This is a genomic window from Dechloromonas hortensis (assembly GCF_009469765.1).
GTDB lineage: Bacteria > Pseudomonadota > Gammaproteobacteria > Burkholderiales > Rhodocyclaceae > Azonexus > Azonexus hortensis.
In genome coordinates this window covers 112,447-168,076 of record NZ_SSSQ01000008.1, presented here as the reverse complement: position 1 = coordinate 168,076, position 55,630 = coordinate 112,447, and the positions used below count along the sequence as shown (strand labels likewise).

The following is a 55,630-nucleotide window of genomic DNA, read 5'->3' as shown; positions in this document are numbered from 1 at the left end:
GGGTCGGCAGCAGACGGTCGCCGCGGCCGATCTCTTCCTTGGCCAGGACGATGCGGACCACTGCTGGCTCACCAGGCTGGACCAGCTTGGCATTGCCGAGGAAGAAGGCCTCATGGCCGAGCACTTCGCCGGTTTCCGGATCTTTCAGCGGCTTGCCCGGACGGAAGATGCTCCAGTTGACGACGCTGGCATCGTTAATGCCGGTCACAAAGGCGACGTCGCCATTGCCCATGAATGTGCGGTCTTCCTGCGAGGCGACGACGCGGGCGATGCCATCGTGGGCACCGGGTTCGATGACCAGCGGCTGCGACAGGAAGGCTTCGATGATATTGGGTGGAATGCTCGGGATGACCTGCTGTACGGCTTCGCTGTGTACCTGCGGTTGCAGCTTGCCGGTACCACCGCCCGATTTGATGGACTTGCCGATGCGCAGGCGCGGGGTCGCGCCGGAACGGTCGAGAATGACGACGTCACCCGGGTAGATCAGGTGCGGATTCTTGATTTCGGCCTTGTTCATCTGCCAGATTTCCGGCCAGCGCCAAGGCTGCTGCAGGAATTTTCCGGAAATGGCCCACAGGGTGTCGCCGGGAACAACGATATGGCGGTCGGGCGGGTTGTCCACAAGCTTGAGCGGCTCTTGAGCGGATGCGCAGACGGCCGTCACGGCCAGGATGAGCGCGGATATAATGCGAACCATAGTCGTAACCTCTCGTGCCGCTGGAACAAGGTGCGAATAACGCTGTCTGAGCAGCATCCGGCAACCCGCTCCAAATCTCGGGAATTGCTTGAGATTCTGCACGTAATAACCTAATCGAGCAAGCTTTTCCTCCTTTTACCATATGGCACTTCTACCCATTTTGCGTTTCCCCGATGTCCGTCTGAAAAAAGTCGCGGCACCGGTTTCAAATATTGACGAAAGCATCCGTAAATTGGTCGCCGACATGGCGGAAACCATGTACGAAGCGCCCGGTATCGGCTTGGCTGCGACGCAGGTCGATGTCCATAAGCAGGTGGTGGTGATCGACATTTCGGAAGAGAAGAACGATCTGCGCGTTTTCATCAATCCACGCCTGGAAAACCACGATGGCAGCCAGACCGGCGAGGAGGGCTGCCTGTCGGTACCCGGCATCTACGACAAGGTCGAGCGTGCCGAGCGGGTCACCGTGCATTACCTCGATCTCGACGGCAAGCCGCAGTCGCTGGCAGCCGACGGTTTGCTCGCCGTCTGTATCCAGCATGAACTGGATCACCTGAATGGCATGGTCTTTGTCGATCATTTGTCGCAACTGAAACAGGCGCGCATCAAGAACAAGCTGGCCAAGCAGGCGCGCGTCACCGCATGAAGCTGATCTTTGCGGGAACCCCGGAGTTTGCCGCGCAAGCTCTGCAGGCGATTATCGACGCCGGTCACCAGGTGGCGCTGGTCCTGACCCAGCCGGATCGTCCGGCCGGGCGGGGCATGAGCCTTCAGCCGTCGCCGGTCAAGAAGCTGGCGCTGGAACATGGCATCGAAGTTTTTCAGCCGCTGACGCTGAAAGAGACCGTGGCCCAGGAGAAGATCGCGGCCGTCGGTGCCGAGGTCATGGTGGTGGCGGCTTACGGCCTGATCCTGCCGCAAGTCGTACTCGACCTGCCGCGCTTCGGTTGCATCAACATCCATGCCTCATTGTTGCCGCGCTGGCGCGGGGCGGCGCCGATTCAGCGCGCCTTGCTGGCCGGTGATGCCGAAACCGGTGTCTGCATCATGCAGATGGAGGCCGGGCTGGATACCGGTCCGGTGCTGTTGCGCGGCGCCTTCCCGATTGAAGCCGCCGATACAACGGCGACGCTGCACGACCGTCTGGCCGAACTGGGTGGCCGGCTGGTTGTCGAGGCCTTGGCCAAATTGCCACTGCCGGCTGAAACGCAGCCGGTGGCGGGCGTCACCTACGCGTCCAAGATCGAAAAGGCCGAGGCGCTGATCGACTGGTCGAAAAGCGCGGCCGAACTGGATCGCCATATCCGTGCTTTCAATCCCTTTCCCGGCGCGCAGGCCTTGCTTGGCGGGCAGACCGTCAAGTTGTGGCAGGCCAGCCCGGTGGCCGGGCAGGGTGAAATTGGCCGGATTCTGGCGGTCGACCGCAGCAGTATCGTCATTGCTTGCGGTGATGGCGCCCTGGCGGTCAGCGAATTGCAGAAAGCCGGTGGCAAGCGCCTGCCGGTGCAGCAATTTCTCGCCGGCAACCCGCTGAAGGTCGGCGACCGTTTCGATATTGCTGCTTGAATTCTGCCGGACTGCCAATAGTTAACAGGTAGTCCGATAGCCTCGCGGAGGTGTGCAATGTTCAACTGGATCAAGACGGCCTTGCTGATGGCGGCCATCATGGCGCTGTTCGGCATCGTCGGCGGCGTGCTTGGCGGCCGTTCCGGCATGATGCTGGCGCTGCTCTTCGGTGGTGCGATGAACCTGTTCTCCTATTGGTTCTCCGACGCCATGGTATTGAAGATGTACAACGCCCAGCCGGTGGACGAATACAGCGCGCCGCAGTTCTACAACATGGTGCGTGAATTGACCCGGCGGGCTGGCCTGCCGATGCCGAAGGTGTACATCATCGATGAAGATCAGCCGAACGCTTTCGCCACCGGGCGCAACCCGGAGCATGCGGCGGTGGCGGCGACGCGCGGCATCCTGCAACTGCTCTCGGCGCGTGAGTTGCGTGGTGTCATGGCACACGAACTGGCCCACGTTCAGCATCGCGATATCCTGATCTCGACCATTTCCGCGACCATGGCCGGGGCCATTTCGGCGTTGGCCAATTTTGTGATGTTCTTCGGTGGGCGGGACGCGGATGGGCGGCCGGTCAATCCGCTGGCCGGCATTCTGGTTGCCTTCCTGGCGCCGCTGGCGGCCAGCCTGATCCAGATGGCGATTTCGCGGGCCCGTGAATTCGAGGCCGATCGCGGCGGGGCCGAAATCAGTGGCGACCCGCAGGCGCTGGCCGACGCGCTGGGCAAGATCCAGCGCTATGCGGAAGGTCGCATCCCGATGGCGCCGGCCGAAGCGCATCCGGAAACGGCGCAAATGATGATCCTCAATCCGCTGTCCGGCGATGGTTTGCGCAGCCTGTTCTCGACGCACCCGCCGACCGCGGAGCGCATTGCCCGCTTGCGCGCGATGCGCTGATACCGTGCTCAGGCGGCGCCGAGATTGCGTGACAGGTGTTGCGCTGCCGGCGGCAGGGTGCCGACGACGGCCAGGCTGGGCCGCTCGCCGGCTTTCTGGTGACGCAGCGTCAGGTAGCGCAGGCAGGTGACGCGCAGGAAAGAGGCAAAGTTCTCGACCTCGCCGCGGTAGGCCTCGATTTCATCGTAGAGCTTGGCGATCAACTGGTTGGTCGTCATCCCCTCGTTGCCGGCCAGTTCGGCCAGGATGTCCCAGAACAGGTTTTCCAGCCGGATCTTGGTGACGAAGCCGTGGATGCGCAGCGAGCGGGCGCGCGACTCGTAGAGCATGGGGTCGGCTTTGACGTAGATTTCACACATGGCGCCTCCTGGTCGGATCGGGCAGCCGCCGGCTGCCCGTGCAGCATATCAAAGCGTGATGCGGGTACCGAGAACCTGCAGGAACTTGGCCAGCCAGTCCGGGTGGGCTGGCCAGGCCGGAGCGGTGACCAGGTTGCCATCGACGTGGGCCTGGTCGACCGGGATTTCGGCATAGTTGCCACCGGCCGACCGCACTTCCGGCGCGCAGGCCGGGTAGGCGCTGCAGGAGCGACCGCTGAGCACGCCGGCGGCGCTAAGCAATTGAGCGCCGTGACAGATGGCGGCAATCGGCTTGTTGCGGTCGGTAAAGTGGCGGACCATGGCCAGCACCTCGGGGTTCAGGCGCAGGTATTCCGGGGCGCGGCCGCCGGGAATGACCAGCGCATCGTAATCCTCGGCCTTGATGTCGGCGAAGCTGGCATTCAGCGTGAAGTTGTGGCCCGGCTTTTCGCTGTAGGTCTGGTCGCCTTCGAAATCGTGGATCGCGGTGCGTACCGAGTCGCCTGCCTTTTTGCCCGGACAGACGGCGTGCACCGCATGACCGACCATCAGCAGCGCCTGAAAGGGCACCATGGTTTCGTAATCCTCGGTGTAGTCACCGGTAATCATCAGAATTTTCTGGGCAGCCATTTTTGTCTCCTTGGTTGTCGTTCGGCGCCTGGCGTAAATGCCGGGGCGCTGTCATGCATTGTCTGGAGAATTGCCCGACGGCGGGTAGCAGCCGGTTACTACGCCGGGTCGGGCGGGGCTGGGTCGATGATCTGCTCGCGAATGCCGAGTTGGCCGCGTTTGACCTCGATGCGCTCGGTGCGGGCCGGGGCAAAGGCGGCGATGACGTCGCGGAAGAGGGCGTGGGCGCGCTCGCTGTTGTCGCCACTGAAATTGCAGACGTACACATCGAGGGTGACGGCACTGATTTCCGGCCAGGTATGCAGCGCGAGGTGGGACTCGGCGAGGACGACGGTGCCGGTGACGCCTGCGGCCTCGCCGTGGGCATCGCGAAATGGATGGAACAGGCGGCCGACGACGGTCAGACCGTGCCGCGTGCAGGCTTCGACACAAAACGCCTCAAGGCCGGGACCATCGAGCAAGAAGCCCGGTGGACAACGGCAGTCGTGCAGGTCGGCGATGAGGTGGATTCCGTGCATGGCGTGATTTTATGACGTTCCACGTGAAATGCGCTGGGCGAAAATGCTTTCCAGCAAACGGCCCAGCCGGTAGCCGGCTTCGACCAGGCGGCGCTGGGCAATGGCGCGCGCCTGCTGGTGAAACTCCTCGCTGACGATCGGCAACAGGCTGCCGGTCGCCGGCGGATAGGCCGCCGCGAGCAGGCGGTGGCTTTCGTCCCGCCATTGCGCGACCGTACCTTGGGCCGGAGCCGGGTAGGTGTCGAGCAGGCGGGCCGCGTTATTGTCCAGTCGTTTGCCGCGCAGCCAGGGCGGGCCGGGCAGGTCGTCCCAGTAAACATGCAGGCTGGTGAACGGCAGGCGCTTGTTGAACGGGTTCTCGATTTCCAGTTCGGTGCCGCCTTCGTCGTCATGGCGGCCGACATGCAGCGGCTGGTGGATGTCGCCGACCAGGTGAATGAGCCAGGGCAGGGCGTAGGAAATTTGCTCGTTTTGGGCCGTCGACCGAAGGACTCGGCTGAGTCGCTCGATCTGCCTGTCCAGTTCGCCTTTGCGGGGTTTGCCGTCGGCGCCGAGGTCGACGTAATGCCAACGCTTGTGGCGTGCCGTGTCGCTCAGGCCGGGTAGAGGCGGCGTCGCCGGTTCGCGCTGCTCGTCGTAAAAGCGTGGGTCGTTGCGGATATCGTCCGGCCAGGTCGCTGCCTCGGCAAAGAGGGCGCCGGCTTCGTCGCTGCGCGCCCGGTCGCGCCAGCGCTGGTGGTCCGGATGCTGACTGAGTGCCTCGGCGATGACTGCCTGCGTGCGCGGCGATAGCTGCTGCCAGGCGATGGCCGCCGTCAGCCGGTGGCCGGCCGCGTTCCAGGCCTGCGCCAGGGGGGCGGCCAGCAGAAGGGACAGGGCAATGAGCATTCGGCGCATGGCGGCATTATGCCCCGTGCGATAATCGCGGCCTATGTCCAGACTGCCGCCCAATTCCCTGGGGTTTGCCCTGCTGCAAGCCGCCCGCATCAACACTGCCGTTTTCGCCGGGCAAAGCCTGGCCGACGGCCTGCTTGCCCGCGTCGACCCGGTAGCCCGGCCGGCCGTGCAGGATCTCGTCTATGGCAGCCTGCGCCGCTATGGCCGGGGCGATTTCTTCCTCGGTCGCCTGCTCAGCAAGCCGCTGGCCGAGCCGGAAGTGCGGGCCCTGTTGCTGGTCGCCATCTACCGGCTGGAAACGCGGCCCGATGCCGCGCATACCGTGGTCGATCAGGCCGTCAGCGCGGCCGGCGAGTTGGCCGAAGGGCATTTGCGCCCGCTGGTCAATGGCGTGCTGCGTAACTTTCTGCGCCAGCAGACGGCCTTGACGGCCGCGCTGGTGGAAGATCCGGTCGCCGAGTTCCAGCATCCGGACTGGTGGCTGACCCGCTTGCAGGCAGCTTATCCGGCAGACTGGCCGGCCATCGTCGCCGCCGGCAATGCCGCGCCGCCGATGGCCTTGCGCGTCAATCAGCGGCGTTGCGAGCGGGCCGACTATCAGGCCCGGCTGGCGGCTGAAGGCATTGCCGCGACGGCGGTCGGCGAGGCCGGGCTGGCCCTGGACAAGCCGGTGCCGGTCGATCGTTTGCCCGGGTTTGCCGACGGCCTGGTTTCGGTGCAGGACCCTGGCGCCCAACTGGCCGCCAGCCTGCTCAACCCGCGCCCGGGCAGTCGGGTCCTCGATGCCTGCGCCGCGCCGGGCGGCAAAACGGCGCATTTGCTGGAGCGGGCGGAACTCGATCTGCTGGCGCTGGATCTGAAACCGTCGCGTTGCAAGCGGGTGACTGAAAATCTCGATCGGCTGGGCCTGAGCGCCGCGATCAAGGCCGCCGATTGCGCCAAGCTGAATACCTGGTGGGACGGCGAGCCCTTCGATGCGGTGCTGGCCGATGTGCCGTGTACGGCGAGCGGTGTCGTGCGCCGTAATCCGGATGCCAAATGGCTGCGCCGGGAAACCGATATCGCCAGCTTTGCCGCGGCCCAGTCGCGCATCCTCGACGCCTTGTGGCAGGTCGTCCGGCCCGGGGGTAAACTGCTTTACGCTACCTGCTCGGTCTTCCCAGCCGAAAATGGCCTGCAGATCGACGATTTTCTTGCTCGCCAGCCGCAGGCCCGCCGTTGCCATGAGGAACAGCTTTTACCCACTGCCGAACACGATGGCTTCTTTTACTGCCTGCTCGAAAAACTTTCTTGATCAGCTGCGGCTGAGTTTGCGCTGCTGGCTAGCGCTGCTCGTTTTCGTGCCGGCGGTGGCGTTGACCGCCGAGATCGAGGTCGCCAATCCGCAAATCACGCTGGGCGAGGATGGCTACATCCTCGCCGCCGACTTCAATTTCGATCTGAATCCGCGCCTGGAAGAGGCGGTGACCAAAGGCGTCGTGCTCCATTTCGTCGCCGATTTCGAACTCTCCCGACCGCGCTGGTACTTCTTCGATGAAAAGCTCGGCACGCGCAGCCAGACTTTCCGTCTCTCCTATCATGCGCTGACCCGCCAATATCGCTTGTCCACCGGCGCCTTGCACCAGTCTTTTTCGACCTTGTCCGAAGCGCTGCGCATGCTGTCGCACCTGCGTAACTGGCTGGTCATCGACAAGGCAGACAAGACGGTGCGTCCCGGCGAGCCCTATCAGGCGGCGCTGCGCCTGCGGCTCGATATCACCCAGTTGCCGCGCCCCTTTCAGATCAGCGCACTTGGCAACAAGGAATGGAGCTTGAGTTCGGACTGGAAGCTGTGGCCGGCGATCTTGCCGGCAGCGCTACCGGTTGCCGCACCCGGCCCGGCCCCTGCGGCAGTGGTGACGCCGCAGCCGCTGCCGGCGGAGGCCAAGTGAAGCGCTTCCTCGCCGCAGGCGGCGCCCTGGCCGCAGCCGTCGGCGGCATCCTCTGGTTCCTGTTGCTGATGTCGACGGCGGCCGACACCGTCATTTTTTCCCGCAACTACCCGCTGCTGATCGGGCTCAACATCATCCTGGCGCTCGGCATGGTCGGCCTGGTCGGCTGGCAGTTGCGTTCGCTGTGGCGCGACTATCAGGCGCAGGTCTTCGGTGCCCGCCTCAAGCTGCGCCTGATGCTGATGTTCGGGGTCATCGCCGTGCTGCCGGGGGCGCTGGTCTATGGCGTTTCGGTGCAGTTCGTCACCCGCTCGATCGAAAGCTGGTTCGACGTGCGGGTTGAAAAGGCGCTTGAATCCGGCTTGCAATTGGGCCGCTCGGCACTCGACTCGCTGCTTGCCGACCTCAGCGACAAGGCACATAGCATGGCCACCGAGCTGTCGGACATCAAGGAAGTGTCGCGACGTTCGGCGCTGCTCCGCTTGCGTGAGGAAAAGGGCGTGCAGTCGGCGGCGCTGTTCTCGGTCGGCGGCCAGTTGCTGTCGAGCGCGACCAGCGAACTGAGCAGCCTGCTGCCCGAACTGCCGAGCCAGAGCCAGCTCAAGCAGGCGCGCAGTTCGCGGGCGGTGACCTCGGTCGAAGGCGAGGGCGGCAAACTCTACCTGCGCGTGCTGGTTGCGGTGGCGGCGCGTGACGTCTTTGAAGAGCCGCGCATCCTGCAACTGACCCATCCGGTGCCGCCCAGCCTGGCCCATGACGCCGATGCGGTGCAGGCCGTCTATCGCGATTACCAGGAACTGCAGCTGGCTCGCCAGGGGCTGACCCGGATTTATGCGCTGACCCTGACCCTGACCGTGCTCGTCGCGCTGTTCGGCGCCTTCGCGCTGGCCTACGTGATGGCCCGCCGGCTGGCCGCGCCGCTCTACATCCTGGCCGAAGGGACGCAGGCTGTGGCGCAGGGCGACTTTTCGCCGCGCCAGGCGATCTACAGTGGCGACGAACTGGGCATCCTGACTCAGTCCTTCAACCAGATGACCCGCCAGCTCGACGATGCCCGGCGCGAAACCGAGCGCCACCGGGCCGAGCTGGAGTCGGCGCGCGGCTATCTCGAATCCATTCTGGCCAACCTGTCGGCCGGGGTACTGGTTTTCGACCGTCGCTTCGTGCTGCGCACGATCAACGAAGGGGCACTGACCGTTCTGAACGACGATTTCCAGGGTCTGGTTGGCGAGTCGGTCGAGAACTGGCCGCGCCAGAGCATCATGGGGCAATTCATCCGCGAACATTTCGCCAGCACCGAAGATGCCGAGTGGCAGGGCCAGCTCGAACTTGAGCGGCCGAATGGCATGCCGCAGGTACTGCTGCTGCGCGGCTCGCGCCTGCCGGAGGCGAGCGGCGGCGGTGACGTCGTCGTCTTCGATGATGTGACCCGGATCATCGCCGCCCAGCGCAGTGCAGCCTGGGGCGAGGTTGCCCGGCGGCTGGCCCACGAGATCAAGAATCCACTGACGCCGATCCAGCTCTCGGCCGAGCGCCTGCAGTTCAAGCTGGCCGGCAAGCTGGCCAACGGTGATGCCGACATGCTGGCCCGTGGCACGCAGACCATCATCAACCAGGTGCAGGCGATGAAGCGCATGGTCGACGACTTCCGCGACTACGCCCGAATGCCGGCCCCGGAAGTGGCGCCGCTCGATCTCAACGAGCTGATCGGCGAGGTGCTCGGCCTCTATGAAAGCTCGTCGGCCCGCATCGAAACCCGGCTCGCCGAACATCTGCCACCGGTGCTTGGCGATGCGACCCAACTGCGGCAGATCATCCACAACCTGCTGCGCAATTCCGAAGATGCCCTGGAAGGGCGGGACGAGACCCGCATCGAGATTTCCACCGAAACGGCCGGTCGCTTTGCCCGGCTGCAGATCGCCGACAACGGGCCCGGCTTTCCGGCCGAACTGTTGCCGCGCATCTTCGAACCCTATGTCACGACCAAGGCGCGCGGTACCGGCCTTGGCCTGCCCATCGTCAAGAAAATTGTCGAAGAACACCTGGGCACTATTGAAATCAGCAATGCACCGGAGGGCGGCGCCCGGATCGATATCCGCCTGCCCCTGGTGAAAGAAGAGGAAGCCAAAAATGGCAATCATTCTGGTCGTTGACGACGAAGTCGGCATTCGCGAACTGCTTTCGGAAATCCTGATCGACGAGGGCTACGACGTCCGCCTGGCCGAAAACGCCACGGCAGCCCGTCAGGTACGCCTTGAACTGCGTCCCGATCTGGTCCTGCTCGACATCTGGATGCCCGACACCGACGGCATTTCCCTGCTCAAGGAATGGCATGCCGGCGGTCATCTGAACATGCCGGTGGTGATGATGTCGGGGCATGGCACGATCGATACGGCGGTCGAGGCGACCCGCTTCGGCGCCTTCGACTTCCTGGAAAAGCCGATTGCGCTGCAGAAGTTGCTGTCGACGGTGCAGAAGGCGCTCAAGCACGATGCGCCGCCGCAGCGTTTGCCGTTGACCCTGGAAGCCTTCGGCCGCTCCGCGTTCGTCAAGGAATTCAAGCGCCGTCTGGAACAGGCGGCTGCCAAGTCGCCCTTGCTGCTGCTCAAGGGGGCGACCGGCGGCATGGCGGAGATCTGCGCCCGCACGCTGCAACCGCCGCGCGCACCGTGGCTCGATCTATCCAGCGTGAGCAGTGCGCTGACTCAGGAAATGCTGGAAAAAGTCAGCGGCGGTCTGCTCTTTGTGCCGGACCTGTCGGCGCTCGGCAAAATGCAGCAAATGAACCTGGCCTATGCGGTCGACCGCCTGGACAAGCTCAATTTGCAACTGGTCGCCGCCATTGCCCGGCCGCTGCCATCGTTGCTCGAAGCCGGCTGGGACAACAAGCTGGTGACGCGCCTCGGCGAAATCTGGATTGCCATGCCTTCGCTGGCCGGCCATGCCGATGAGCTGCCGGAGATCGCCAGCCTGCTGCTGACCAATTTCGTCGAACGCGGCGAAGTCCAGCCGCGACGCTTTTCGACCGGGGCGCTCAACGCGCTGCGGACATTGCCCTGGAAAAACCTGCCGGAAGCCAGTTGGACCGATCTCTACGGGCTCGTGCGCAACCTGGCGCTGACCGCGCTCGACGAAGAGATTTCGGCCGACGACGTGACTCGCGTCATGCCGCGTGACGAGGGTGGCAGCCGCGAACTGGCCTCGCTGTTGCCGCTGCTCGAACAGCCCTTGCGCGAAGCGCGCGATGCCTTCGAAAAACTGTACTTCGAGCACCACCTACGGCTGGAGGGTGGCAATATGACAAAACTGGCCGAGCGTTCCGGCCTGGAGCGGACGCACCTGTACCGCAAGCTGAAGCAACTTGATGTAAAACTCGGCAAGCGCAGCGAAGAATAAAGGGCCCTCGGCCGGCGGAGCGCTTGGGGGAGTGTTCCGCTGGCCGAGCGGCCGGGGCCGGAGAGTCGGGCGGTCAACAACGGGGGTTGCATGAAAGTCATCATTCTCGGCGCCGGCCAGGTCGGCGCAAGCGTCGCGGAAGGTCTGGTTTCCGAAGAAAACGATATCACCGTCGTCGATAGCGACGGGGTGCGCCTGATGGTCCTGCAGGACAAGCTGGATTTGCGTGCCGTGGTCGGCAACGCGGCAACACCGAGCATCCTGCGCGAGGCCGGGGCCGAGGATGCCGACATGATCATTGCAGTGACGCAGAGTGACCAGACCAATCTGGTGGCCTGCAAGCTGGCGCAAAGCGTCTTTAATGTGCCGACCCGGATCGCGCGCCTGCGTTCGCGCGACTTTCTCGAAGATGCCAGCCTGTTGTCGGAGGAAAATTTCGCGGTCGATTTTGCGCTCTGCCCGGAGCAGGTGATCACCGATTACATCTGCCGTCTGATCGAATTCCCGGAAGCCTTGCAGGTGCTCAATTTCGCCCGGGGCCGGGTGAGCCTGGTGGCGGTGCGCGCCTATGAAGGCGGTTTGCTGGTCGGCCAGCCGATCAAGCAGATGCGCGAGCATCTGCCGCCGGAAATGGATGCCCGGATCGCCGCCATTTTCCGCCGCGACCAGCCGGTCTTTCCCGAGGGCGATACCGTCGTCGAGGCCGGTGACGAGGTCTTCCTGCTGGCCGCGGCCGAACATATCCGGCCGGTGCTGCGCCAGTTGCGGCGGATGATGCGGCCGGTCGAGCGGATCATGATCGCCGGCGGCGGCAATATCGGCATCCGGCTGGCCAGGACACTGGAAAGGCGCTACGAGGTCAAGGTTATCGAAGGCCGCAAGGAGCGCGCCGAAGTACTGGCCAACGAACTCGACAATGCGCTGGTCCTGCTCGGCGACGCTACCGATGAGGAGCTGCTGGAGCAGGAGAACATTGCCGAGATGGATCTCTTCCTCGCGCTGACCAATGACGACGAAGACAACATCATGTCCGGTAGCCTGGCCAAGCGCCTTGGCTGCAAGCGGGTGGTGGCATTGATCAACCGCCGGGCCTATGCCGAGATGATCGAAGGCGGGCCGATCGACATCGGTATTTCGCCAGCCCAGGTCTCGATCGGTACTTTGCTCGCCCATGTCCGCCAGGGCGACGTCGCCGAAGTGCATTCGCTGCGTCGCGGGGCGGCCGAGGCGCTGGAAATCGTCGCCCACGGCGATGCCCAGACCTCGAAGGTGGTCGGCAAGCGGATCGACCAGATCGACTGGCCGAGCGGCGTGACGGTGGCTGCCGTCGTCCGCAATTTCGAACAGGCCGTCATCGTCGGCCAGACCGACGACTGGACGGCGATCACCCGGCACGGCGAAGTGGTGATCGCGCACCACGACACGCTGATCGAGGCGGAAGACCACGTCATCGTCTTCTGCACCCGCAAGAAGTTGGTCAAGAAGGTCGAGAAGCTGTTCCAGGTCGGTTTCCACTTCCTTTGAAAGGTCGACCATGACGCGCTTCGCTCCCGTATATCGCGCGCTGGGCATGATCGTCATGCTCTTCGGCCTGACCATGCTGGCGCCGCTGATCGTTTCCTACCTCACCAACGACGGCGCACAAACCGCCTACGACGAGGCTTTTCTGCTGACCATGCTGTGTGGCGCCTTTCTCTGGTACCGCTACCGCAATTGCAAGCGTGAGCTGAACATCCGCGACGGCTTCCTGATGGTCGTGCTGGTGTGGACGGTGCTGCCGGCCTTTGCCGCCATCCCGCTGATGCTGCAACTGGGCATCAGTCATACCGATGCCTATTTCGAGGCGGTGTCCGGGCTGACGACGACCGGTTCGACGGTGCTCGCCAACCTCGATACGCTGCCGATGTCGGTCAACCTGTGGCGCCACCAGCTGGTCTGGGTTGGCGGCATGGGTTTGATCGTGCTGGCCATTGCCATCCTGCCGCTGCTCGGCATCGGTGGCCGCCAGATGTTCAAGGCCGAAACGCCGGGGCCGATGAAGGATGCCAAGCTGACGCCGCGCATCGCCGAGACGGCGAAGGGCTTGTGGCTGGTCTATCTTGGGGTATCGATCGCCTGCATCGTCGGTTACCGTTGGGCCGGCATGAGTTGGTTCGACGCAGTCTGCCATGGCTTTTCGACGATGGGCCTGGGCGGTTTCTCGACCCACGATGCCAGTTTCGGCTTTTTCAATTCGCCGGCCATCGAAGGGGTGGCCGTCATGTTCATGCTGATCGCCGGCATGAATTTCGGCACACTGTTCCTCGCCGTCAATGGGCGCTCGCTGCGCCCTTATCTGCGCGACCCGGAAGCCGGCTGGTTTCTCGGCATCACGCTGCTCAGCATCATGGCGGTGGCGATCTATATCTGGAAGGACGGCGCCTACCCCGATCTCGATACGGCAGTTCGCCATACCGCTTTCAACCTGGTCTCGATCGCGACGACGACCGGCTTTGCCAGCGTTGATTTTGCCCAATGGCCGATCTTCGCCCCGCTGTGGATGCTGTTTCTGTCCAGTTTCGTGACCAGCGCCGGGTCGACCGGCGGCGGCATCAAGATGATGCGGGCCCTGCTGCTCTACAAGCAGGTCTACCGCGAACTGCTGCGCGCCATGCACCCGAGCGCCGTCTACAACGTCCGCATCGGCAGCCAGATGGCGCCGCAGCCGATTCTCTTCGCGGTGCTCGCTTTCGCCTTCATGTACATGGTCAGCATTGCCTCTCTGACGCTGTTGATGGCGTTCACCGGCCTCGACATCGTTTCGGCCTTCACCGCCATCGTCGCCAGCGTCAACAACACCGGGCCGGGCCTCGGCGTGGTCGGGCCATCGACCACCTACGAAGTGCTGGAAGACTTCCAGACCTGGATCTGCATCTTCGCCATGCTGCTCGGCCGCCTGGAAATATTCACCTTGCTGGTCGTGCTGACGCCGGCTTTCTGGCGCAAATAGCAGCTTCTCCCGCCTTTTCCTGATTCAGCGCAAGTGACCGCAGCCGGGGAAAGGCGGATAATCTCGCCTTTCCGAATTTTCTGGCGGAGTCCGACGTGAGCCGACCCAAGAACGACACTTTCCTGCGCGCCCTTCTCAAAGAGCCGACCGACTACACCCCGCTCTGGCTGATGCGCCAGGCCGGCCGTTACCTGCCCGAGTACTGCGAAACCCGCAAACGCGCCGGCAACTTCCTGAACCTGTGCAAGTCGCCGACCATGGCCTGCGAAGTGACGCTGCAACCGCTGGCCCGTTACGACCTCGACGCCGCCATCCTGTTCTCCGACATCCTGACCGTGCCGGATGCGATGGGCCTCGGCCTCTATTTCGCCGAAGGCGAGGGGCCGCGTTTTGAGCGGCCGCTGCGTGAAGAGTGGGCAATCAACAACCTGACCGCGCCGGATCCCTACGAGCACCTTGGCTACGTGATGGACGCCGTTGCCGAAATCCGCCGCGCCCTGGACAACTCGGTGCCGCTGATCGGTTTCTCCGGCAGCCCGTACACGCTCGCCTGCTACATGGTCGAAGGCCAGGGCTCGAGCGATTTCCGCCATATCAAGGGCATGATGTACAACCGCCCGGACCTGCTGCACAAGATCCTGTCGGTGACCGCCGACTCGGTGATCTCCTACCTGAACGCCCAGATCGACAGTGGCGCGCAGGCCGTGATGATCTTCGACACCTGGGGCGGTTCGCTGTCGAATGCGGCCTATCAGGAATTCTCGCTGCAATACATGCAGCGCATCGTCGCCGGCCTGAAGAAGGAAAAGGACGGCCAGCGCATTCCGAGCATCGTCTTCACCAAGAACGGTGGCCTGTGGCTGGAAAAGATCGCCGCCATCGGCTGCGATGCGGTCGGCCTCGACTGGACCATCGACATCGGCGAAGCGCGCCGCCGCGTCGGCGACCAGGTTGCCCTGCAGGGCAACCTCGATCCGAACGTGCTGTTCGCCGGCCCGGAAGTCGTCGCCGCCGAAGCCAAGAAGGTGCTCGACAGCTACGGCCCGGGCAATACCGGCCACGTTTTCAATCTCGGCCACGGTATTTCCCAATTCACGCCGCCAGAAAGCGTCACCGCCCTGGTCGAAGCTGTCCATTCGCACAGCCGTCTATTACGTAAGTAATATCGATAAGTGAGCGGCAAAGCCTGACTTATACACAGCGCTTTGCCTTTCACCAAGAAAAAGTCCAGAAAACCCCTTGACAGCAACGCGTTTGTTTAAAGTATTGAATATAAACAATATTCGCAGTTGCACAATATTTCGGCAAAGTAACAAACTCCTTACGGGACGGTTACTTAGCGGCAACAATCGAAAGCAATCCACAAAGTTATCCACAGCTTTTGTGGACAAGCCCGGGAGACCCGGGCCGGCCGGGGGCCAGCCCCCCGTTTTCGACTACTGAAGGCACTCCTCGGTCCAGCCATGCCCGTCTTGCGCGTTGCCCTCGATTTGCCGCTGCATCGCCTGTTCGATTATGTCGCCGAGGCGGCGTCGACCGCCGAGATCGGCTTGCGCGTCCGCGTCCCGTTCGGGCGGGGCGAACGGCTGGGGGTCATCGTCGATGTTCAGGACGGCAGCGACTGGCCGCTCGCCCAACTGAAGCCGGCCGGCGAGATCCTGCGCGACCTGCCGCCGTTGCCGGCCGATTTCTTCCGCCTGTGTGAATTCGCCAGTGCCTATTACCAGGCGCCGTTTGGCGAAGTGCTGTTGCAGGCCTTGCCGGTCGGCCTGAAACGCCTGGACCCGCCGACCCGGCGCAATGCCCGGGTGGCCAAGCCGATGCCGGCCGTCGCTGCCCCCGACCTGACTGGCGAGCAGGCGCTGGCGGTCAATGCCATCGACCCAACCGCCGGCTTTTCTGCCCATTTGCTGCATGGCGTGACCGGCAGCGGCAAGACCGAGGTTTACCTGCGCCTGATCGAGCGCACGCTGGCCGCTGGCCGGCAGGTTCTGCTACTGGTCCCGGAAATCAACCTGACGCCACAACTCGAAGGCCGGGTGCGGGCGCGTTTCCCGGACACTGGCGTCGTTTCACTGCACAGCGAATTGGCCGAGGCGGCACGCGAGCGCAACTGGCGGGCCGCTTTTGCCGGTGAGGCGAGCATCGTGCTCGGCACCCGGCTGGCGATCTTCACGCCGTTGCCGCGCCTGGGCCTGATCGTCATCGACGAGGAACACGACCCGTCCTTCAAGCAGCAGGATGGCATGCGCTATTCGGCGCGCGATGTCGCGGTTTTTCGCGCCCACCAGCTCGGCATTCCGATCCTGCTCGGTTCGGCGACGCCGTCGCTGGAATCCTGGGCCAACGCGCAGAGCAAGCGCTACGGGCTGCTGACCTTGCACGAGCGGGCCAACCCGGAAGCTTCCTTGCCGGCGGTGCACGTGCTCGATACGCGAAAAATGACCTTGCAGGAGGGGGTCAGCGCGGCGCTGGTGGCCGGCATCAAGGAACGCCTGGCGCGCGGCGAACAAAGCCTGGTCTTCCTCAACCGGCGCGGCTATGCGCCGGTGCTGGCTTGTCCGGCCTGCGGCTGGATCTCGCGCTGTACGCGTTGCGCGGCGAACATGGTGCTGCACCTGGCCGACCGTCGCTTGCGCTGCCACCACTGCGGCTGCGAACACCGCGTGCCAAAAGCCTGTCCGACCTGCGGCAATCAGGACATTCATCCTTTCGGGCGGGGCACGCAGCGTCTCGAGGACTGGCTGAAGGAACAGTTTCCGGAAGCGCGTATCCTGCGCGTCGACCGCGACTCGGTGAAGAGCCGCAAGCAGTGGGAAGTGATGCTCGAGCGCATTCACGGCGGTGAGGCCGATATCCTGGTCGGTACGCAGATGCTGGCCAAGGGCCACGATTTCCCGAAACTGACGCTGGTTGGCGTGCTCGGTGCCGACTCGGCCTTGTTCGCTGCCGATTGGCGGGCACCGGAGCGCTTGTTTGCCCAGTTGATGCAGGTCGCCGGGCGAGCCGGGCGGGCCGAGCTGAAGGGTGAGGTACTGATCCAGACCGAGTACCCGGATCACCCGCTCTATGCGGCCTTGGTCGCTCACGATTACCCCGGTTTCGCCGCGACCCTGCTGAAGGAGCGCGAGCAGGCCGGCTTTCCGCCCTATGCCTTCCAAGCCATGCTGCGCGCCGAGGCACCGGAGATGGCCGATTCGATCGCCTTCCTGCAGGCCGCTGCGGCCTTGCCGGTGATCGCTGAGCATGAAAACATCCTGATCTACGATCCGATCCCGATGAAAATGGCTCGCCTGGCCAATCTGGAGCGCGGTCAACTGCTTGCCGAATCGTATTCGCGGCCGGCCTTGCAGGCCTTTCTACCGTACTGGCGGGAGGCGATCGCCGGCATCAAGGCGCCGTCCAAGTTGCGCTGGCATATCGAAGTCGACCCCTACGAGTTTTGACCGGCACGCCCCTTGCAGAGGAATCATTTCAAACTTGGCAAGGAGCGCAACATGAGAATCCAGGAATCGACGGTACAACTGGCGGCGACGCACGAGGCGGAGCGCAGCCAGACGCTGGAAACGACCACGGTGCAGGACTTCCGGCAACTGTTCAAGAGCCTCGCCGCGGAGAACCGCGAAGATGAAGTCGCTGCCCGCGAGCGTGTGCAAAAGCTGTTGCAGCAACTGGTCGATGCCATTCTGGCGGCAATCGACGGCAAGAAATGCAAGGAAAACCTTGCCGCTCCGGAGACTTTGCCGGTCGATGCCGAATTGCCGACGCGGACGCGGGAAATTAGCTGGCAGCGCACGGTGACGGAATGCATTTCCGAATCGGAACGGACTAGCGTCTGCGGCAGCGGCACGGTAAAAACCGCCGATGGCCGGTCGATCGCCTTCGACTACTCGCTTGATCTGGCCCGCGACTACAGCAGCCGGAAAACGACCAGCGAATCCGCCAGCGTCCAGTTGCGCGACCCGCTGGTCCTCAGCTTCGACGGCAATTCCTGTGAGCTGACCGAAGAGCGCATGGCCTTCGATCTCAACGGCGATGGCACGCTTGAGGAGATTCCCGGCCTTGGCGCGAGTAGCGGTTTTCTCGTCTTCGACCGCAATGGCAACGGCAAGGCCGACAATGGCAGCGAGTTGTTCGGCGTCGCCAGCGGCAATGGTTTCGCCGATCTCAGCCAGCTCGACAGCGACCACAATGGCTGGATCGACGAAGGCGATAGCGCCTGGAACCAGCTCGCCATCTGGTCCGGTGACCAATTCGGCTCGCTCGCCTCGCGCGGCGTCGGCGCCTTGTATACCGCTGCGGTGGACGCCCCGTTTTCGCTAAAAACCGCCGACAACGAATTGCTCGGCCAGATCCGCTCGGCCGGGCTCTATCTCAGCGAGGCGGGGGCGGTCGGCTCGCTGCAGCAGGTCGACCTCGCCATCTCAAGTCCGGCGGTTGGGGCGCAGCAACCAACCGAGCGCCAGAACCTGAGCGCCTAACAGGCTGCAGAAGGCGGCGCGGAAAGCCGCGTCGCCGGTCCAGCCCCCGGCCTGCAACAGGTCGACGAGGACGCCGATGCCCCATTGCAGTCCAAAGGCACCGGCAAAGACCAGCAGGTTGAGTGCGGTATTGGCGCGCCCCGACATCGCCGGCGGGAAGGCTTGGGCGACCAGCGAATAGGCAATGTTGGAGAGCGAGAAACAGGCGCCAAGCACCGGCCACAGAAGGTTGCCGGCCAGGGTCGGCTGGCCGGTGATGAGCGCGAAGCAGGCGAGGGCGAGCAACATGGCGCCGAGATAGACTTTTTCCAGCTTGATGCCGCGGTGCACCAGCGCCGTCGCGAAGAAACCCATGAACAGGAAACCGGCCAGCATGGCGCCGCTGATTAGCGTCAACCGGCTGCCCACTGCTGCACCGTCCATGCCCTCGAGCACCATCATCCAGCGCGAGGCCCAGAGGCCCTGGACGGCCATGAAGCCGCCGGTGAAGCAGAAACCCATCGGCGCATAACGCCAGAAATGCGCACTGGAGAAAATGCTTTTGACGCCGGCCAGTTGCTCGGCGAAGCCGGCTCCCTTGGTTTCGCTGGCCTTGTCCGGGACGAGAAACCAGAGCAGGGCGGCGACCAGCAGCGTGGTGGCGGCCAGGGAGAGGGCGATGCCTCGCCAACTGGCAAAGCCGAGGGCCAGTTCGAGCGGTTTTGACGCGGCTAGTGCGCCGAGCCCGCCGGCCGCCATGATCAGGCCGGTCAGCGAGGCCTGGCGTTCGGGCGGGAACCACTGGGCAAAAGCCTTGAAGGAGGCCATCAGGCAGGCCGAGACGCCGAGGCCGATCAGGGCGCGGCCAATGGCCAGCCCCCCCAGTTCGTCGGACAGCGCGAAGGTGGCGGCGCCGGCGGCGGCAAGCAGCAGCAGGCCGGCCTCGACGCGGCGTGGGCCGAAACGGTCGAGCAGCATGCCGAGTGGTAACTGGGCAATGCCGAAGGCGAGGAAATAGGTACTGGTCAGCAGGCCGAGGGCGTTGTCGCCGAGGCTCAGTTCGCGGGCGAGAACCGGGCCGAGGACGGCATTGACCGTGCGGTACAGGTAGGACAGGAAATAGCCGGCGGCAAAAGGCACAAAAAGCCTGAGCCACAGCTTGCGGGAGGCGGGCTGAATCACAGGTTCTCCGGTTTCACGTGGAACGCCTTGACCGGGACCGGCGTTTGTTCCGGGTTCTGGCGGAGCCAGGCGAGCCGCTGGTCGATTTTCTGTTGCCAGTGCCGCGCAATGCCCGGAGTCGCCACCAGTTGGGCGAGGGCGGCCGGGTCGGGGCGGTGGGCCTGCCATAGTTGCATGGCGGCGGCCAGGGTCGGGGCACTGGCCTCGCTTTCGCGTTCCAGGCAGTCGCCGGGGGCGACCCGGCCGGGAGTAACGACTCGCCAGTACCAGCCGGTCAGCCGCTGTTCGGCAATGAAGGCGGCCATGCCGTCGCAGGCGAAGCGTTCGTCGATTTTCCAGCACGGGCTGCGCGGCTGGCAGACTTGCAGCCGGGCGGTGCCGAGGCACCAGATTTCGCCGAGGCGGACGTCGTTTTCATCGAGCTCCGTAGTGGCGATGTTTTCGCCGAGGCTGCCCGGCACGAGCAGCGGGGCAGCCGCCGGGAAGCGCGCTGCAAGCCGGGCGTAATGGCGGCTCGGGTAGAGGTGCACGGCTTTTTCAGGGCCGCCGTGCACGCGACGGTCGGCCTGCTGATCGCCGACGAAGCCTTCCGGACCGAGTTCGAGAGCGCTGCTGACGGCTTGTTTGTAGATCCCGGTCGGCCGACCGGACTCAGGCAGCGGCCGGATGCCGCCGATGAAAAGGGAGATGTTTGCCATGGTCGCCGGATTTTGCCATCAATTCCACAACCAGGCAGCGCCGCGTACCCCCGAGGAATCGCCATGTGCCGGCGGCAGGATGCGGTTGCAAAAAACGTCGGAAAAAATGTGTGGACCGCAGCGCTCCGGCAGGTTGCGGTAGAGGCGCTGCATTTTCGACAGGCCGCCGCCGAGGACGATGACCTGCGGATCAAGGACGTTGATGATGCCGGCCAGGGCCCGGCCCAGGCGTGCTTCGTAACGTTGTAGCGTCGCTTCGCAGGCGGCATCGCCGGCCGCCGCGCGCTGCTCGATCTGCTCGGCGCTTAGCGTTGCGCCGTTGTGGCGCCGGTGGTCGGCACTCATTCCTGGTCCGGAAAGGTAGGTTTCGACACAGCCGGCCCGGCCGCAATAACAGGCCGGCAGCGGCAGATCGGCAGTGTCGGGCAGCGGCAAGGGGTTATGCCCCCATTCGCCGGCAATGCCATTGGCGCCGGTCAACACCTGCTGGCGGACGACGATGCCGCCGCCGACGCCGGTGCCGAGGATGACCCCGAAGACGATTTCTGCGTCGCGACCGCTGCCGTCGATCGCTTCCGACAGCGCAAAGCAGTTGGCATCGTTGGCCAGTCGCACCTCGCGCTGCAACAGGCTTTGCAGATCCTGGCGCAGCGGCTGGCCGATCAGGCAGGTCGAATTGGCGTTCTTGATCAGCCCGCTGGCCTGCGACTCGGAACCGGGAATGCCGATGCCGAGCGTACCGCGCCGGCCGAGTTCGCTTTCAGCCGCGATGACCAGGCCGGCCACCGCCTGCAGCGTCGCCGGGTAGTCGCCCTGCGGCGTCGCAACGCGCCGGCGCAGCAACGCCTGTCCGTCGTCGCCGAGGGCGATGATTTCGATCTTGCTGCCACCGAGGTCGATACCGAGACGCACGGATCAGACGCGGACGGCGATGCCCTTGACGTTGCCGTAAGTGGTGGTCAGCGTGCGCAGCACGCTGGCCCCGGCTTCGAGCAGCAGCATGAACAGGTTGCGTTCGCTATAGAGGCAGACCGGGCCGCGGATGCCGTATTTGCTGATCATGGCCGGGGCCAGTTCGGCAAAGCGCAGGTCGATCGGTGCTTCCGAGCCGGCATAGGCTTCGCTCAGTTCGGAATGCAGGCCGAGGATCGACAGGTAGAGCTTGCCGCCGATTTTCAGGCGGCGCATCAACTGGCGCACGACCTGGCGCGCCTCGCCGTAGCGCATGCCGCACAGACCGCGGCGAATGACGATGATGTCGAAGGGTTCGCCGCACAGATTTTCCGGCAGTTCGGTCAGCGAGCCGACGGTGAAGTGGATCTCGTCGCGCAGTCCGGCGGCGAGAATGCGGCCTTCGATGTCCTGGCGGCGCGACTCTTCGTCGACCACCGTGACCTGGGCGCCGAGGCCGGCGAACTTGACCGCCAATCCGCCTTTGCCGGCGGGCAGGATGAGTACCGAAACCCGGTGCTCGACCCGTTGCCGCTTGTTGCATTCTTCGAGCGCATAGCGCTCCAGTTCATCGGTCCCCGTCTCCAGGGGATTCGCAGTAATATTAGTTTTCATGATTTGTCTCCCACCCGATCCATTGTGCACGAAGGCCGGGCGCTCTGACAACCGGGAAAAAGCCAAGGAAAAAATATGCTAGTGACCTTCGAATCAAGCGAAACAAGCGAAGTCCTGATGTTCGCCGAAACAGCCAAGCTGCTGCTTGAGGCCATCGGCAAGGAAACGACCAAGCGTGGGACGTTCACCCAGGCCGAGATGCAGCCGGCCGCCGATGCCTTGCGCCAGGCCGTGCAGCGTTCGGAAGAGGCGGCGCCGCCGGTCGACGAGGACGAAGAGGAAGAACTGAAAAAGAAGAAGGAGCCGGTGATCGTGTTGCGTCAGCGGGCCTGGCCGCTGATCGACATGCTGGAGCGGACGGCGCGTTCCGGCCCCGATGCGCACATCGTGTGGAGTGCCGCGGCCGACTTCTGAGTCGCCTCAGAAGAGCTCGATATCGTCGCTCTTCTCTTTCATGTCGGCCATGAACTGCTCGATCGCCTGTTGTACCGGCATGCCCTGCATGACCGCGTCGAACATGGCGATTTCCTCGCGAGTCGAATACTTGGCCTTGATCCGGCCCTGCAGGCCGACCCATTCGGTCGGGTTGAACAGGCGGCCGGTATCGGCTACCAGGTCGCTCAGCTCGCCCAAGCTGAGGCCGACGTGGGCCAGGCGCTGAACCAGCTTGTCGTAGAACTGGAAGGCGATGATCGCCTGGTGCACCATGCTCGACACGTGTTCTGACACACCGCCCAGGTTCTGCTTGGCCTGGCCGACCGCGCCGTCGTCGGGCAGGGTCTGGATGGTGTCGGAGATGGTCTGCATGTAGCCGGCCATGGTGGTGAAGGAGTTGGTCAGCACTTCGACCGAGCTGTTGCTGTCCTTCATCGCCGACTCGATTTGCATCGCCGCCAGTTCCAGCATCAGCACCGTTTCGCGGACTTGGCTCCAGTTCAGGTCGGGCATGTGGGCGCTGGTGCCGCGCGGCAGGCTGGAAGGCTCGGTCATTATGGGGTTTGCTCCTTGGTCAGGCCGAAAACTATAGCGCACTTCCGGCTGGACGTTCCAGCACGACGTAGTGCTTGCGGACGGCCTGCAGGACTTCGAAGGTGCCCGTAAAGCCGCCGGGAATGACACAGGCGTCGCCCGGGCCGAATTCGCTGGCGTGGCCGGCGGCGTCGGTAATGCGCAGGCGGCCTTCGATGACGCAGAAGAACTCGTCCTTGCCGGGTGCGAAGGCGATCTGCCAGGCGCCCGGTTCGCAAGCCCAGATACCGGCTGACAGGTCGCCGCCCGGGGCAAGAAAGTGTTCGTGCGTCGTGCGCAGCGGATTGCCGGCGAGCAGGCGCTCCGGGCGCGGCCGGTCGTAGCTCGGTTCCGGGTTGGCGGTGGCGAAAACGGTCAGTTGCGGCATCTCATTTCTTCTTGCTGGCATCGGCTTTCTTGCGCCAGCGGGCGATATCGGCCGGCGTCGGTTCACTGAATTTGCCGCCGCCGGCATTGGCCATGAAGATGACGCCACGGGCGACTTCGAGATCGCTCAGGGCCGGGTTGCCGCCCTTCGCTGGCATCTGGCGGATACCACGCAGGGCGGTTGGTACCAGTTCGTTGAGGCCTTCGCGAACCAGCCCGCCCCAGCGTTTGCTGTCGCCGAGCCGCGGCGCATTCAGTTTGCCGTCGCCGTGGCACTCCTTGCAGGTCGATTCATAAACCTCGGCCCCGCTCTTGTCTTCGGCGAGAGCGGGCAGGGCAATCATGGCAAGCAGGGCTAGGAGCGGACGCATCGGCAAATCTCGGCTATGGTCGGGCGCGTATCTTAAATTGCCGCGATAATTTACGCATGCCTTTCCGCCGCCCGACGATTTTTGCCCTCTTGCTCTGGTCGACCGCCGCACTCGCCGCGCCGGCCCTGGTCGCCGTCGATGTCGGCCATGGTGTCAAGGATAGCGGCGCACTGAGCGCTCGTGGTCGTCCGGAATTCGAGTTCAACCAGGTCTTTGCCGGCGTGCTCGCCGAAGCGCTGCGCAGCCGGCAACTGAATGTCGCCGAAATAAACTTCGCCGGCGATATCGGCAGCCTGGCGGCGCGGCCGGCTCAGGCTAGGGGAAGTGACTTCTTCATTTCAATCCACCACGACTCGATCAGCGAAGCCTGGCTGCAGTTCTGGGACTGGGATGGTCGCGAGGCGAGCTACACCGAGGTCAAGCGCGGCTACGGCATTTTCGTCTCGGCGCAGAACCCGGACCTGTCGACCAGCCTGCGCTGCGCTTCGACCATTGGCGCCATGCTGCGCCGGGCCGGCTTCGTGCCGTCCACCTGGCACGGTCGCCGGCATCTGGCGGCCGATGCCGAAAATGGCGTCTGGTACTACGACAATCTGGTGGTGCTCTACCGGACGACGCTGCCGGCCGTGCTGTTCGAGGCCGGCGTCATCAAGCATCGCGAGGAGGAGCTGGAACTGCGCGACCCGGAACGCCAGGCGCGGATGGCCGACGCCGTGGCGACCGGCATCGCGGCCTGCCTGTCGGTTAGAGAAATATCGGTTCCGGCGTCAGATCCACCGCAAACTTCGCCCTGACCGCGGCCTGCACCGCCGCCATCGTCCGTTTGACATCCTCGCCGCGAGCACCGCCGTGGTTGACCAGGACCAGGGCCTGTTTTTCGTACATGCCGACCGGGCCGAGCGCCTTGCCTTTCCAGCCTGCCTGCTCGATCAGCCAGCCGGCGGCCAGCTTGACCCGGCCGTCGGCCTGCGGATAGCGCGGCAGGCCGGGGTGCTCGGCGGCCAGCGTTGCGGCCTGGGCCGGGCTGACCACCGGGTTGTGGAAAAAGCTGCCGCTGTTCGGGATCAGCGCCGGGTCGGGCAGCTTGCGCTGGCGCACGGCACTGATCGCGGCGGCGATGTCCTGCGGCGTCGGCGTGCCGATGGCCTGGCTGGCCAGTTCCTGGGCGACATCGGCGTAGCGGATATTGGCCTGCCAGGCTTTCGGCAGGCGGAAAATCACCGAGACGATGGCCAGCCGGCCGCTCAAATGCCAGCCTTCTTGCTTGAACAGGCTGTCGCGGTAGGCAAAACGGCAATCCTTGCGGTCGACGGTCAAAAAACACTGTTTTTCGAAATCCCAGGCGCTCAGCGAATGCAGCAGTTCGCCGACTTCCAGCCCGTAGGCGCCGATGTTCTGGATCGGCGCGGCGCCGACCAGGCCGGGAATCAGGCTCAGGTTTTCCAGCCCCGGCCAGCCCTGGGCCAGGGTCCACTGCACGAAGTCATGCCAGTTCTCGCCGGCTGCGGCCTCGACATACCAGGCCTCGGCATCCTCGCGCAGCAGGCGCTTGCCGGGAATCGCCATGTGCAGCACCAGACCGTCAAAATCCCCGGTCAGCACCAGATTGCTGCCGCCGCCAAGGATGAAGCGGCGGGCGGCGCGTAACTCGGCGGCCGCCAACTGGCCGGGAGCGGTAATCTTTTGGTAGCGGGCTGCCTGGCCCGGGAGGGCGAGCGTGTTGAAAGGGCTGAGGTCGACGTTTTGTTGCAGGGTCATGGCGCAGGGGGTCGAGGTCGACCGCCCTTATTCCTCGTCGTCGTCTTGTTCTTCGAGCTTGCGGATCAGCGCCTCGGCGTTGCGTTCGGCGTACAGCTCGATCGCTTCCTGCAGGTTGGCGAGGGCTTCTTCTTCGGTGGCGCCGTCGCTGCTGATCGGAAGATCCAGGCAACGCGCGACAAAAATCCCGTCTTCGGGATAAACCTCGTATTTGATTTTGAATGGTGCGGGTTCGTTCATGGCGCTAAAGCTTCAATGGTTCGGGGGGCCGGGCGGGATGCCGCCCGGCGGTAAATCGGGAATGCTTACAGCAAAGGAGCCAGCCAGTACTCCGCATCCTTGACCGACATGCCTTTGCGCGCCGCCCAGTCTTCCAGCTGATCGCGGGCGATCTTCGGAATGGCGAAGTAGGCAGCCGCCGGATGGCCGATGTAGAAGCCGGAAACGGCAGCGGCCGGGGTCATCGCGCAGGATTCGGTGAGCTGCATGCCGGCGTTGGTCGGGGCATCGAGCAGGGCGAACAGTTCGCGCTTGGCGGTGTGGTCCGGGCAGGCCGGGTAGCCGGGGGCGGGGCGGATGCCCTGGTATTGCTCGGCGACCAGCGCGTCGTTGTCGAGTGCCTCGTCGGCGCCATAACCCCAGTAGTGAGTGCGCACTCGCATGTGCAGCCACTCGGCGGCGGCTTCGGCCAGGCGGTCGGCCAGCGACTTGAGCATGATTGCCGAGTAGTCGTCGTTGGCCGCTTCGAACTCGGCCACCTTGGCATCAATGCCGAGGCCGGCGGTGACGGCGAAGGCGCCGACGTAGTCGTGGTCGCCGAGGTAATCGGCCAGTGCCACATTGAAGCGGCCCTTCGGTTGCTTGTGCTGCTGGCGCAGGCCGACCCAGCGGGTCAGCTCGGTGGTCCGGCTTTCGTCGCTATAAATGATGATGTCTTCATTGTCGGCCTTGGCCGGGTAGAGGCCGAAGACGGCACGGGCGGTCAACCAGTTCTCGGCGACGATTTTGTCGAGCATCGCCTTGGCGTCGGCGAACAGCTGGCGGGCGGTTTCGCCGACCACCTCGTTTTCGAGGATGGCCGGGTAGCGGCCGGCCAGGTCCCAGCTCTGGAAGAAGGGCGACCAGTCGATGAACAGCGTCAGGTCTTCCAGTTCGAGATCAATCGCCTGCAAACCGAGTTGCTTCGGCACCACCGGCGTGTAGGGCTGGTTCCACGTGAAACGGTTGGCGCGGGCCTCGGCCAGCGTGACCAATGTGGCGCCCTTGCGGCCGGCATGCTCGGCGCGCACGGTTTCGTACTCGGCAACGATTTCGGCCATGTAGCCATCGCGCTGGTCGGTGGACAGCAGCTTGGTGGCGACGCCGACGGCGCGCGAGGCATCGGGCACGTAGACCACGGCACCTTCGGTATTGGGGGCGATCTTGATCGCGGTATGGGCACGGCTGGTCGTCGCGCCGCCGATCAGCAGCGGCTGCTTCATGTTCAGGCGCTGCATTTCGCTGGCGACGTGGGCCATTTCCTCGAGCGACGGGGTGATCAGGCCGGACAGACCGATGATATCGACACGGTGTTCGAGGGCCGCCTTCAGGATGTTGTCGCAGGAGACCATGACGCCGAGGTCGACGACGTCGTAGCCATTGCAGCCGAGGACGACGCCGACGATGTTCTTGCCGATGTCGTGCACGTCGCCTTTAACGGTAGCCATCAGGATCTTGCCCTTGGAGCCGAGGCCGGTGCGGCTCTTTTCCGCCTCGATGTAGGGCAGCAGGTGGGCGACTGCCTGTTTCATGACGCGGGCCGACTTGACGACCTGCGGCAGGAACATCTTGCCGGCGCCGAACAGGTCGCCGACATGGTTCATGCCGGCCATCAGCGGGCCTTCGATGACGGCGAGCGGCGGCTTGCCGGCGGCTTCGAGCTGGGCGCGCACTTCCTCGGTATCGGCCACGACGAAATCGGTGATGCCTTTAATGAGGGCGTGTTCCAGGCGCTTTTCGACCGACTGTTCGCGCCACGAAAGATCCGGGCCGCTGTCCTTGGCCTTGCCTTCCTTGACGGTCTGGGCGAAATCGACCAGCGCCTCGCCGGCGCCCGGATGGCGGTTCAAGACGACGTCCTCGACCTTGTTGCGCAGTTCCGGCTCAAGGTCGTCGTAGACGCCGAGCATGCCGGCATTGACGATACCCATGGTCATGCCGGCCTGGATCGCGTGGTAGAGGAAGACGGTGTGGATCGCCTCGCGCACCGGGTCGTTGCCGCGGAAGCTGAAGGAAACGTTGGAGACGCCGCCGGAAATGTGGGCGTGCGGCAGGTGTTGCTTGATCCAGCGCACCGACTCGATGAAATCGACGGCGTAGTTGTCGTGTTCCGGAATGCCGGTGGCGATGGCGAAGATGTTCGGGTCGAAGATGATATCTTCGGCCGGGAAGCCGATGCTCAACAGCAGGTCGTAAGCGCGCTTGGAAATCTCGGTCTTGCGGGCGAAGGTGTCGGCCTGGCCCTTTTCGTCGAAGGCCATGACGATCACTGCAGCGCCGTAGCGGCGGGCCAGCTTGGCCTGTTCGAGGAACTTGGCTTCGCCTTCCTTCATCGAGATCGAATTGACGATGCCCTTGCCCTGAATGCACTTGAGGCCGGCCTCGATGACTTCCCACTTCGACGAGTCGATCATGATCGGCACCCGCGAAATGTCCGGCTCGGAGGCGATCAGCTTCAAGAACTTGTCCATGGCGGCCAGCGAATCGAGCATCGCCTCGTCCATGTTGATGTCGATGACCTGGGCGCCGTTTTCCACCTGCTGGCGGGCGACGGCCAGCGCGTCGTCGAAGCGGCCTTCGAGAATCATCCGGGCGAAGGCCTTCGAGCCGGTGACATTGGTCCGCTCGCCGACATTGACGTACAGCGAATCGGCGCCGACGTTGAACGGCTCCAGCCCGGAGAGGCGAAGCTTCTTCTCGATTTTCGGCACTTGGCGCGGGTTGACCGCAGCAACGCGCTGGGCGATGGCCGCGATGTGCTCGGGCGAGGTGCCGCAGCAGCCGCCGACGATATTGACGATGCCGGTCTTCGCCCAGCTTTCGATCTCGTCGGCCAGCATCTCGGCCGTCTCGTCGTAGCCGCCGAAGGCGTTGGGCAGGCCGGCGTTGGGGTGGGCCGAGACGTAGCAATCGCAGACGCGCGACAGCTCTTCGACATACTGGCGCAACTCCTTGGCGCCGAGCGCGCAGTTCAGGCCAAACGACAGCGGCTGGATATGGTTCAGCGAATTCCAGAAAGCTTCGGCGGTCTGGCCGGACAGCGTGCGGCCGGAGGCATCGGTAATGGTGCCCGAGATCATCACCGGCCAGCGGCGGCCGGCACGGTCGAAGAAGGTTTCGATGGCGAACAGTGCGGCCTTGGCGTTCAGCGTGTCAAACACGGTTTCAACGAGAAGGATGTCGGCGCCGCCTTCGACCAGGCCGGTGATTGCCTCGATGTAATTGCCAACCAGTTCGTCAAAAGTGACGTTGCGGTAGCCGGGGTCGTTGACGTCCGGCGAGATCGAGGCGGTGCGGCTGGTCGGGCCGAGCACGCCGGCGACGAAGCGTGGCTTGGCCGGGTTGGCGGCGGTCAATTCGTCGCACAGCACGCGGGCCAGTTTGGCGCCTTCGAAATTCAGTTCATAGACCAGTTCCGACAGGTTGTAGTCGGCCTGCGACACGGCGGTCGAGTTGAAGGTGCAGGTTTCGAGGATGTCGGCGCCGGCTTCAAGGTACTCGCGGTGGATGCCGCCGATGATGTCGGGCCGGGTCAGGACCAGGAGGTCGTTGTTGCCCTTCAGGTCGTGCGGGTGGGCGGCGAAGCGCGTACCGCGGTAATCGGCTTCCTGCAGGCCGTGGCGCTGGATCATTGTGCCCATGGCGCCGTCGAGGACGAGTAGGCGCTGCTCAAGAAGGGCGGAAAGTTCGGCGGTACGGTCGGCTTGAATCATGATCACCTCGGCAAATCGGCAAAAACCAGAAAACACACCGGGGGCACCGCAAAAACAAACGGCGCCACAAACCGGCTGGGTTTGCGAGCGCCGTTGATCATTGCCGAGCCTGGCCCCATTGCAGGGTCGCAGCGCTCCTCGGCAGGACTGCTAGTTTACTGGTCGCCGCCCGGACTGCCAAGTGCCTTGATTTGCCTAGCCTTTCATCGCGACGCGCTTCGCGGTCTTGCCGACCCCGCCGCTGCGCAGGTCGAAATGCACGCTGAAGTAGGTTTCCTCGGTCGGCGGCACGCCTTCGACTCGCCATTCCCAGACCTCTTCGCCGAGATTGTCGAAGACGACTTTGCTCGCCGGCGCCCCAAGCAGGCGGCGGATTTCATCCCGGCTCATGCCGTCGCGGATGCGGCCGAAATTGGCCTCGGTCAGCACCTGTTCCAGCTTCTGGACGATCTGGTCGCCGCCGATGGTGATCATGTAGCAGGTCGTGCCGCTGGGCTGGCGGGTGTACTCCCAGGTCACGCTGCCGTCCGGATTGCTGAACTCGAAGCCGGGGTTGCCCATCCGGGAGCGGACTTCGGCAGCCGTGGTTATGCCCGGCTTGATTTCCGGCAGATTGACGACATCGCAGGCCGGCAGCAGGACGGCGGCGAGGGCGGTGGCGGCGGTGGTGATCCAGGTCGGTAGTTTCATGGGGCGAGTTTACGCGTTTGCTGATCAGCTTCCATAATATCGGCACCGCCTAATTTACGGATATGCCGATGCAGCATCTTGACCCTCGCGCCGCCCACGAATTTCTGCAGCAAACGCCGGGGGCCGTGCTGGTCGATTGCCGGACCGAAATCGAGCACATGTATGTCGGGCACCCGCTCGGCGCCGAGCATGTCGCCTGGCAGGAGGCGCCGGAGTGGGAGGTCGATCCGGAATTCGCCGACCAGGTGAAACGCCTGGTGCGCAGCGACCTGGCGCGGCCGGTGCTGCTCATCTGCCGCAGCGGGCATCGTTCGCTGGCGGCCGGCGAGGCGCTGGAGGCCGCCGGCTTCAGCACCGTGATCAATGTGCTGGAAGGCTTCGAAGGGCCGCTCGATGGTGCCTATCACCGCGGTACCCGCGGCGGCTGGCGCTACCACGGCTTACCGTGGCAGCAATCCTGAACGGCGATGGGCGAGGGCTGCAAATCCGCCCAGCAGCAGCAGGCCGGCCATGCCGAGGGCCAGGGTCAGCGTTGAACCCCACAGCGCGGGGGCGATGAGCGCGGCGCCGAGGCTGTTGCTGCTCGACTGGAAGAAGGTCTGGCAGGAAGCGGCGAGGCCGCGCTGCTCGGGAAAAGGGTCGAGGGCGAGGATGGTCAGGCAGGGCATGGTCAGCGACATGCCGGTGGTGTAGAGCAAGATCGGCATGACGCTCCACGGCAGGCCGGGCGGCAGTGTCAGGTTGAGGCCGACGTTGATCGTCGCGGCGCCGAGCATCAAGCCATAGCCGAGGCCGATGGTCCTTTCCAGCGAACGCTTGCCGGCCAGCCGGCTGGACAGCCAGGAGCCGAGCACCATGCCGCACATGGCCGGGCCGAACAGCCAGAGAAAACCGGTTTCGGGAACGCCGAGATGGGTCATCAGGAAGACCGGCGCCGACAACACGTAGATGAAGAAACCGAGGAAGTTGGCCGAGACGGCGACGCAGGCGAGCAGGAAGCGGCCGGAACTGAGTACTTTCCAGTAGGTACGGCCGAGATAACTCGGCTTCAGCGACTGGCGTTTTTCCGGCGGCAGCGTTTCCGGCAGCAGTTTCCAGCAGGCGAGGCCGAGTCCGGCGGTCAACAGCACCAGAAAGGCAAAAACCGAGCGCCAGCCGAAGAAGGTCTGCAGCCAGCCGCCGATCAGCGGGGCGACGGCTGGGGCAAGCGCGAACATCATGGTGATCTGCGCCATCAGACGCTGGGCTTCGGCGCCGTCGAACAGGTCGCGGACGATGGCCCGACTGATGACGATTCCAGCACCGGCGGTGACACCCTGCATCGCTCGCCAGAACCACAACTGCTCGATACTGGTGGCGACGGTGCAGCCGGCCGAGGCGATACCGAACAGGGCGAGCGCAGCGAGAATGACCCGGCGCCGGCCAAAACGGTCGGCAATGGCGCCATGCCACAAGGTCATCACCGCAAAGGCGAGCAGATAGGCGGACAGCGTCTGCTGCACTTCGAGCTGGCTGGCGCCGAGCTTCTCTGCGATTTCGTGGAAGGAGGGCAGGTAGGTGTCGATCGAGAACGGCCCGAGTGCCGACAACGAAGCCAGCAACAGCGCAATGCCGCGCGGCGCGGCCTTCTTTTCAGTCATGGGCGAGGCGGCGGTACTGGATGGCTTCGGCAATATGGGGGGCACGGATGCAGTCGCTGGCGGCGAGGTCGGCAATGGTCCGGGCGACTTTCAGGATGCGGTGCCAGGCCCGGGCCGAGAGGTCGAGCCGGGCGATCGCCTGCTTGAGCAGCGCGGCGCCGGCTTCGTCCGGCGTGCAGTGGTTTTCGATCTCGCCGGCGCTGAGCCGGGCATTGCTCTTGGCTTGCCGTTGGTGCTGGCGGGCCAGGGCCGGCTCGACGCGGGCCCGCACGGTGGCCGAGCTTTCCGCCTCGGCCTTGCCACTTAGGGCTTCGGCCGGCAGGGCCGGGACTTCGATCAGCAGGTCGATGCGGTCGAGGAAAGGGCCGGACAGTTTGCCGCGATAGCGCGCGATCTGGTCCGGCGTGCACCGGCACTTGCCGTTGCCGTGGCCGTGAAAGCCGCAAGGGCACGGGTTCATTGCCGCAATCAGCTGGAATTCGGCGGGAAACTCGGCCTGGCGGGCGGCGCGGGCGATGTGGATGCGGCCCGATTCGAGCGGTTCGCGCAGGGTTTCGAGAACCTTGCGGTCGAACTCGGGCAGTTCGTCGAGAAACAGCACGCCCTGATGGGCCAGGCTGATTTCGCCGGGGCGCGGCGGGTTGCCGCCGCCAACCAGGGCGACCGCCGAAGCAGTATGGTGCGGCTGCCGATAGGGTCGCTGGCCGAAGCTTTCCGGCCGGAACTGGCCGACCAGGGAGAGGACGGCGGCCGATGCCTTGGCTGCCTCGCTGTCCAGCGCCGGCATCAGTCCGGGCAGGCGGGCGGCCAGCATCGACTTGCCGGCGCCGGGCGGACCGACCATCAGCAGCGAATGGCCGCCGGCCGCGGCAATTTCCAGCGCCCGCTTGGCCTGGCTCTGGCCGCGCACTTCGCCGAGGTCGGCGAAAACAGCCTGTTTTTCGCGGTCGACCGCAGGCGCTGCCGGCAGGCTGGCCTGTTCGGCCAGGTGGGCGCAGACCTCAAGCAGCGAACTGGCGGCGAGGATGTTGCCGGCGCCGGTCAGGGCCGCTTCGCTGGCACTCGCCGTCGGCAGGATGAAAGCCTTGCCGTTGCCGGCCGTCTGCAGAGCCATGGCGAGCGCGCCGCGGATCGGCCGCAACTCGCCGGAGAGCGACAGTTCGCCGGCAAATTCGTAATCGGCGAGGGCTTTGGCCGGCGTCTGGCCGCTGGCAGCGAGGATGCCGAGCGCAATCGGCAGGTCGAAGCGGCCGGATTCCTTGGGCAGGTCGGCCGGTGCGAGATTGACGGTGATCCGTTTGGCGGGAAATTCGAAGCCGGAATTGACGATGGCGGCGCGCACGCGGTCGCGCGCTTCCTTGACTTCGGTATCCGGTAGGCCGACCAGCGTGAAGCCGGGCAAGCCGCTGGCGATGTGTACCTCGACCAGTACCGGTGGGGCGTTGAGGCCGTCCAGGCCGCGACTGTGGGCGACGGCCAGCGCCATGGCCTTAAGCCTGACGTGCTTTTTCCAGCGCGTCGACGCGGGCTTCCAGTTCCTTAAGTTTTTGCCGGGTGCGGGCCAGGACTTCGGCTTGCACGTCGAATTCTTCGCGGGTGACGAGATCAAGCTTGCCGAGCAGGCCGCTCATCACCGCCTTGGCGTTTTTTTCAATGTCCTTGGCCGGCGAATTGGCTAGCAGGGCGCTCATTTTGGCGCCGAAATCTTCAAGGATTTTAGGATCGAGCATGGGTTTCTCCGTTTCTGAGCAGTGTACCACAGGGCCTGATTCGACCTCTTTACGCCCTTGCACTATGGATATTTATCTTTATGCCACAAAGGTATAGATTTGCGGTGCAGTAGCTGATCTTATGGGGCGTATTTCTTCTGGAGTAAGCATAACGCTGCGAAAGTGGCTTTTTTGGGGGTAACGCAATGAAATTCGAGAGAGCACTGATTGCTGTTGGTCTGATTTCTTTGTCCGGATTCGTTGGCGCGGCGGACGAACACGCCGGGCATGGCGCGCATTGGGGATATGAAGGCAATGTTGGTCCAGATCAGTGGACCTCATTGAAGCCGGAATTCAGCGCTTGTGCCGGGAAAAACCAGTCTCCGATCGATGTGTCCGGGACTATCGATGCCAAGTTAAAACCCCTTCGCTTTAGCTACAAGGCGGGTGGTCACGAGGTGGTTAACAACGGCCACACGATCCAGGTCAATATCGATACTGGCAGTAGCGTCGTGGTAGACGGTATCCAGTTCGACTTGAAGCAGTTTCACTTCCATTCACCCAGTGAGAACCATATCAGCGGCAAGTCCTACCCGCTTGAGGCGCATCTTGTTCATGCCGATAAGGATGGCAATCTTGCCGTCGTTGCTGTCGTTTTCAATGAAGGCCCGGCGAACGCAACGGTAGCTGCGGCCTGGAGCCAGATGCCGAAGGCAGAAGGAAAGGCTGTGCTGCCAACGAAAGTCTCTGCTGCCGGCTTGCTTCCCAAGAGTCACGATTACTATCGCTACAATGGTTCGCTGACGACACCGCCATGTACAGAAGGTGTACGTTGGATCGTCATGAAGAAGCCGATGACAGTGTCTAAAGAGCAACTCAACGCCTTCCAGACGAATCTTGGGTTTGCCAATAATCGCCCGATTCAGCCCGCAAATGCCCGGCCAATTTTGAAGTAACGCGAACAGCAATCATCGCTACGGGGCAGAGTCCTGATCTGGTCAAGATTTCTGCCCCGGTGATTGCTCATGGTATGAATTTCCGGGGCGATTGGTACTCGGGCGCGACGATAAGCGGGTATCAAATCGATGACCATATCAAACGACAGACTGTTGTTTGACCGGAGTCATCTAGACAAGAACACAAAAAGCCCTTTGCTATTCCCTGCGGCAGTACGAGAACAATGAAGAGTGCCATTCTGGGGCGCTCCCCCTTGGTAGGTCTTTGCCTTTGCGTCAGCGCGGATTTTGGCTTTTTAGCTTTGTTCGGGTGCTGCCGTGCTGTTGTGCCACCCCCTCTATCGATCGCTGCTCGTCAATGGTGCGCCTGATTTGTGTTGTGCGCGATTTTGGTGCGCGATTTTGGTGTAATACAAGCGATGATAGATGTAATCATATGATTTAAATTAAAAAACAAGACCTGGCATACACCATGCTTGTGGTGTATTGCACAAATTTCCTTTTTCGCATTTTGAATTGTTCTACTGGAGAGAAAAAATGAAAAGATCACTGATCGCCCTTGCCCTTGTCAGCGCCTTCGCGGCACCTGTCTTCGCTCAATCTGCCGATCCTTCCAAGGATGAAGTGGTACCGGCCGGCCCGCACACGCTGACCGCCAACGTCGGCCTGTTCAGCGAGTACCGTTTCCGCGGTATCGCCCAGACGGCTTCCCGTCCGGCCATCCAGGGTGGTTTCGATTATTCGCACGCCAGCGGTTTCTACGTCGGTAACTGGAACTCCAACGTCGACGCTTCGGCCGGCTTCCCGGACGGCAACATCGAAATGGACTTCTACGGCGGCTACAAGGCAGCCTTCGGTGACTTCGGTGTCGACGTCGGCGGTATCTATTACTACTACCCGGGCAGCAGCTACGTGCCGGGCGGTCGTTCGCAAGCCGAAGCCGTCACCAACAAGGAAATCTACCTGGGTGCCTCGTGGAAGTTCATTTCCGCCAAGTGGTACTACTCGGTCGATGACTACTTCTCGATGCGCGGCTGGGACAGCACCGGTACCGCCAACGGCAACGGTACCAAGGGCACGCAGTATTTCGACCTGTCCGGTAACTTCGATCTCGGCTCCGGCTGGGGCATCAACGGCCACGTCGGTTACCTGAACATGGCCCATGCCTCGAACGCCGACTACACCGACTGGAAGCTCGGCGTGACCAAGGACATCAACGGCTGGGTGATCGGCGCCGCGTACATCGGCACCGACGCCAAGGGCAGCAAGAATGGCTCGAACTACCAGCCGTACTTGTTCACCAAGTCGAGTGGCTACCAGTACGACTCCGGCAAGGACACCGTCGTCGTCTCCGTTTCCCGTACCTTCTAATTACCTTTGAATCTTCCCCGCCGGTGACCCGGCCGGCGCCAGCGGGGAAGCAACCAATATCAACCCTTGTGAGGAACTACTCATGAAATTCGTTACCGCCATCATCAAGCCGTTCAAGCTTGACGAAGTGCGTGAGGCGCTTTCCGCCATCGGCGTGCAAGGCATCACGGTCACTGAAGTGAAGGGTTTCGGCCGGCAAAAAGGGCACACCGAGCTGTATCGGGGTGCTGAATATGTCGTCGATTTCCTGCCGAAAGTCAAAATCGAGGCTGCCGTGAAGAGCGAGCAGCTGGATCAGGTCATCGAAGCCATCGAAAAATCCGCCAGCACCGGCAAGATCGGCGACGGCAAGATTTTCGTCTTCGACGTCGAGCAGGTCATCCGTATCCGGACCGGCGAAACCGGTACCGACGCCCTTTAAGGAGCACAACATGAAACGCGTATTCGCATTGCTGGCTCTGGTCGGTGCAGTCGCTTTCGGCGCACCGGCCTGGGCTGAAGAAAAGGCTGCCGCGCCAGCCGCTGTCGCGACCGAGGCCGCTCCGGCTGCCGCCGCCGCCGCTGCCCCTGCTGCTGCCGCTCCCGCTGCGGCTGAAGCCGCCGCTCCTGCCGCCCCGGCTCCGGTCATCAACAAGGGTGACAATGCCTGGGTCATGGTCTGTGCCGCCCTCGTCATCCTGATGTCGATTCCTGGCCTGGCCCTGTTCTACGGCGGCCTGGTCCGCACCAAGAACATGCTGTCGGTGCTGATGCAGGTTTTCGTCACCTTCTCGCTGATCTCCGTGCTCTGGGTCGTCTACGGCTACTCGGCCGCCTTCACCGAAGGCAACGAGTTCTTCGGCGTTCTCGACAAGCTCTTCCTGAAGGGCGTCACCGTCGATTCCGTCGGCGCCACCTTCTCCAAGGGCGTCGTCATCTCCGAACTGGCCTTCGTGATCTTCCAGGGCGCCTTCGCGGCCATTACCTGCGGCCTGATCGTCGGTGCCTTCGCCGAGCGTGCCAAGTTCGCCGCCATCCTTGTCTTCATGGTCATCTGGTTTACGCTGTCCTACATCCCGATGGCCCACATGGTTTGGTACTGGGCTGGCCCGGATGCCTACATCGATGCCGCCGCCGGTGAAGCTGCGGGCAAGACGGCCGGCTTCCTGTTCCAGAAGGGCGCGCTCGACTTCGCAGGCGGTACCGTGGTGCATATCAATGCCGCCATCGCCGGCCTGGTCGGTGCCTACATGGTTGGCAAGCGCAGCGGCCTGGGCAATGTCTCGATGGCCCCGCACTCCCTGACCTTCACGATGATCGGTGCTTCCCTGCTGTGGTTCGGCTGGTTCGGTTTCAACGCCGGCTCCGCCCTCGAAGCCTCCGGCGGTGCTGCGCTGGCCATGGTCAACACCTGGGTCGCCACCGCTTGTGCCGCACTGTCCTGGATGTTTGCTGAATGGATCCTCAAGGGTAAGCCGTCCATGCTGGGTGCCGCTTCCGGTGCCGTCGCCGGCCTGGTGGCGATCACCCCGGCCGCCGGCTTTGTCGGTGTGATGGGCGCCATCATCATCGGCCTGCTGGCTGGTGTGGTCTGCCTGTGGGGCGTCAATGGCCTGAAGAAGCTGCTCGGTGCCGATGACTCCCTCGACGTCTTCGGCGTTCATGGCGTCGGCGGCATCCTCGGTGCCATCCTGACCGGCGTCTTCGCTGACCCGGCCCTGGGCGGCACGGGCGTCTATGACTACGTCGCCAACGCCGTCGGTGCCTACGACATGACGGCACAGGTGATCAGCCAGCTGTGGGGCGTCGGTACCGTGGTTGTCTGGTCGGGTGTCGTCTCCATCGTTGCCTACAAGCTGGTGGATATTGTCATCGGCCTGCGTGTGCCGGAAGACGAAGAGCGTGAAGGTCTCGACCTCACCTCGCACGGCGAAAGCGCCTACCACCACTAAGAGCGTGATCGGGCGGCTGGCTAGCCGGCCGCCTGGTCGATGACTCAGTAAAAATTAAGTCTCTCTCCTTCGGGCACCTTCGGGTGCCCGCTTTTTTTGCTAGTCTGCAGGGATGAGAATCGTCCAGCTCTCCGACCTGCACCTGCGTGATGGCCCGCTCTACAGCGCGGTCGACCCGTGGCTGGCCTGGAACCAGGCCTTGTCCCGGGTGTCCGGGCTGCTGCCGAGCCCCGAGCTGTTGCTGTTGAGCGGCGACCTGGCCGATGATGGCTTGCCGGACACTTATCGCCGACTGGCCGCTTCCCTGGGCGAGAGCGGCATCGACTTCGCCGTGTTGCCCGGCAATCACGATCAGCGGCAGGCACTGCGTGCTGCCTTTCCCGACCAGCCCTGGGGGCATCCGTTTCTTGCCTGCCAGCGCGTCGACCGCGGGGATTGCAGCTTGCTGCTGCTCGATACGCTGATCCCCGGCTGCGAAGCGGGCGAATTCAGTGCGGAGCAACTGGCCTGGTTGGAGGAGAACTGCCCGACCGGGCGGCGGACGATTATCGTCATGCACCATCCACCGTTCGCAGTCGGTATCGAGGGTATGGATCGCATTGCCTGTGCCGACGGCGAGCGCCTGGCGCAATGGCTGGCGTATCGGCCGCAGGTCGAGGCGCTGCTCTGCGGTCATGTCCATCGCCACGTGACGAGTTGCTTTGCCGGTCGTTTGGCGCTGACTGCGCCGTCGACGGTGCATCAGATTGCCTTGCAGGACGGTCCCTTGGCGTGGACCAGCGAGCCGGGGGCGATGCTGGTGCACGACTGGCTGCCCGGCCAGCCGCTCCGTACGCATTACCTGCCGCTACTGGCGGCGCCGGTGGTGGCTTACGCGGACTGAAGCAGGGCTTACTTGATGAGCGGCAGCAGGCGACGGAATTCGTCGGTGCCGGCGGCGTGCAGCCATTCGAAGAGGACCATTTCGCTGGTCACGATCTGGATGCCGGCGGCGCGCATCCGCTCGATGGCGGCGCTGCGGTTTTCCGGCGTGCGCGAGGAGGCGGCATCGGCGACCAGGAAGACCTCGAAGCCGGCGCCGAGCAGGCCAAAGGCCGTTTGCAGCACGCAGACATGGGTTTCGGTGCCGGTCAGGATGACTTGCGGCCGACGGGCGGCGCGCAGCATATCGATGACGCCCGGCTCGGCGGCGCAGGAGAAATGGGTTTTCTCGAAAAAATGGGCATCCGTCGCGGCGCTGCGGATTTCTGCGACGCTGGGCCCGAGGCCGCGCACGTATTGCTCGGAGACGAAGGCCGGCACGCCAAGCTGGCGGGCGCCTTCGAGTAGGCGGATGCTGTTGGCGATGACCCGCTCGCCTTCGAAGATGGCCGGGGCCAGCTTTTCCTGCAGGTCGACCAGCAGCAGCAGTGAATCGTCGCGTCGGATCAGCATGGCTTAGCGGAAAACCACGGTCTTGTTGCCATGCACCAGCACCCGGTCTTCCAGGTGATAGCGCAGGCCGCGGGCGAGCACGGTCTTCTCGATGTCCTTGCCGTAGCGCACCATGTCTTCCGGCGAATCGGAATGGTCGATGCGGATGACATCCTGCTCGATGATCGGCCCGGCATCGAGTTCGCTGGTCACGTAGTGGCAGGTCGCGCCGATCAGCTTGACGCCGCGTGTGTAGGCCTGGTGGTAGGGCTTGGCACCGGCGAAGCTGGGCAGGAAGCTGTGGTGGATATTGATGATCCGGCCGGCCAGCGCCTCGCACAGTTCCGGCGACAGGATCTGCATGTAGCGGGCGAGGACCATGGTGTCGCCGCGCACGTCGTCGAAAATGCGCTGCATCTCGGCATAGGCGCCCTTCTTGTTGTCGGCATTGACCGGCACATGATGGAAGGGGATGCCGTGCCATTCGACGAAACCGCGGAAGGTGTCGTGGTTGGAGATGACGCAGGGAATCTCGATGTCGAGTTCCTTGGCCTGCCAGCGGGCGAGCAGGTCGTAGAGGCAGTGTTCCTGCTTGGAAACGAGGACGACGACGCGCTTCTTGACCGCGCTGTCGTTGATCTGCCAGGTCATCGACAGCGGTTCGGCGACTTCGGTGCGGAAGCGTTCGCGGAACTCGGCGAGCAGGAAGGGCAGCGAACTGGCCTTGATCTCGAGACGCATGAAATAGCGACTGGTCAGCGCGTCCGAGTGGAAACTCGATTCGAGTATCCAGCCCCCGTGGCCGGCGATGAAACCGGAAACGCGGGCAATGATCCCGACCTGGTCGGGGCAGGAGGCGGAAAGCGTGTAGAAACGGTCGCTATGCATGCGTCGGGTCTCAGGCGGCCTTGGCGAAAGCTTTGTCGATCTCGCTGCGCAGGTCGTCGTAGTTCAGCACGACCGGGTACTGCGGGAATTCGCGGATGACGTTTTCCGGTGGGTGGAACAGGATGCCGCCGTGGGCCTCGCCGAGCATCGCCGTGTCGTTGTATGAGTCGCCGGCGGCGACGATCTTGAAGTTCAGTTCCTTGAAGCGCTTGACCGCTTCGCGCTTCTGGTCCGGCATGCGCAGGTGGTAATTGACCAGCATGCCGTCGGCGTCGTCTTCCAGCGAATGGCAGAACAGCGTCGGCCAGCCCAGTTGGCGCATCAGCGGGTGGGCGAATTCGTAGAAGGTGTCGGACAGGATGACGACCTGGTAATCCTCGCGCAGTTTGTCGAGGAAGGCGCGGGCGCCGGGCATCGGGCCCATTTCGGCGATCACCTTCTGGATGTCCGGTAGGCCGAGCTTGTGCTGGCGCAGGATGTCCAGGCGGTAAGTCATCAGCTTGTCGTAATCCGGCTCTTCACGCGTCGTGCGCATCAGTTCGGGAATGCCCGTGCGCTTGGAGAATTCGATCCAGATTTCGGGGACGAGAACCCCTTCGAGGTCAAGGCAGACGATTTGCACGGTTTTACTCCAGCGGGGTGTTCGGAAAAACGCCGATTTTACCTTATGAGGTTTGCTTTTCGGCCTATTTCGGGCGTCGACCGCCGGGGTCGGGCCTGGCGCCGCTCAGTTCTTCCGGGTGCTGACCGGCGCCGTGAAGTCGGCGATCTTGCGGTCTTCGGTGAGCAGGTGATCCTCGAAAATCTTGACCGCCCGCCGGCGCAACGTCTCGATTTCGGTCAGCTCGCCGCTGACCAGGGATTCGCAGATGTCGGCCGCCTTGGACAGGATCTGGTCATGCAACTCTTCGTGGCGCAGCGTATCGGGAAAGCCGATCCGCGCCAGATAGCGTTCCTGTTCATGGAAATGGCGGGTGGCCAGTTCGATCAACTGGCAGAAGTTGTTGGCGATGGTGGGGATCGACATGTTGCCGTCTGCGGGATCGCGCAGCTTCAGCAACAGTTCCGCGAGTTCGTCGCGGCTCTGGTCGAGCGCCTTGCGTCGCAAGGCGAGTTGGCAGGCATCGTTGGCGTTTTTCAATCGGTCACCGTCTTGTTCTGGGGGGGCTGGCGCCCGATTGTTTACGGGAGCCTAAATATGTTTTTGTGTAATTGGCATTTTTAACTCAATTTAATTGATTTTGCCATATGACAATATTTATATATTGAGAAATTCTTCACATGACAGGCCAATGAGGGGCGCCTGCGCATGGCGATTGATGAGTGCTGCTTGTCGATTGGGAAGAGTTGCGCGGGCACGACCTTGGCCTGCACCGCGAGGCGGGCAGGCCAAGTCCATCAATCAGGGTGTTGGCATGGCCGCAGCGGAGGCGGCGGCTAACTAGCAGAGCGGCGGCCGGCCGCGCCTAGTCGACGGTCGGCAGACTTTCGAGCAATTCGTGCACTTCCAACCAGCGCAGTTCGGCGGCATCGATCTGTTCGCCGAGTTCGCCGGCCTGGCGGTGTATTTCTTCGCTTTTTACCCGGTCGACCGCAGCATAGAAGTCCGGATCGGCGAACTGGGCGTCGAGTGCGGCCCTTTCCTCGTTCCACTTGGCCAGCTTGCGTTCCAGTTGCTCGATTTCCTTGACCAGCGGCCGGCGCTGGGTGAGCAGGGCCTGCCGGTTGGCCTTGGCGTCGGCGCGCTGTTGTAGGCGTTCGCTTTTCTCGGCGGCGACTTCCGGTTCCGGCGCTTTTTCGGCATTGCGCTGGCTGGCCAGCCAGGCGGCGTAGTCGTCGAGGTCGCCGTCGAACGGCTCGGCCTTGCCGTCGGCGACGAGCAGCAGTTCGTCGGCGCAGGTGCGCAGCAGGTGGCGGTCGTGCGAGACGAAGACCATGCCGCCTTCGTAGTCCTGCATGGCGAAGGTCAGGGCCTCGCGCATTTCGAGGTCGAGGTGATTGGTCGGCTCGTCGAGCAGCAGCAGGTTGGGCTTGGTGCGGATCAGCAGGGCCAGGGCCAGCCGAGATTTCTCGCCGCCGGAGAAAGGCTCGATGGCGCGCGTTGCCATGTCGCCGCGGAAGTCGAAGCCACCGATGTAATCGCGCAGTTCCTGCTCCGGCGTCGTCGGTTCGAGGCGGGCCAGGTGTTGCAGCGGCGACTCGTCCGGGCGCAACTGTTCGAGCTGGTGCTGGGCGAAATAGCCGATGTTCAGCGCCTTGGCTTCCTTGCGCTCGCCACCTTGTTGTTCGATGGCGCCGGCCAGCAACTTGATCAGCGTCGATTTGCCGGCGCCGTTGCGGCCGAGCAGGCCGATCCGGCAGCCGGGGCGGAGCACCATGCTGACGTTATCGAGAATCCTGCGGTCGACATAGCCGGCCGAGGCTTTTTCAATGGTCAGCAGCGGGTCGGGCAGCGCGTTCGGCTGGCGGAAGCTGAAATGGAAGGGCGAATCGACGTGGGCGGCAGCGACCATTTCCATCCGTTCCAGCGTCTTGATCCGGCTTTGCGCCTGGCGGGCCTTGGTCGCCTTGGCGCGGAAGCGTTCGATGAAGCTGTTGAGGTGGGCGATTTCGCGCTGCTGCGCTTCGAAGGCCGATTGCTGGTTGGCCAGGCGGGCGGCGCGGGCCCGTTCGTAGTCTGAATAGCCGCCGCTGGTCAGCGACAGGCGCTGCAGGTCGATCGAGATGATCTGGCCGACCACGGCATCGAGGAAGTCGCGGTCGTGCGAAATCAGCAGCAGCGTCGCCGGGGTGTTCTTCAGCCAGCTCTCCAGCCAGAAGACGGCATCGAGGTCGAGGTGGTTGGTCGGCTCGTCGAGCAGCAGCAGGTCGGCGCGGCAGGACAGGGCGCGGGCCAGGTTGAGGCGAACCCGCCAGCCGCCGGAGAAGTCGGCGACCGGGCGGGTGAAATCGGCATCCTTGAAGCCGAGGCCGTGCAGCACTTCGGCGGCGCGGGCCTTGGCCGAATAGCCGTCGATTTCACCGTAACGGGCATGCAGGTGGCCGATCGCCTCGCCGTCGCCACGCGCTTCGGCGGCCGCCAGTTCGCGTTCGACGCGGCGCAGTTCGAGGTCGCCATCCAGGACGAATTCAAGCGCCGCATCGGGCAGGGCCGGGGTTTCCTGGGTGACGCGGGCAATGTGCCAACTGGCCGGGATCTCGACATCGCCAGATTCGGCGTGCAGTTCGTTGGCAAGCAGCGCGAACAGGCTGGATTTGCCGCAGCCGTTGGCGCCGACGACGCCGACTTTCCAGCCGGGGTGCAACTGAACGGAGGCATCGATGACCAGCGGGCGGCCGGCGCGGGCGAAGGTGACTTGGCGGAGGGCGATCATGAGGCGGACGATTATAGCGGCGCCGTGCGCTAGAATTGCCTCAATTCGCAACGTTTTGACCTCATGATCAAGCAAATTCGCGCTGAACAGCTCAAGCCGGGGATGTATATCCACGATCTCAATTGCGGCTGGCTGGACCATCCCTTCATCTCGAACGCTTTTCACGTTCGCGATACGGTGACGGTGGACAAGATCGTCAAGCTCGGCATCCGCGAGTTGTATATCGACACGCTGAAGGGGGCGGACGTCTGGGAGGGGCGTACCCAGCAGGAGGTCAATGCCGACCTCGAACGGCGCCTGCAGGAAATCGCCCAGAAGCAGCCTGAAAAGCCGATCAGTACCGAGCTGAAGGAAGAGACGGCACGGGCCCGGCGCCTGCATGGCGAGGCCAACAAGATCATTCGCCACATGATGGATGACATCCGTCTCGGTCAGCAAATCCAGGTCGAGCGCGTCGAACCGCTGGTCGAGGGCATGGTCGATTCGATCTTTCGAAATCAGGATGCGCTGTTGCCGCTGGCCCGCCTGAAACGCCACGACGACTACACTTTTGCCCATTCGGTCAGCGTGTGCGCCTTGCTCGTTGCTTTCGGCCGCGGCATGAAGCTGGAGCGCGCGGTGATCAAGGATCTGGCGATGGGCGGCCTGCTGCACGATGTCGGCAAGGCACGCATTCCCGACCAGATCCTCAACAAGCCTGCCAAGCTGAGCGATGAGGAATTCACCCGGATGCAGTCGCACGTCGCGCAAGGCGTCGTCCTGCTCAAAGACTCGCCGGGCGTAAGCAAGATCGCGCTGCAGGTGGTCGGCGAGCACCACGAACGCTTCGACGGCACCGGCTATCCGCGCCATCTGGCCGACGAGAAGATTTCGTTGTATGGCCAGATGGCAGCCATCGTCGATGTGTACGACGCCATCTCGTCGGAGCGGGTCTATCACAAGGGCATGCCGCCGACGCAGGCGCTGAAGAAACTGCTCGAATGGAGCAGCCACCACTTCGACCAGCAACTGGTGCAGTCCTTCATCCGCGCCATCGGTATCTACCCGACCGGCACCCTGGTCCAGCTTGAAAGCAAGCGCCTGGGCGTCGTCACCGAGCAAAATGAAGGTAACCTGCTGGAACCGGTGGTGCGCATCTTCTACCACGCCGGCCAGCAGCACTATATTCCGCCGGAGATCGTCGATCTCTCCAAGGTGCAGGACCGCATCGGCAGTTTTGAGAGTTACGAGAAATGGAAAATCGACCCCTATCAATGGTTGCCCGCCTGATCCTGTTGTTGGCCCTGAGCTTTTCGGCGCAGGCCGCCGAGGACGGGCCGAGCGCCGAGTTGCAGGCCGACTGGGCCAGCCGGCTGGAGCGGGCCGCCGAGTTGCAGGCCGAAGGCAAGGCCCGCCAGGCCGAGGCCGAGCGGCTCCATGCCGAGAAAGATGCCGCCTGTTTCAAGAAATTCCTGGTTAATTCCTGTCGGGCCGAGGCGCGCAGCGAATTTATCGCGGCTTCGCGGGCCGGCAAGAACATCGAAAACGAAGGCAAGGCGCTCGAGCGCCTGGTCAAGAAAGAGCAGCGCGCCGATAGCGACCGGCGGCACAGCGAGGCAGCGCCGCAACGGGAAGCCGAATTGAAGCAGCGCGAAGCTGAAACGACAGCCGAGCGTCAGGCAATCGCCGCGGAAGAGGCAGCAACGCGGGCCGACAAGGCGAAAAAGGCGGAGGAGGGTGCCCGTCGCAAGGCGGCCGAGGCCGAAAGGCAGCGCCAGAAGCAGGAAGAACACGCGGCCAAGGTCGCCGCCCAGAAGGAAAAGGCCGCGCGCAAGGCGGCCGAGACTTCCGAACGGATGCCCTGACCGGGCGACGGGCGTGATCCGCAAGATCTCCGTCCACGATCTGCTGCCCGGCATGTATGTCGTGGATTTGCACAAGCGCTGGCTGGAGCACAACGTCTGGCGCCAGCGTTTCGCGGTCCGCGACGAAGCTCACGTCAAGACGCTGATCGCCGAGGGCATTACCGAAGTCAGCATCGATACCGCCCGTGGCATCGATCTGCCACCGTCGCCGATCGCCCGCATCAACGAGGTCGAGCGCAAGTTCCTGTCGTTGACCGAACGGATCAAGGCCGCACCGCGCCAGGTCTCGCTCGGCGAGGAGCGGCGCCGGGCCGGGCGCCTGCTCAACGAGGCGAGCGGTGTCGTCAGCGACCTGATGCTGGCCGCCCAGGCCGGCCGCGAGGTCGATGCCGCCCGGCTGGAGCCGGTGGTTGGCAAGATGATCGAATCGGTGGCGCGCAATCCGGACGCCCTGGTTCCGCTGGCCCGCCTGAAGCGCCTCGATGCCTACGCCACCGAGCATGCCGTGGCGACCGCCTCGCTGATCATCGCCCTCGGCCACCAGCAGGGCCTGGCGCAGCCGGAGCTGGAAAAGCTGGCCCTCGGCACGATGGTCAAGGACATCGGCCATGCCGCGATCGATGCCCGCCTGATGACCAAGCCCGGGATGCTGTCGCAGGCCGAATATTCAGTCGTCCAGGGTCATGTCGAGGAAGGGCTGGCCGTCCTTGAAGCAACTTCACGGCTGTCCGCAACGTCGGTGATGGTGGTGCTGGAGCATCACGAACGCTACAACGGCTGCGGCTATCCCTACCGGATGGCCGGCGACGAGATTTCGCAGGCCGGACGAATGGCGGCGATTGTCGATAGTTACGATGCGATGACCTCCGACCGCCCCTACCGGCCGGCCATTTCACCCTCGCACGCCTTGCGCCAGCTATTCGATCAGGGTGGCACGCAGTTCGATCCGGCGCTGGTCGCCGCCTTTGTCCGGACGGTCGGCGTCTATCCGGTCGGCACGCTGGTCCTGCTCGAAAGCGGCCATCTCGCCGTGGTCGACGAAGTACATCACGACAAGCCGCTCAGCCCGGTGGTCCGCGTCATCTACCACACCGGCCGCCGGCAGTACGTGGCGCCGGTCGAGGTCGACCTGTCGCGCAAGGTCGGCAACCACTACGGCCAGATTGTCCGGGCCGAAACCTACGAACGCTGGGGCCTCAGCCCCGTGCGCTGGCAACCTGTCTGATCAGCTTGCGGATCGGGGTCGGCACGCCGGCCTCGGCCGCCTTGTCCAGTGCCAGCCATTCCAGACCCGCTTCGGCGCAGCCGGTACTGGCCGCCACCGTGCACAGCGTCGGCTGCAAGGTGAGCCGGAAATGCGTGAAGGCGTGCTTGAGCGATGCCAACGGCTGCCGTTCGGTGGCCTGCAGACCGAGGCGTGCCAGCGTCGCCTCGACCTCGCCTTCCGGCGGCACCAGCAAGCCGCCCCACAAGCCGCTCGGCGGCCGGCGTTCGAGCAGCAGGCGGGCGCCGTCGGTGATCAGCACGAAGCTGGCCGAGCGTTCCGGCACCGGGGCGCGCGGGCGGGCCGTCGGCAATTCCGCCTGGCGGCCGTCGCGGCAGGCGATGCAGTCGGTGGCCATCGGGCAGTAGCCGCAGCGCGGCCGGGCCCGGGTGCACAGCGTGGCGCCGAGGTCCATCAGGCCCTGCGTGTAGGCCTCGATATCGGTTTCCGGCAGCAGGCTTTCGGCCAATGCCCACAGGCTGCGGTCGACGGCGCTGGCGCCGGGAAAACCGTCAATCCCGAACTGCCGGCACAGCACCCGCTTGACGTTGCCGTCGAGAATCGCCGCCCGCTGCCCGAAGGCAAAAGCGGCGATGGCGGCGGCGGTGGAGCGGCCGATGCCGGGCAGTTCGGCCAGTTGCTCGGCGGCTTTCGGGAATTTTCCGGCGTGTACCGCGGCAATCTGCTGGGCGCAGCGATGCAGGTTGCGCGCCCGGGCGTAATAGCCGAGGCCGGCCCAATGCTCGATGACCTGTTCGATCGGTGCCGCGGCCAGGGCCTGCACATCGGGAAAGCTGGCGAGAAAACGCTGGTAGTAGGGAATCACCGTGGCGACCTGCGTCTGCTGCAACATGATCTCGGAGAGCCAGATGCGGTAAGGGTCGCGCGTGTTCTGCCAGGGCAGTTCATGGCGGCCTGCGGCCTTCTGCCAGGTGATCAGGCGTTCAGTAAAAGAGTGCTGCGTGGCCAATTCTGCCTCGACGTGTGCTGCGGGAGCACGGATAATACGGCCTTTTGACGCAGATCAAGTCCCGATGACCCAACCCCAATCCGACAGCCGCGCCCTGCGCAATGCCCTCGGGCGCTTCGCCACCGGCATCGCCATCGTCACGGCCATTGATCCGGATGGCCACCCCATCGGCCTGACCGTCAATTCGTTTTCGGCCGTTTCGCTCGACCCGGCGCTGGTCCTCTGGTGCCTCGATAACAACTCGCACAACCTGGAAGCCTTCCGCCGGGCCAGCCACCACGCCATCAATATCCTGGCCGACAACCAGCAGGACCTCTCCAACCGTTTCGCCACCTGGCCGGCCGACCGCTTCGCCGGCCTGCCCTGGCACGCCGGCATCGGCGGCGCCCCGGTCTTCCCCGGCTGCTGCGCGACCTTCGAAGTCGCCAACGAAACGCAACATGCCGGTGGCGACCACATCATCTTCGTCGGCCGCGTCGAACGTTTCGGCGAACGGGTCGATCTCGCCCCGCTGCTTTTCCACGCCGGGCAGTACCGGACTCTCGCCGACAAGGATTGAACCCGGCCGCTTCTGCGCTTAGAATGCTGCCTTCTGCCCAGAGCGGGCGTCGTATAATGGTAATACCCTAGCTTCCCAAGCTAGAGCCGTGGGTTCTTATTACAGGCTAATCCAGATGCACATTAGGATGGCCACAAGCAGGTCGCAATGCGGGTGTAGTTTAATGGTAGAACGGTAGCTTCCCAAGCTGCATACGAGGGTTCGATTCCCTTCACCCGCTCATTTCTTCTCGGGTCTTGCCTTCTGCCGCATTTAGTGGCAAATCAAAACAAATTACTTGGGCATAGGCCGCGTTTAGCCTATCGCCAGTTGCATATTGTGCTGGCTGAGCACGTTCATCGTTAGCTTGAGCCCAACGCCATTTCCAATTAATTAGTTGCACGTTGCCACTAATTTTTAATAAAAAATGGCATTTATCCTCACTTTGTCGCAATTTACGACTAAATTGCATAATTTTTTAGGGTGATTTAGCCTCCAGCCCGTTGCGTGTTTTGTGAGGGCGGCTGGTGCTGAAAAATGTTTCCTTAGTCAAAACGAGGCTAAACGGAAAACAGTCGTGGCGGCTGCTCGACCCCAACGGTCACCCTATTTACGCCTTCGATATTTTCGCCAAGACCGTTCAGCGCCGCTCAGTAAACACGCGAGCCAACTATTGCAGGTGGCTTGCCGAATTTTTCGATTACTTGTTCGAAGCCTCCGTATGGGTGCCGGCAGGACAGGACGGCAATGTAAGCCACGATACTCTTCTGGAGGTTATTGAGGCCTACGACGATTACTTGGTGCTCGGCTCAGATTCCGGCAAAGAGATTGCGTGTTGGGTCGATGGGACGTTGCCGTCGCCACGGAATTCACATAGCTCGTCTTCAACCAAGCATGCCGCTATCAGGTGCTTCTTGAAGCTGTCCGAGCGAGTCCGTTTACAGATGCTGGAACTGACTAAGTTCGGTGTCAGCTCTACCTGTATCGGTGAGGAAAAGCTGCTCTTTGGCATCGGTGAAAAACACGAGCTCCCCAACTTCCAACGTCGTGCGCTAGTCGCCAACTCGATGTTGGCGGGGGTAATTGCTGGTGGGCCGAAGTTGATTGAGGAAGGTATCTTGCCTACCACTGCACCGGACCTCAGCTACAAGCATGAACGGGCATTCCCGTTTGACAAGCTAGCCGACGTTTTAGTCCACCTCACGACGTACCGAGACAAAGCGTTATATGCCTTCTGTGGCGCAAGCGGCTGCCGAATTAGCGAAGCGTTGCAACTGCTCTGGGAGGATGTCGACACGGCAACGCAGGCTGTGCGCTTGGTGGACCCTAAGAGCCGGCCAAATTGTCGCTCCTACATTGCGCTAACCTCGGAGGAGCGAGACCGTCTTGTTTGGAAAGGAAGGACAACGTCCGTAACCCTGCTTATTGACCCCTTTGCAACAATGTTTTTCGAGGCGTTGGCTTCATACCTTCGCCATGAATATATCCCGCATGGACGGCATAGCTTCATCTTTCAGTACACCAGAATGGAGGAGCAAGGTGTGCCTTATTACTTGGCTACAGCGTCTTCGCGCAATGGTGTCCTTAAAAGGGCCATCAAACTTGGAGGGGTTCAGGACCTAGAAGGGCCCCATTCATTGCGGCACATGTATGGCACCTATCTCCTGAACTATTTCCCCCGCCCTGATGGAACGTTTGGGCTTCCCATTGGGCTGGTGCAGAAGCTCTTGGGGCATCGTCAGGTCAATCACACGGCAAAGTACGCTCGTTACGACAGAGACCTGCTAGAAGCTGAACTGAAATACGCAAATATGATGCTCTTCGGCAATGGCAAGGTGCGTTCGGTAAATGAGCTGAAGCGTATGGCCTTGTTGTCCCGACTTGCAGAGGTTGAAGCTCTGATGGCGGAAGATGAAAGATAAGTCGGATGATTAATACGACGAAGGGTGAGCTTGTTTTTCTCCAGACCGGCGAGGAACTACATACAAGTGTCGTGGTGGCTCTTCGCAATGCCAGTAACTGGTTGCTACAGGCGTACGGACTTCAAGACATCGCACTGTCCACGGTTACGACGAAGAGCCATCTGGAGGCCGCTCTGCCTGCTCATATTGAACGATTTATCCTGCGAGATGGCCACGCACACTTCGACGAGCAGTATGTGAAGGACGTCTTCGCCTTCACTAGCGCTGGTGAGGGTCATTGTTCCCCCAATCAATATGCGGCTGTAACGCGTAGCCAAGGCGGGTATCGCAAATCGTACCTTCCGCCGCTGCGCCGGGGCTTTTCGACCTTCCTAATTGCCTTGCATGTCCGCCGTGCGATAGTCCTGCCATTTTCATTTCAATGGCCTTGGGCGCTCGAATCACCCAGTAATCGCTCCATCAGTGGAAGGCGTGAACTGTGCCCGCTTGACCAGTTGCCTGAGTTGTTGCGGTTCATCCGCTCAGTGAACTACCGTGAGGGCGTCCATCAGACCGAAGAAGTATTCAATGCATACACCTCAAAACAGCGGGAGCGTCTTGTTTGGGTCTGTCAGCGGCTCATTGTTGCAGGTGGATGGCTTGAGCCTGAGGATGTTACCTACGAAAATATGCTGTCGCTCAGAACTGCAAACGACGAAACTGGATTTTCCGGAGGCCAAGACCTTGGTCTGCTTATGCTTGCCGACCTACTCGAGCGTAAATACGGCGATGCTTCGCCAGTTAATGCTGCCGGCTGGCGCTCGGCGCTCGTGACCGCGAAACCAACGAGAATGCTTGGGCGTATCGAAGGCATACTCGGTAAGGGCGACGTCAATCTTTTGGAGCAGACTGCGGCGCTAACTCCCGCGTCCATGGCGCCCGATGTACTGGCAAAGGTGGAATGTCTTCCCGGGCTTGAGTTCGACTTTAAGGCGAATTCGGAAACCTGGATTAGTATTCAACGTACGTTCTTGCGCAAAGTTCGGTCGGAGAACAAGAAGCAGCGTGTCACCGCTCTGGGATACCTAAACATATACCTCTTCGGCTACCTACCTTATTGGTATGCGGATAATCCCGGCTTCAAGTTCGAGTTTCCTTCGACCCCAGCCAAGCTTACGTCGGCAGTATTTGTTTCCGAACTGGGCCTACTCGACGGTCAATTACGCCCGTTGGCATTAGTAGAGTTCCTTGAAATTAGCGCTCAAGTCCGAAAGTGGGAACCCTCCACCCATTACGGCCTGCTGAAGCAGGTCGAGCAATTGTTCAAGTTTATTGAGCGGCAATGCAATTCTCTTCCGGGGTCTAGAGACTTTCGCCAACCAATACAGAAATTTGACTACCCCGCAGTCACGAAATCGTCCGGAACAAACAAGCGCCCGATTCCACGGCGTGTCTTCAAGCTGCTTCTATCTTATTTAGAGACATTGGCAACTTTTTCGGCCGTCATTCTAGAACGGGTGGTATCGGGTGAGATTGGGGATGAAGCACTTGTCGGCCTTCACGCAACCGGGACGACCCTCGATTGCTTCGAGCGCCAAAACGCCATCGGATTCATACCAGTCCTCTTCCATAAAGGAAGAGCGTACCCATTGAGGCGAATTCCTAATGTTTTCTACGTAGAGGAGAGGAAGCTAAAGGGCCGCGGTTATGCCAAGGTGCCGCATCCGCATGCGCTGCATCAGATTATTGTTTCGCTCTACACTGGATTGCGCCATAACCACATTCAGTGGCTCGATTGCGAGACCTTTGACCGGTATGTTGACGACGAGCATAGTAGCCGGGAATTTGCAGAACTTCACGTCAATACAGACAAAAGGAAGTTGAAACCCTGGAAGCCGTTCGTGAATTTTAAAGTCATTGAGATTCTCAGGCGGCAGCGAGCGTGGCGTGAACTTATTGATGAGCCGGAGTTCAATAGGAAGGTTTTTTACAACAATAACCCCGAAACCAAATGGGGATGCTTTTACCCATTATTTGCGCATGCGTCAGATGGGCGTCCGCACAGCGATGAGTTTTACTCATCGTGTTGGGCACGGTTACTAGGTGGCCTTCAAAGCCTGCTAAGCACAGTCGGGGAACATGGGATTCGATTGATTCGCTTCTTGCCCTCTGGTGTTGCATACGATGACCCGAACATGGATGAAAAGCTACGTGAATACGGGGGCAGCCAAACCCGGGTTTGCAACCTCCGCATAAAGTCAGTCAGCACTCCTCATAGTGCTCGTGTTAGCCTAGTTTCGCATGCAATTTGTGTTCTCCCGGCAGACCTCATTGGTCGGTGCTTTACTGGGCAAACAGAGGCTACTGTCTATCATTATGTCGTTCCTGATGAGGATGAGACCTATGCAGAGCAGCAGCGGCAACATTTGTCTCTACGGGACAAAGGCTATGAACAGGGCTATGAGGCAATGCTGCGAGCTAGTCCAGGACGAAGGGGGCCGTACATCAAGGCGGACGACGTAAATTCAAATCTCTCAAAGAGCTTCAAGGCCAATTTCGAAGAGACGATTTCCGCTTATGGATGTATCAGTCTGACCTTCGGGGAGGAGAGCAAGACAGGTCTTGATGTCCTTAGAGATACCAGAGCAGTTGGCGCAGTTGAGAACAAGACCGAAATCTGCCCGTACGGTAATCAGTGTCCTCGTGAGGTAGTGACCCAGCTCAAGGGGTGGAAGCGATGTGGTCCGTGCCCATTTGCTGTTCGTTCTATAGACCATCTCCCGGCAATTACTGCAACGATACGACAGGTGCTTGAAGGTCTGTCAGAAATTGAGCTGCGAATTGCGGCAGCGGAGTCGAATAATGACTTTACCGCTGATGAGTTGGATTCTCTCGAGCAGACTCGCGACGTTCTTGCTGAAGACCTAGCAGCGTGGCAGATGGCTGCCGAGGTGCTTGAGATGATGCGTCAACGTATCGCAGTAGGAGTAAGCACAAAATCCTGGCATGTGCAGAAGCCGGAAATCATAGAAAAGCACCTCAGTCGAGCGTTGTTTCCCACCGATACGACCGAGTATGTGTTGGCACGCCTTGCAGAGAGTGAAGCTTTTCCGATGCTCGAAAGCCCGCAAATCAGGGCGCGGTTTGACTTGCTGCGCCGACAGCTACTCGCAAATACGGGCAACATCCGAGCTGCTTTGAAGCTGGAGCTATCTGCCAATCCTGCCGCTGAATGTCTCGGAATGCTGCGTTCGATTGTGGCAGCTCACCACCTCACGCTGTGTGACCTGAAGCGTATGCTGGAATCGGATGCCGACCTTGACTCATTTCCCAGTAGACCGCTCAAATTACTCCCGCGGGAGGTAGCGTGACAAAGCCAAAGTTGCCTACTGCAATAACGAAGGCAAAGAAGCACCCAGCTAACCCCTTCAAAGGCTATCAGGACAAGGTCGTTCAGGGACGTGAACAGATAATCGCTCGATATCTCGCGTCCTTGCGGAAAACTCGGGCTAAATTCGAATACGTCACCGACCTGGCAAAGGCCGTTGCTGAACAAGTTGAACTCGCCGAAGGAAAGCCGTGTTGCTTCACTACGCTGCTTCGGAACAAGCGCTACAAGGCTTTGCTGCTGAATTTCATGGCAATGCGGTCTGGGACTGACTCCGTCCGAGTGTCCGAGCCTATGGCCCAGGCAGTCATTCATACCGTGGAACTCGAGTTGGGTAACTTAAAGCGCGACAACGACCGCCTGCGCGCCTACATAGCGGACCTCGAGGCGCGCCTGAATGAGCAACCAATATTGCCGTCCTTACCTACGCAGCAACCAGATAGCTTAGACGTACTGCCTCGGTTATTTAACGAAAAGGCGCTTGCGTGCAAAGCTTTGTGGTTGATACTGGAACACTTCAAGGACTTGGTCAGTATTGACACAGACCGCGACTGCATCATCGACCTCGCAGCCTCGAAGCGCAAAAACGTCATCGTAGAGCCAGAAGTCGCACGGGGCTTTCTCGACTGGGCCCGGGCGAATTCCATGGTTGGCAATTAGGCAACGAGTTATGGTGAGCGCGAGATGGAGATGTTGAGCGGAAAGGCTCTTGGAGCAGCCTACCCTTAGGCTTGAGTATCTAAATTCGATTGCCATCACAACGTCACTGAACAGGAGAGTCCAGTAAAGCTGCGCCCTGGGCTGGCTGTGCACTCATGGCCATTCGCAGGGCAGACAAGCATCGGGCCTGAGTACGAAAAACTCTTCACATTGATGGTCTTCTTGTCCTGTGAGACGACGCCATCAATCGAGAACATTGCCACCCCCGCACTTAATCTCCCCGGCCCAGATTTGGGTGTGCCAACTGAGTAGTGCCCATGGGAGAACATCCATTTCCCGGCATGGTTGTATGCATCTGTTCGGTAAGTGTAGTCGCTGCCAGAGTTACTTGCTGTGCCCCCAAACTTGGCTAGCTGCAACTTGACCAATTCAGCGGTAACGTGGCCGACCTGATTGTCCTGCCAAGGTACCTGGTCGGCAGTAAACTTTGCCACCCCATCGTCCTGGAGCCGGGCAGCAAGCTCCCAGCCCCGGGTAACCCTGCTATAAGCCTTTCCATCGACCATAACCTGCCCCGTGTTCGGGTCTATCCACCCTGTTTTTCCGCTATCGCTGAAGCTCGACAAGGCTGGATTGGCTAGGTCAGCGGAAAAGCTGTCACCATTTATTGTGAAGGCGACGGGGATGACATCCATTGCGAATGTGGCGCACTGTGCTTTGTAACTACCATCTGGGTTCTGGGTCGCCAGCGCCCCCGTAGAGCCTTGTGGGCTCCAGACCGAATCACAGCCCGTCTCTCTATATTGTGTAGGCGTATCGGTATATCCGCCGGGAGGAGGCGTGTAGACGACTGGTTTATTGACCAATGCCGGCAGGAAAACCTTGTCGCCAGCAGGAGTACCGCCGGTGATGGAAACAAGGGTAGGTGTGGCACCGGAGAGCTTGAAATTCAACTCTAAGGAAAGCGCCACGTTGCCAGGCTCAGGCTCAGGCCCGCCTTTCGTGAATGGAAAGGCTCCCGGAGCATTGACACCCCACGCGCCATCCAATTGGGCTCCAACATTGACCGCCAAGGGTGGAAGCTTACAACTTCCAATTCGCTCCGTGGAAGCCTCGGTTTTATTTGGTTGCAAACGATTATCTGCGGGATGGTCGGTGCAGGCAGCAAAAGCTAGTGGCGTTATGAACAGCGCAAGTTTCGCTCTGGAGAGGGGCGATGTTGTCATAAGAGGGTCAGCTAGCTTGTGTTTCCAACGGGAGCGCATACGACACCTTTGTGCCATCGACCTTCACATAGCCAAGGTTGCACAAAGCCGTGAACAGTTGAGTGAGGTGTTGCTCGGGAAGCTCCTTCTTGAACAACGCATGCAGGGTGCTGAGCAGTGTCTTCTGCGTACGCGGCTTCGAGGCCTTACGCCGAATAAGGTCAGCAACGATGATGTCAATCTGAGCGTCGGCGGCTGGCGGCAAGGAGGGCTTGAAGTAAGGCATTTCCGCAATACAGGCAGAACGCTGGGCAAATATCTTCTTTCCCTTGAGATGCTTGATTAGGGGGTCGAAACCGGAGTCCTTGGAAATGATATGGAAGAATACTGAGGGGTCTTCAGCTGAGAGCAACCCAACGTAGTAGGCAATGTGGAAGTCCAGCGCATTGCTTCCGGCGCTCTCTAGGAGCACGTACTCGACGCTGCTCCCAAGGGTTTGAAGCGATGCGGCAAGCGCGACCGGAATCTTCGTTTGATTTGGACCGAGAAACAACTTGACCTTGAATGGCCCATCCTTGAGCAGCCCAAAGTCTTTCGGTTGGAC

55 protein-coding genes, 1 tRNA gene and 1 riboswitch (2 of these 57 running past the window's edge) are annotated in these 55,630 nt (G+C 62.3%); of the genes, 28 read left to right on the top strand and 28 right to left on the bottom strand.

What is annotated here, in order from left to right:
- A protein-coding gene (locus GH663_RS14085; RefSeq protein ID WP_153132350.1) for a LysM peptidoglycan-binding domain-containing protein crosses the window boundary here: on the bottom strand, positions 1–697 show its 5' portion. 341 nt of this gene lie to the left of the window's left edge; the window shows 697 of its 1,038 coding nt (coding positions 1–697); the start codon lies at positions 695–697; its stop codon lies off the left edge, out of view.
- A 142-nt stretch (positions 698–839) separates the two neighbouring features.
- On the opposite strand from GH663_RS14085, the gene def reads away from it, so the two are divergent.
- The 3 genes from def to htpX are packed head-to-tail and all read left to right on the top strand — an operon-like array spanning position 840 to position 3,163.
- Positions 840–1,343 carry a peptide deformylase gene (def, locus tag GH663_RS14080; protein WP_066885019.1) on the top strand — a complete coding sequence of 168 codons (504 nt, stop codon included), beginning with the start codon at positions 840–842 and terminating at the stop codon, positions 1,341–1,343.
- Positions 1,340–2,263 carry a methionyl-tRNA formyltransferase gene (gene fmt / locus GH663_RS14075; RefSeq protein WP_153132349.1) on the top strand — a complete coding sequence of 308 codons (924 nt, stop codon included), beginning with the start codon at positions 1,340–1,342 and terminating at the stop codon, positions 2,261–2,263. Before def ends, fmt begins: the two co-directional genes overlap by 4 nt.
- Before the next feature lie 57 nt (positions 2,264–2,320).
- On the top strand, positions 2,321–3,163 hold the full coding sequence (htpX, locus tag GH663_RS14070; RefSeq protein WP_153132348.1) for a zinc metalloprotease HtpX: 843 nt from the start codon (positions 2,321–2,323) through the stop codon (positions 3,161–3,163).
- An 8-nt stretch (positions 3,164–3,171) separates the two neighbouring features.
- Here htpX and GH663_RS14065 read toward each other — a convergent pair whose 3' ends face one another.
- From GH663_RS14065 to GH663_RS14050, 4 genes are all read right to left on the bottom strand, one after another.
- A complete protein-coding gene (locus GH663_RS14065; RefSeq protein WP_153132347.1) occupies positions 3,172–3,522 on the bottom strand; it encodes a ribbon-helix-helix domain-containing protein in 351 nt (116 codons plus the stop codon).
- 48 nt (positions 3,523–3,570) lie between these two features.
- The gene (locus GH663_RS14060; RefSeq protein ID WP_153132346.1) at positions 3,571–4,152 is read right to left on the bottom strand and encodes a DJ-1/PfpI family protein; all 582 of its coding nucleotides are present in this window, start codon (positions 4,150–4,152) and stop codon (positions 3,571–3,573) included.
- Positions 4,153–4,250: 98 nt separating this feature from the next.
- Positions 4,251–4,670, bottom strand: coding sequence for an S-adenosylmethionine decarboxylase family protein (locus tag GH663_RS14055; protein WP_153132345.1), 420 nt, complete (start codon positions 4,668–4,670; stop codon positions 4,251–4,253).
- A gap of 9 nt (positions 4,671–4,679) precedes the next feature.
- On the bottom strand, positions 4,680–5,567 hold the full coding sequence (locus GH663_RS14050; protein ID WP_170291429.1) for a S1/P1 nuclease: 888 nt from the start codon (positions 5,565–5,567) through the stop codon (positions 4,680–4,682).
- Between the two features lie 34 nt (positions 5,568–5,601).
- On the opposite strand from GH663_RS14050, the gene rsmB reads away from it, so the two are divergent.
- The 9 genes from rsmB to GH663_RS14005 all read left to right on the top strand — a co-directional run bounded on the left by rsmB (position 5,602) and on the right by GH663_RS14005 (position 18,364).
- A complete protein-coding gene (gene rsmB, locus GH663_RS14045) occupies positions 5,602–6,861 on the top strand; it encodes a 16S rRNA (cytosine(967)-C(5))-methyltransferase RsmB (protein WP_153132343.1) in 1,260 nt (419 codons plus the stop codon).
- Positions 6,824–7,498, top strand: coding sequence for a DUF4390 domain-containing protein (locus tag GH663_RS14040; RefSeq protein WP_153132342.1), 675 nt, complete (start codon positions 6,824–6,826; stop codon positions 7,496–7,498). Before rsmB ends, GH663_RS14040 begins: the two co-directional genes overlap by 38 nt.
- Positions 7,495–9,651, top strand: a complete 2,157-nt coding sequence (locus GH663_RS14035; protein WP_170291421.1) for a sensor histidine kinase — start codon at positions 7,495–7,497, stop codon at positions 9,649–9,651. Before GH663_RS14040 ends, GH663_RS14035 begins: the two co-directional genes overlap by 4 nt.
- Positions 9,629–10,894: a sigma-54-dependent transcriptional regulator gene (locus GH663_RS14030; RefSeq protein ID WP_153132340.1), complete on the top strand. Its 1,266-nt coding sequence runs from the start codon at positions 9,629–9,631 to the stop codon at positions 10,892–10,894. The genes GH663_RS14035 and GH663_RS14030 overlap by 23 nt, the downstream gene beginning before the upstream one ends.
- 90 nt (positions 10,895–10,984) lie before the next feature.
- Positions 10,985–12,418 carry a Trk system potassium transporter TrkA gene (trkA, locus tag GH663_RS14025; protein WP_153132339.1) on the top strand — a complete coding sequence of 478 codons (1,434 nt, stop codon included), beginning with the start codon at positions 10,985–10,987 and terminating at the stop codon, positions 12,416–12,418.
- A gap of 10 nt (positions 12,419–12,428) precedes the next feature.
- A complete protein-coding gene (locus GH663_RS14020) occupies positions 12,429–13,883 on the top strand; it encodes a TrkH family potassium uptake protein (protein ID WP_153132338.1) in 1,455 nt (484 codons plus the stop codon).
- A gap of 95 nt (positions 13,884–13,978) precedes the next feature.
- A complete protein-coding gene (gene hemE / locus GH663_RS14015; protein ID WP_153132337.1) occupies positions 13,979–15,046 on the top strand; it encodes a uroporphyrinogen decarboxylase in 1,068 nt (355 codons plus the stop codon).
- A gap of 300 nt (positions 15,047–15,346) precedes the next feature.
- The gene (locus GH663_RS14010) at positions 15,347–17,329 is read left to right on the top strand and encodes a primosomal protein N' (protein WP_153132336.1); all 1,983 of its coding nucleotides are present in this window, start codon (positions 15,347–15,349) and stop codon (positions 17,327–17,329) included.
- Positions 17,330–17,380: 51 nt separating this feature from the next.
- On the top strand, positions 17,381–18,364 hold the full coding sequence (locus GH663_RS14005) for an SPM autocatalytic domain-containing protein (protein ID WP_153132335.1): 984 nt from the start codon (positions 17,381–17,383) through the stop codon (positions 18,362–18,364).
- Here the strand turns inward: GH663_RS14005 and GH663_RS14000 are convergent.
- The 4 genes from GH663_RS14000 to GH663_RS13985 are packed head-to-tail and all read right to left on the bottom strand — an operon-like array spanning position 18,308 to position 21,789.
- Positions 18,308–19,525 (bottom strand): MFS transporter, encoded by a 1,218-nt coding sequence (locus GH663_RS14000; protein ID WP_153132334.1) that lies wholly within the window; start codon positions 19,523–19,525, stop codon positions 18,308–18,310. The genes GH663_RS14005 and GH663_RS14000 overlap by 57 nt on opposite strands.
- Complete coding sequence (locus GH663_RS13995; protein WP_153132333.1) at positions 19,522–20,223, bottom strand: MOSC domain-containing protein; 702 nt, start codon at positions 20,221–20,223, stop codon at positions 19,522–19,524. Before GH663_RS13995 ends, GH663_RS14000 begins: the two co-directional genes overlap by 4 nt.
- An 18-nt stretch (positions 20,224–20,241) precedes the next feature.
- Entirely contained in the window at positions 20,242–21,135 is an 894-nt protein-coding gene (locus GH663_RS13990) for an ROK family protein (protein WP_153132332.1), read from the bottom strand.
- 3 nt (positions 21,136–21,138) lie between these two features.
- Positions 21,139–21,789 carry a class I SAM-dependent methyltransferase gene (locus tag GH663_RS13985; protein WP_153132331.1) on the bottom strand — a complete coding sequence of 217 codons (651 nt, stop codon included), beginning with the start codon at positions 21,787–21,789 and terminating at the stop codon, positions 21,139–21,141.
- A gap of 75 nt (positions 21,790–21,864) precedes the next feature.
- Between GH663_RS13985 and GH663_RS13980 the strand changes: the two genes are divergently transcribed.
- A complete protein-coding gene (locus tag GH663_RS13980; protein WP_153132330.1) occupies positions 21,865–22,203 on the top strand; it encodes a DUF1840 domain-containing protein in 339 nt (112 codons plus the stop codon).
- A 6-nt stretch (positions 22,204–22,209) separates the two neighbouring features.
- Here GH663_RS13980 and GH663_RS13975 read toward each other — a convergent pair whose 3' ends face one another.
- The 3 genes from GH663_RS13975 to GH663_RS13965 are packed head-to-tail and all read right to left on the bottom strand — an operon-like array spanning position 22,210 to position 23,555.
- Positions 22,210–22,779 (bottom strand): hypothetical protein, encoded by a 570-nt coding sequence (locus tag GH663_RS13975; protein ID WP_153132329.1) that lies wholly within the window; start codon positions 22,777–22,779, stop codon positions 22,210–22,212.
- Positions 22,780–22,810: 31 nt separating this feature from the next.
- Positions 22,811–23,185, bottom strand: a complete 375-nt coding sequence (locus GH663_RS13970; RefSeq protein ID WP_211371155.1) for a cupin domain-containing protein — start codon at positions 23,183–23,185, stop codon at positions 22,811–22,813.
- Position 23,186: 1 nt separating this feature from the next.
- Positions 23,187–23,555: a c-type cytochrome gene (locus GH663_RS13965; RefSeq protein WP_153132327.1), complete on the bottom strand. Its 369-nt coding sequence runs from the start codon at positions 23,553–23,555 to the stop codon at positions 23,187–23,189.
- A gap of 56 nt (positions 23,556–23,611) precedes the next feature.
- Here GH663_RS13965 and GH663_RS13960 point away from each other — a divergent pair, with 56 nt between their 5' ends.
- Positions 23,612–24,349, top strand: coding sequence for an N-acetylmuramoyl-L-alanine amidase family protein (locus GH663_RS13960; protein WP_153132326.1), 738 nt, complete (start codon positions 23,612–23,614; stop codon positions 24,347–24,349).
- Here the strand turns inward: GH663_RS13960 and murB are convergent.
- The 4 genes from murB to GH663_RS13940 all read right to left on the bottom strand — a co-directional run bounded on the left by murB (position 24,300) and on the right by GH663_RS13940 (position 29,974).
- A complete protein-coding gene (gene murB, locus GH663_RS13955) occupies positions 24,300–25,313 on the bottom strand; it encodes a UDP-N-acetylmuramate dehydrogenase (RefSeq protein ID WP_153132325.1) in 1,014 nt (337 codons plus the stop codon). The genes GH663_RS13960 and murB overlap by 50 nt on opposite strands.
- 27 nt (positions 25,314–25,340) lie before the next feature.
- Positions 25,341–25,553 carry a type II toxin-antitoxin system HicB family antitoxin gene (locus tag GH663_RS13950; protein WP_153132324.1) on the bottom strand — a complete coding sequence of 71 codons (213 nt, stop codon included), beginning with the start codon at positions 25,551–25,553 and terminating at the stop codon, positions 25,341–25,343.
- 65 nt (positions 25,554–25,618) lie between these two features.
- The gene (gene metH, locus GH663_RS13945) at positions 25,619–29,281 is read right to left on the bottom strand and encodes a methionine synthase (RefSeq protein ID WP_153132369.1); all 3,663 of its coding nucleotides are present in this window, start codon (positions 29,279–29,281) and stop codon (positions 25,619–25,621) included.
- Between the two features lie 81 nt (positions 29,282–29,362).
- Positions 29,363–29,430, bottom strand: a riboswitch (S-adenosyl-L-homocysteine riboswitch).
- 49 nt (positions 29,431–29,479) lie between these two features.
- On the bottom strand, positions 29,480–29,974 hold the full coding sequence (locus GH663_RS13940) for a hypothetical protein (protein WP_153132323.1): 495 nt from the start codon (positions 29,972–29,974) through the stop codon (positions 29,480–29,482).
- A 68-nt stretch (positions 29,975–30,042) separates the two neighbouring features.
- On the opposite strand from GH663_RS13940, the gene GH663_RS13935 reads away from it, so the two are divergent.
- A complete protein-coding gene (locus GH663_RS13935; protein ID WP_153132322.1) occupies positions 30,043–30,435 on the top strand; it encodes a rhodanese-like domain-containing protein in 393 nt (130 codons plus the stop codon).
- On the opposite strand, the gene GH663_RS13930 is transcribed toward GH663_RS13935, so the two are convergent.
- Genes GH663_RS13930 through GH663_RS13920 form a run of 3 tightly spaced genes read right to left on the bottom strand, consistent with a single transcriptional unit; the run spans position 30,415 to position 33,344 of the window.
- Positions 30,415–31,614 carry a multidrug effflux MFS transporter gene (locus GH663_RS13930; RefSeq protein ID WP_153132321.1) on the bottom strand — a complete coding sequence of 400 codons (1,200 nt, stop codon included), beginning with the start codon at positions 31,612–31,614 and terminating at the stop codon, positions 30,415–30,417. The two genes, GH663_RS13935 and GH663_RS13930, sit on opposite strands and share 21 nt — an antisense overlap.
- Positions 31,607–33,100, bottom strand: a complete 1,494-nt coding sequence (locus GH663_RS13925) for a YifB family Mg chelatase-like AAA ATPase (RefSeq protein WP_153132320.1) — start codon at positions 33,098–33,100, stop codon at positions 31,607–31,609. The genes GH663_RS13930 and GH663_RS13925 overlap by 8 nt, the downstream gene beginning before the upstream one ends.
- A gap of 4 nt (positions 33,101–33,104) precedes the next feature.
- On the bottom strand, positions 33,105–33,344 hold the full coding sequence (locus GH663_RS13920) for an accessory factor UbiK family protein (protein ID WP_153132319.1): 240 nt from the start codon (positions 33,342–33,344) through the stop codon (positions 33,105–33,107).
- 185 nt (positions 33,345–33,529) lie between these two features.
- Between GH663_RS13920 and GH663_RS13915 the strand changes: the two genes are divergently transcribed.
- The 5 genes from GH663_RS13915 to GH663_RS13895 all read left to right on the top strand — a co-directional run bounded on the left by GH663_RS13915 (position 33,530) and on the right by GH663_RS13895 (position 38,464).
- Positions 33,530–34,279 (top strand): carbonic anhydrase, encoded by a 750-nt coding sequence (locus GH663_RS13915; RefSeq protein ID WP_153132318.1) that lies wholly within the window; start codon positions 33,530–33,532, stop codon positions 34,277–34,279.
- Positions 34,280–34,816: 537 nt separating this feature from the next.
- A complete protein-coding gene (locus GH663_RS13910) occupies positions 34,817–35,650 on the top strand; it encodes a TorF family putative porin (RefSeq protein WP_153132317.1) in 834 nt (277 codons plus the stop codon).
- A gap of 82 nt (positions 35,651–35,732) precedes the next feature.
- Positions 35,733–36,071: a P-II family nitrogen regulator gene (glnK, locus tag GH663_RS13905; RefSeq protein ID WP_066883083.1), complete on the top strand. Its 339-nt coding sequence runs from the start codon at positions 35,733–35,735 to the stop codon at positions 36,069–36,071.
- A 10-nt stretch (positions 36,072–36,081) separates the two neighbouring features.
- Positions 36,082–37,581 carry an ammonium transporter gene (locus GH663_RS13900; RefSeq protein WP_153132316.1) on the top strand — a complete coding sequence of 500 codons (1,500 nt, stop codon included), beginning with the start codon at positions 36,082–36,084 and terminating at the stop codon, positions 37,579–37,581.
- A 112-nt stretch (positions 37,582–37,693) separates the two neighbouring features.
- Entirely contained in the window at positions 37,694–38,464 is a 771-nt protein-coding gene (locus GH663_RS13895) for a metallophosphoesterase (protein WP_153132315.1), read from the top strand.
- 8 nt (positions 38,465–38,472) lie between these two features.
- Here the strand turns inward: GH663_RS13895 and GH663_RS13890 are convergent, their stop codons facing one another.
- The 5 genes from GH663_RS13890 to GH663_RS13870 form a co-directional block, all read right to left on the bottom strand.
- Entirely contained in the window at positions 38,473–39,015 is a 543-nt protein-coding gene (locus tag GH663_RS13890; RefSeq protein WP_153132314.1) for a hydrolase, read from the bottom strand.
- 3 nt (positions 39,016–39,018) lie between these two features.
- The gene (gene purU, locus GH663_RS13885; protein ID WP_153132313.1) at positions 39,019–39,882 is read right to left on the bottom strand and encodes a formyltetrahydrofolate deformylase; all 864 of its coding nucleotides are present in this window, start codon (positions 39,880–39,882) and stop codon (positions 39,019–39,021) included.
- 10 nt (positions 39,883–39,892) lie between these two features.
- A complete protein-coding gene (gene thrH, locus GH663_RS13880; RefSeq protein ID WP_153132312.1) occupies positions 39,893–40,504 on the bottom strand; it encodes a bifunctional phosphoserine phosphatase/homoserine phosphotransferase ThrH in 612 nt (203 codons plus the stop codon).
- Between the two features lie 105 nt (positions 40,505–40,609).
- Positions 40,610–41,023: a hemerythrin family protein gene (locus GH663_RS13875; protein WP_153132311.1), complete on the bottom strand. Its 414-nt coding sequence runs from the start codon at positions 41,021–41,023 to the stop codon at positions 40,610–40,612.
- Positions 41,024–41,348: 325 nt separating this feature from the next.
- The gene (locus GH663_RS13870) at positions 41,349–43,256 is read right to left on the bottom strand and encodes an ATP-binding cassette domain-containing protein (protein ID WP_153132310.1); all 1,908 of its coding nucleotides are present in this window, start codon (positions 43,254–43,256) and stop codon (positions 41,349–41,351) included.
- A 63-nt stretch (positions 43,257–43,319) separates the two neighbouring features.
- On the opposite strand from GH663_RS13870, the gene GH663_RS13865 reads away from it, so the two are divergent.
- From GH663_RS13865 to GH663_RS13855, 3 genes are read left to right on the top strand one after another with little or no spacing between them, the layout of a single operon-like run.
- On the top strand, positions 43,320–44,525 hold the full coding sequence (locus GH663_RS13865) for an HD-GYP domain-containing protein (RefSeq protein WP_153132309.1): 1,206 nt from the start codon (positions 43,320–43,322) through the stop codon (positions 44,523–44,525).
- The gene (locus GH663_RS13860) at positions 44,489–45,100 is read left to right on the top strand and encodes a hypothetical protein (RefSeq protein WP_153132308.1); all 612 of its coding nucleotides are present in this window, start codon (positions 44,489–44,491) and stop codon (positions 45,098–45,100) included. Before GH663_RS13865 ends, GH663_RS13860 begins: the two co-directional genes overlap by 37 nt.
- A gap of 13 nt (positions 45,101–45,113) precedes the next feature.
- Positions 45,114–46,325: an HD-GYP domain-containing protein gene (locus GH663_RS13855; protein ID WP_153132307.1), complete on the top strand. Its 1,212-nt coding sequence runs from the start codon at positions 45,114–45,116 to the stop codon at positions 46,323–46,325.
- Here the strand turns inward: GH663_RS13855 and mutY are convergent.
- The gene (mutY, locus tag GH663_RS13850) at positions 46,297–47,334 is read right to left on the bottom strand and encodes an A/G-specific adenine glycosylase (RefSeq protein WP_153132306.1); all 1,038 of its coding nucleotides are present in this window, start codon (positions 47,332–47,334) and stop codon (positions 46,297–46,299) included. The two genes, GH663_RS13855 and mutY, sit on opposite strands and share 29 nt — an antisense overlap.
- A 64-nt stretch (positions 47,335–47,398) precedes the next feature.
- Between mutY and GH663_RS13845 the strand changes: the two genes are divergently transcribed.
- Positions 47,399–47,893 (top strand): flavin reductase family protein, encoded by a 495-nt coding sequence (locus GH663_RS13845; RefSeq protein ID WP_066883106.1) that lies wholly within the window; start codon positions 47,399–47,401, stop codon positions 47,891–47,893.
- Positions 47,894–48,042: 149 nt separating this feature from the next.
- Positions 48,043–48,113, top strand: a tRNA-Gly gene (locus GH663_RS13840).
- On the opposite strand, the gene GH663_RS13835 is transcribed toward GH663_RS13840, so the two are convergent.
- Positions 48,105–48,344, bottom strand: coding sequence for a hypothetical protein (locus GH663_RS13835; protein WP_153132305.1), 240 nt, complete (start codon positions 48,342–48,344; stop codon positions 48,105–48,107). The two genes, GH663_RS13840 and GH663_RS13835, sit on opposite strands and share 9 nt — an antisense overlap.
- Positions 48,345–48,399: 55 nt before the next feature.
- Here GH663_RS13835 and GH663_RS13830 point away from each other — a divergent pair, with 55 nt between their 5' ends.
- From GH663_RS13830 to GH663_RS13820, 3 genes are read left to right on the top strand one after another with little or no spacing between them, the layout of a single operon-like run.
- The gene (locus GH663_RS13830) at positions 48,400–49,794 is read left to right on the top strand and encodes a tyrosine-type recombinase/integrase (RefSeq protein WP_153132304.1); all 1,395 of its coding nucleotides are present in this window, start codon (positions 48,400–48,402) and stop codon (positions 49,792–49,794) included.
- Between the two features lie 5 nt (positions 49,795–49,799).
- Positions 49,800–53,144 carry a hypothetical protein gene (locus tag GH663_RS13825; protein ID WP_153132303.1) on the top strand — a complete coding sequence of 1,115 codons (3,345 nt, stop codon included), beginning with the start codon at positions 49,800–49,802 and terminating at the stop codon, positions 53,142–53,144.
- Positions 53,141–53,821, top strand: a complete 681-nt coding sequence (locus tag GH663_RS13820; RefSeq protein ID WP_153132302.1) for a hypothetical protein — start codon at positions 53,141–53,143, stop codon at positions 53,819–53,821. The genes GH663_RS13825 and GH663_RS13820 overlap by 4 nt, the downstream gene beginning before the upstream one ends.
- Positions 53,822–53,916: 95 nt before the next feature.
- On the opposite strand, the gene GH663_RS13815 is transcribed toward GH663_RS13820, so the two are convergent.
- Together GH663_RS13815 and GH663_RS13810 are read right to left on the bottom strand one after the other, a co-directional pair.
- Positions 53,917–55,047, bottom strand: coding sequence for a hypothetical protein (locus GH663_RS13815; RefSeq protein WP_153132301.1), 1,131 nt, complete (start codon positions 55,045–55,047; stop codon positions 53,917–53,919).
- A gap of 7 nt (positions 55,048–55,054) precedes the next feature.
- Positions 55,055–55,630, bottom strand: the 3' portion of a protein-coding gene (locus tag GH663_RS13810; protein ID WP_153132300.1) for a PIN domain-containing protein. The gene runs 36 nt beyond the window's last position; the window shows 576 of its 612 coding nt (coding positions 37–612); its start codon lies off the right edge, out of view; it ends in the stop codon at positions 55,055–55,057.

Excerpts from the sequence above, each read along its gene's own strand:
- def (WP_066885019.1), top strand. The coding sequence starts at position 840 with ATGGCACTTCTACCCATTTTGCGTTTCCCCGATGTCCGTCTGAAAAAA.
- fmt (WP_153132349.1), top strand. The coding sequence starts at position 1,340 with ATGAAGCTGATCTTTGCGGGAACCCCGGAGTTTGCCGCGCAAGCTCTG.
- htpX (WP_153132348.1), top strand. The coding sequence starts at position 2,321 with ATGTTCAACTGGATCAAGACGGCCTTGCTGATGGCGGCCATCATGGCG.
- GH663_RS14065 (WP_153132347.1), bottom strand. The coding sequence starts at position 3,522 with ATGTGTGAAATCTACGTCAAAGCCGACCCCATGCTCTACGAGTCGCGC.
- GH663_RS14060 (WP_153132346.1), bottom strand. The coding sequence starts at position 4,152 with ATGGCTGCCCAGAAAATTCTGATGATTACCGGTGACTACACCGAGGAT.
- GH663_RS14055 (WP_153132345.1), bottom strand. The coding sequence starts at position 4,670 with ATGCACGGAATCCACCTCATCGCCGACCTGCACGACTGCCGTTGTCCA.
- GH663_RS14050 (WP_170291429.1), bottom strand. The coding sequence starts at position 5,567 with ATGCGCCGAATGCTCATTGCCCTGTCCCTTCTGCTGGCCGCCCCCCTG.
- rsmB (WP_153132343.1), top strand. The coding sequence starts at position 5,602 with ATGTCCAGACTGCCGCCCAATTCCCTGGGGTTTGCCCTGCTGCAAGCC.
- GH663_RS14040 (WP_153132342.1), top strand. The coding sequence starts at position 6,824 with ATGGCTTCTTTTACTGCCTGCTCGAAAAACTTTCTTGATCAGCTGCGG.
- GH663_RS14030 (WP_153132340.1), top strand. The coding sequence starts at position 9,629 with ATGGCAATCATTCTGGTCGTTGACGACGAAGTCGGCATTCGCGAACTG.
- trkA (WP_153132339.1), top strand. The coding sequence starts at position 10,985 with ATGAAAGTCATCATTCTCGGCGCCGGCCAGGTCGGCGCAAGCGTCGCG.
- GH663_RS14020 (WP_153132338.1), top strand. The coding sequence starts at position 12,429 with ATGACGCGCTTCGCTCCCGTATATCGCGCGCTGGGCATGATCGTCATG.
- GH663_RS14010 (WP_153132336.1), top strand. The coding sequence starts at position 15,347 with ATGCCCGTCTTGCGCGTTGCCCTCGATTTGCCGCTGCATCGCCTGTTC.
- GH663_RS14005 (WP_153132335.1), top strand. The coding sequence starts at position 17,381 with ATGAGAATCCAGGAATCGACGGTACAACTGGCGGCGACGCACGAGGCG.
- GH663_RS13995 (WP_153132333.1), bottom strand. The coding sequence starts at position 20,223 with ATGGCAAACATCTCCCTTTTCATCGGCGGCATCCGGCCGCTGCCTGAG.
- GH663_RS13985 (WP_153132331.1), bottom strand. The coding sequence starts at position 21,789 with ATGAAAACTAATATTACTGCGAATCCCCTGGAGACGGGGACCGATGAA.
- GH663_RS13980 (WP_153132330.1), top strand. The coding sequence starts at position 21,865 with ATGCTAGTGACCTTCGAATCAAGCGAAACAAGCGAAGTCCTGATGTTC.
- GH663_RS13975 (WP_153132329.1), bottom strand. The coding sequence starts at position 22,779 with ATGACCGAGCCTTCCAGCCTGCCGCGCGGCACCAGCGCCCACATGCCC.
- GH663_RS13970 (WP_211371155.1), bottom strand. The coding sequence starts at position 23,185 with ATGCCGCAACTGACCGTTTTCGCCACCGCCAACCCGGAACCGAGCTAC.
- GH663_RS13965 (WP_153132327.1), bottom strand. The coding sequence starts at position 23,555 with ATGCGTCCGCTCCTAGCCCTGCTTGCCATGATTGCCCTGCCCGCTCTC.
- GH663_RS13960 (WP_153132326.1), top strand. The coding sequence starts at position 23,612 with ATGCCTTTCCGCCGCCCGACGATTTTTGCCCTCTTGCTCTGGTCGACC.
- murB (WP_153132325.1), bottom strand. The coding sequence starts at position 25,313 with ATGACCCTGCAACAAAACGTCGACCTCAGCCCTTTCAACACGCTCGCC.
- GH663_RS13950 (WP_153132324.1), bottom strand. The coding sequence starts at position 25,553 with ATGAACGAACCCGCACCATTCAAAATCAAATACGAGGTTTATCCCGAA.
- GH663_RS13940 (WP_153132323.1), bottom strand. The coding sequence starts at position 29,974 with ATGAAACTACCGACCTGGATCACCACCGCCGCCACCGCCCTCGCCGCC.
- GH663_RS13935 (WP_153132322.1), top strand. The coding sequence starts at position 30,043 with ATGCAGCATCTTGACCCTCGCGCCGCCCACGAATTTCTGCAGCAAACG.
- GH663_RS13930 (WP_153132321.1), bottom strand. The coding sequence starts at position 31,614 with ATGACTGAAAAGAAGGCCGCGCCGCGCGGCATTGCGCTGTTGCTGGCT.
- GH663_RS13925 (WP_153132320.1), bottom strand. The coding sequence starts at position 33,100 with ATGGCGCTGGCCGTCGCCCACAGTCGCGGCCTGGACGGCCTCAACGCC.
- GH663_RS13920 (WP_153132319.1), bottom strand. The coding sequence starts at position 33,344 with ATGCTCGATCCTAAAATCCTTGAAGATTTCGGCGCCAAAATGAGCGCC.
- GH663_RS13915 (WP_153132318.1), top strand. The coding sequence starts at position 33,530 with ATGAAATTCGAGAGAGCACTGATTGCTGTTGGTCTGATTTCTTTGTCC.
- GH663_RS13910 (WP_153132317.1), top strand. The coding sequence starts at position 34,817 with ATGAAAAGATCACTGATCGCCCTTGCCCTTGTCAGCGCCTTCGCGGCA.
- glnK (WP_066883083.1), top strand. The coding sequence starts at position 35,733 with ATGAAATTCGTTACCGCCATCATCAAGCCGTTCAAGCTTGACGAAGTG.
- GH663_RS13900 (WP_153132316.1), top strand. The coding sequence starts at position 36,082 with ATGAAACGCGTATTCGCATTGCTGGCTCTGGTCGGTGCAGTCGCTTTC.
- GH663_RS13895 (WP_153132315.1), top strand. The coding sequence starts at position 37,694 with ATGAGAATCGTCCAGCTCTCCGACCTGCACCTGCGTGATGGCCCGCTC.
- GH663_RS13890 (WP_153132314.1), bottom strand. The coding sequence starts at position 39,015 with ATGCTGATCCGACGCGACGATTCACTGCTGCTGCTGGTCGACCTGCAG.
- purU (WP_153132313.1), bottom strand. The coding sequence starts at position 39,882 with ATGCATAGCGACCGTTTCTACACGCTTTCCGCCTCCTGCCCCGACCAG.
- GH663_RS13870 (WP_153132310.1), bottom strand. The coding sequence starts at position 43,256 with ATGATCGCCCTCCGCCAAGTCACCTTCGCCCGCGCCGGCCGCCCGCTG.
- GH663_RS13865 (WP_153132309.1), top strand. The coding sequence starts at position 43,320 with ATGATCAAGCAAATTCGCGCTGAACAGCTCAAGCCGGGGATGTATATC.
- GH663_RS13860 (WP_153132308.1), top strand. The coding sequence starts at position 44,489 with ATGGAAAATCGACCCCTATCAATGGTTGCCCGCCTGATCCTGTTGTTG.
- GH663_RS13845 (WP_066883106.1), top strand. The coding sequence starts at position 47,399 with ATGACCCAACCCCAATCCGACAGCCGCGCCCTGCGCAATGCCCTCGGG.
- GH663_RS13835 (WP_153132305.1), bottom strand. The coding sequence starts at position 48,344 with ATGCAATTTAGTCGTAAATTGCGACAAAGTGAGGATAAATGCCATTTT.
- GH663_RS13825 (WP_153132303.1), top strand. The coding sequence starts at position 49,800 with ATGATTAATACGACGAAGGGTGAGCTTGTTTTTCTCCAGACCGGCGAG.
- GH663_RS13815 (WP_153132301.1), bottom strand. The coding sequence starts at position 55,047 with ATGACAACATCGCCCCTCTCCAGAGCGAAACTTGCGCTGTTCATAACG.